Source organism: Prevotella brunnea (assembly GCF_008016795.1).
Taxonomy (GTDB): Bacteria; Bacteroidota; Bacteroidia; order Bacteroidales; family Bacteroidaceae; genus Prevotella; species Prevotella brunnea.
Genome location: NZ_SDIK01000036.1, coordinates 1 through 41,853, shown reverse-complemented (window position 1 = coordinate 41,853; position 41,853 = coordinate 1). Strand labels below are relative to the sequence as shown.

39 protein-coding genes are annotated in these 41,853 nt (G+C 39.4%); 16 read left to right on the top strand and 23 right to left on the bottom strand.

The window, feature by feature from the left end; translation table 11 throughout:
* A partial coding sequence (locus ETF27_RS05570; RefSeq protein WP_147785571.1) for a helix-turn-helix domain-containing protein occupies positions 1–108 on the bottom strand: 108 nt, incomplete at its 3' end.
* Positions 109–909: 801 nt separating this feature from the next.
* Here ETF27_RS05570 and ETF27_RS05565 point away from each other — a divergent pair.
* The 7 genes from ETF27_RS05565 (at position 910) to ETF27_RS05535 (ending at position 9,491) form a co-directional block, all read left to right on the top strand.
* A complete protein-coding gene (locus ETF27_RS05565; RefSeq protein ID WP_309253870.1) occupies positions 910–2,130 on the top strand; it encodes a YihY/virulence factor BrkB family protein in 1,221 nt (406 codons plus the stop codon).
* Between the two features lie 262 nt (positions 2,131–2,392).
* Positions 2,393–3,115 carry a sugar phosphate nucleotidyltransferase gene (locus ETF27_RS05560; protein WP_147785569.1) on the top strand — a complete coding sequence of 241 codons (723 nt, stop codon included), beginning with the start codon at positions 2,393–2,395 and terminating at the stop codon, positions 3,113–3,115.
* Positions 3,112–3,897 (top strand): hypothetical protein, encoded by a 786-nt coding sequence (locus ETF27_RS05555; RefSeq protein WP_130829232.1) that lies wholly within the window; start codon positions 3,112–3,114, stop codon positions 3,895–3,897. The genes ETF27_RS05560 and ETF27_RS05555 overlap by 4 nt, the downstream gene beginning before the upstream one ends.
* Positions 3,894–4,862 carry a CDP-alcohol phosphatidyltransferase family protein gene (locus tag ETF27_RS05550; RefSeq protein WP_130829230.1) on the top strand — a complete coding sequence of 323 codons (969 nt, stop codon included), beginning with the start codon at positions 3,894–3,896 and terminating at the stop codon, positions 4,860–4,862. Before ETF27_RS05555 ends, ETF27_RS05550 begins: the two co-directional genes overlap by 4 nt.
* A gap of 2 nt (positions 4,863–4,864) precedes the next feature.
* Positions 4,865–5,614: an HAD family hydrolase gene (locus ETF27_RS05545; RefSeq protein WP_130829228.1), complete on the top strand. Its 750-nt coding sequence runs from the start codon at positions 4,865–4,867 to the stop codon at positions 5,612–5,614.
* 33 nt (positions 5,615–5,647) lie between these two features.
* Complete coding sequence (locus ETF27_RS05540) at positions 5,648–6,955, top strand: inositol-3-phosphate synthase (RefSeq protein WP_130829226.1); 1,308 nt, start codon at positions 5,648–5,650, stop codon at positions 6,953–6,955.
* Entirely contained in the window at positions 6,939–9,491 is a 2,553-nt protein-coding gene (locus tag ETF27_RS05535) for a DUF5686 family protein (protein WP_240048133.1), read from the top strand. Before ETF27_RS05540 ends, ETF27_RS05535 begins: the two co-directional genes overlap by 17 nt.
* Before the next feature lie 431 nt (positions 9,492–9,922).
* On the opposite strand, the gene ETF27_RS05530 is transcribed toward ETF27_RS05535, so the two are convergent.
* The gene (locus ETF27_RS05530) at positions 9,923–10,114 is read right to left on the bottom strand and encodes a PG1828 family lipoprotein (RefSeq protein WP_130829220.1); all 192 of its coding nucleotides are present in this window, start codon (positions 10,112–10,114) and stop codon (positions 9,923–9,925) included.
* A gap of 573 nt (positions 10,115–10,687) precedes the next feature.
* Here ETF27_RS05530 and ETF27_RS05525 point away from each other — a divergent pair.
* Positions 10,688–12,148: a S1C family serine protease gene (locus ETF27_RS05525; protein WP_130829218.1), complete on the top strand. Its 1,461-nt coding sequence runs from the start codon at positions 10,688–10,690 to the stop codon at positions 12,146–12,148.
* 97 nt (positions 12,149–12,245) lie between these two features.
* Here ETF27_RS05525 and ETF27_RS05520 read toward each other — a convergent pair whose 3' ends face one another.
* The 13 genes from ETF27_RS05520 to ETF27_RS05460 all read right to left on the bottom strand — a co-directional run bounded on the left by ETF27_RS05520 (position 12,246) and on the right by ETF27_RS05460 (position 24,296).
* On the bottom strand, positions 12,246–12,677 hold the full coding sequence (locus ETF27_RS05520) for a Fur family transcriptional regulator (protein ID WP_130829216.1): 432 nt from the start codon (positions 12,675–12,677) through the stop codon (positions 12,246–12,248).
* 206 nt (positions 12,678–12,883) lie between these two features.
* Positions 12,884–13,858 carry a F0F1 ATP synthase subunit gamma gene (locus ETF27_RS05515; RefSeq protein WP_130829214.1) on the bottom strand — a complete coding sequence of 325 codons (975 nt, stop codon included), beginning with the start codon at positions 13,856–13,858 and terminating at the stop codon, positions 12,884–12,886.
* 12 nt (positions 13,859–13,870) lie between these two features.
* Entirely contained in the window at positions 13,871–15,454 is a 1,584-nt protein-coding gene (gene atpA / locus ETF27_RS05510; RefSeq protein ID WP_130829211.1) for a F0F1 ATP synthase subunit alpha, read from the bottom strand.
* A gap of 11 nt (positions 15,455–15,465) precedes the next feature.
* Positions 15,466–16,002 carry a F0F1 ATP synthase subunit delta gene (locus ETF27_RS05505; protein ID WP_130829209.1) on the bottom strand — a complete coding sequence of 179 codons (537 nt, stop codon included), beginning with the start codon at positions 16,000–16,002 and terminating at the stop codon, positions 15,466–15,468.
* 8 nt (positions 16,003–16,010) lie between these two features.
* Complete coding sequence (atpF, locus tag ETF27_RS05500; RefSeq protein WP_130829207.1) at positions 16,011–16,520, bottom strand: F0F1 ATP synthase subunit B; 510 nt, start codon at positions 16,518–16,520, stop codon at positions 16,011–16,013.
* Between the two features lie 68 nt (positions 16,521–16,588).
* On the bottom strand, positions 16,589–16,831 hold the full coding sequence (gene atpE, locus ETF27_RS05495) for an ATP synthase F0 subunit C (RefSeq protein WP_130829205.1): 243 nt from the start codon (positions 16,829–16,831) through the stop codon (positions 16,589–16,591).
* 55 nt (positions 16,832–16,886) lie between these two features.
* Positions 16,887–18,002: a F0F1 ATP synthase subunit A gene (gene atpB, locus ETF27_RS05490; RefSeq protein WP_130829202.1), complete on the bottom strand. Its 1,116-nt coding sequence runs from the start codon at positions 18,000–18,002 to the stop codon at positions 16,887–16,889.
* 6 nt (positions 18,003–18,008) lie between these two features.
* Positions 18,009–18,434, bottom strand: coding sequence for a hypothetical protein (locus ETF27_RS05485; protein ID WP_130829200.1), 426 nt, complete (start codon positions 18,432–18,434; stop codon positions 18,009–18,011).
* Between the two features lie 18 nt (positions 18,435–18,452).
* Positions 18,453–18,692, bottom strand: coding sequence for an ATP synthase F1 subunit epsilon (atpC, locus tag ETF27_RS05480; protein ID WP_130829198.1), 240 nt, complete (start codon positions 18,690–18,692; stop codon positions 18,453–18,455).
* A gap of 24 nt (positions 18,693–18,716) precedes the next feature.
* A complete protein-coding gene (atpD, locus tag ETF27_RS05475) occupies positions 18,717–20,243 on the bottom strand; it encodes a F0F1 ATP synthase subunit beta (protein WP_130829196.1) in 1,527 nt (508 codons plus the stop codon).
* 42 nt (positions 20,244–20,285) lie between these two features.
* On the bottom strand, positions 20,286–21,263 hold the full coding sequence (pfkA, locus tag ETF27_RS05470; protein ID WP_130829194.1) for a 6-phosphofructokinase: 978 nt from the start codon (positions 21,261–21,263) through the stop codon (positions 20,286–20,288).
* A 560-nt stretch (positions 21,264–21,823) separates the two neighbouring features.
* A complete protein-coding gene (locus tag ETF27_RS05465) occupies positions 21,824–22,813 on the bottom strand; it encodes a glycosyltransferase family 2 protein (protein WP_130829192.1) in 990 nt (329 codons plus the stop codon).
* Positions 22,800–24,296: an oligosaccharide flippase family protein gene (locus ETF27_RS05460; RefSeq protein WP_130829190.1), complete on the bottom strand. Its 1,497-nt coding sequence runs from the start codon at positions 24,294–24,296 to the stop codon at positions 22,800–22,802. Before ETF27_RS05460 ends, ETF27_RS05465 begins: the two co-directional genes overlap by 14 nt.
* Positions 24,297–24,350: 54 nt before the next feature.
* Between ETF27_RS05460 and ETF27_RS05455 the strand changes: the two genes are divergently transcribed.
* From ETF27_RS05455 to ETF27_RS05440, 4 genes are read left to right on the top strand one after another with little or no spacing between them, the layout of a single operon-like run.
* Positions 24,351–25,241, top strand: a complete 891-nt coding sequence (locus ETF27_RS05455) for a glycosyltransferase family 2 protein (protein ID WP_130829188.1) — start codon at positions 24,351–24,353, stop codon at positions 25,239–25,241.
* Entirely contained in the window at positions 25,196–26,176 is a 981-nt protein-coding gene (locus tag ETF27_RS05450; RefSeq protein ID WP_130829186.1) for a glycosyltransferase family 2 protein, read from the top strand. Before ETF27_RS05455 ends, ETF27_RS05450 begins: the two co-directional genes overlap by 46 nt.
* Positions 26,173–27,285, top strand: a complete 1,113-nt coding sequence (locus tag ETF27_RS05445) for a glycosyltransferase family protein (protein WP_130829183.1) — start codon at positions 26,173–26,175, stop codon at positions 27,283–27,285. Before ETF27_RS05450 ends, ETF27_RS05445 begins: the two co-directional genes overlap by 4 nt.
* Before the next feature lie 6 nt (positions 27,286–27,291).
* The gene (locus ETF27_RS05440; RefSeq protein ID WP_130829181.1) at positions 27,292–27,585 is read left to right on the top strand and encodes a hypothetical protein; all 294 of its coding nucleotides are present in this window, start codon (positions 27,292–27,294) and stop codon (positions 27,583–27,585) included.
* Between the two features lie 93 nt (positions 27,586–27,678).
* Here ETF27_RS05440 and nudC read toward each other — a convergent pair whose 3' ends face one another.
* From nudC to ETF27_RS05420, 4 genes are all read right to left on the bottom strand, one after another.
* Positions 27,679–28,446 carry an NAD(+) diphosphatase gene (gene nudC / locus ETF27_RS05435; protein ID WP_130829740.1) on the bottom strand — a complete coding sequence of 256 codons (768 nt, stop codon included), beginning with the start codon at positions 28,444–28,446 and terminating at the stop codon, positions 27,679–27,681.
* Between the two features lie 29 nt (positions 28,447–28,475).
* Positions 28,476–30,230 (bottom strand): bifunctional metallophosphatase/5'-nucleotidase, encoded by a 1,755-nt coding sequence (locus tag ETF27_RS05430; RefSeq protein ID WP_130829179.1) that lies wholly within the window; start codon positions 30,228–30,230, stop codon positions 28,476–28,478.
* A 75-nt stretch (positions 30,231–30,305) separates the two neighbouring features.
* The gene (locus tag ETF27_RS05425; RefSeq protein WP_130829177.1) at positions 30,306–31,583 is read right to left on the bottom strand and encodes a type IX secretion system plug protein; all 1,278 of its coding nucleotides are present in this window, start codon (positions 31,581–31,583) and stop codon (positions 30,306–30,308) included.
* Positions 31,584–31,596: 13 nt separating this feature from the next.
* Positions 31,597–32,037 (bottom strand): hypothetical protein, encoded by a 441-nt coding sequence (locus ETF27_RS05420; RefSeq protein WP_130829174.1) that lies wholly within the window; start codon positions 32,035–32,037, stop codon positions 31,597–31,599.
* Between the two features lie 215 nt (positions 32,038–32,252).
* Between ETF27_RS05420 and galE the strand changes: the two genes are divergently transcribed.
* Complete coding sequence (galE, locus tag ETF27_RS05415) at positions 32,253–33,290, top strand: UDP-glucose 4-epimerase GalE (RefSeq protein ID WP_130829172.1); 1,038 nt, start codon at positions 32,253–32,255, stop codon at positions 33,288–33,290.
* 65 nt (positions 33,291–33,355) lie between these two features.
* Here galE and kdsB read toward each other — a convergent pair whose 3' ends face one another.
* The 3 genes from kdsB to ETF27_RS05400 all read right to left on the bottom strand — a co-directional run bounded on the left by kdsB (position 33,356) and on the right by ETF27_RS05400 (position 36,684).
* Complete coding sequence (gene kdsB, locus ETF27_RS05410) at positions 33,356–34,108, bottom strand: 3-deoxy-manno-octulosonate cytidylyltransferase (RefSeq protein WP_130829170.1); 753 nt, start codon at positions 34,106–34,108, stop codon at positions 33,356–33,358.
* A gap of 460 nt (positions 34,109–34,568) precedes the next feature.
* Positions 34,569–36,140, bottom strand: coding sequence for an Rne/Rng family ribonuclease (locus tag ETF27_RS05405; protein ID WP_130829168.1), 1,572 nt, complete (start codon positions 36,138–36,140; stop codon positions 34,569–34,571).
* A gap of 265 nt (positions 36,141–36,405) precedes the next feature.
* A complete protein-coding gene (locus ETF27_RS05400; protein WP_130829165.1) occupies positions 36,406–36,684 on the bottom strand; it encodes an HU family DNA-binding protein in 279 nt (92 codons plus the stop codon).
* A gap of 443 nt (positions 36,685–37,127) precedes the next feature.
* On the opposite strand from ETF27_RS05400, the gene coaW reads away from it, so the two are divergent.
* A complete protein-coding gene (gene coaW / locus ETF27_RS05395; protein WP_130829163.1) occupies positions 37,128–37,964 on the top strand; it encodes a type II pantothenate kinase in 837 nt (278 codons plus the stop codon).
* Positions 37,961–39,439: a sodium:solute symporter gene (locus tag ETF27_RS05390; protein WP_130829161.1), complete on the top strand. Its 1,479-nt coding sequence runs from the start codon at positions 37,961–37,963 to the stop codon at positions 39,437–39,439. Before coaW ends, ETF27_RS05390 begins: the two co-directional genes overlap by 4 nt.
* Before the next feature lie 60 nt (positions 39,440–39,499).
* Here ETF27_RS05390 and ETF27_RS05385 read toward each other — a convergent pair whose 3' ends face one another.
* The gene (locus tag ETF27_RS05385; protein ID WP_130829158.1) at positions 39,500–40,054 is read right to left on the bottom strand and encodes a glutathione peroxidase; all 555 of its coding nucleotides are present in this window, start codon (positions 40,052–40,054) and stop codon (positions 39,500–39,502) included.
* 246 nt (positions 40,055–40,300) lie between these two features.
* Between ETF27_RS05385 and ETF27_RS05380 the strand changes: the two genes are divergently transcribed.
* On the top strand, positions 40,301–41,164 hold the full coding sequence (locus ETF27_RS05380) for a hypothetical protein (RefSeq protein ID WP_130829156.1): 864 nt from the start codon (positions 40,301–40,303) through the stop codon (positions 41,162–41,164).
* Positions 41,165–41,853: the final 689 nt, after the last annotated feature.

Genomic DNA, 41,853 nt, shown 5'->3' with positions numbered 1-41,853 from the left:
GGTACTTACAGACACGCCAATTGTCTCGGCTATAAAACTAAGTGAGAATTTCTTTTGGAGTAACACACTTATTGTGTATCTTTGCTCCGAGGTTAATTGTTTATACATTGCAATACAAAATTAGTTAATCTCAGGGAGAGGGACGAAAGTCTTTCTCCTTTTTTTTTGTATTGCTTAAGTTATCCGTCAATGCTCTTTGGGGGCTTCGCGCCCCCAGCCGCAAGGCAAACCTCCGCGGTGTTTTTCATAGTTATTGCACCCACAGAGATTTTGCACTTCTATTTGGAATTAGCAAGTACAGGGACGTTGAAAACATGAAAATTCTTCTCGGCGGTATGGGAAAAGTTCAATAATGTCCTAAATTTTCTTCACTCGTTCATTCAAAGCTTAGCTTTTGCACAGCAAAAGGTAAGCTATTGCAATGCAAAAGGTCATGAATCGGAGTGCAAAAGCTTAGCTTTTAAATCGCAATTAATATTGTCTTGATTATCAATAGATTACAGAGTGTGTCTCAGACACGGTTTTTGTAATATAATTTCGTATTGATAGGTGGACCGAATGTTCGCTATCAAGCGTCTGTTTATCATTATCTGAATACGAGTTGGAGGGGCATAATAATGCCAAATTTGGGATAAAGCTACAAAAGCAAAACAAGTAAAGTCCTAAATATCAACATATAGATAGTTCATTATCAAGAACTATCGTTATAAAAATCAAGAAAGTCAAGGCAATAAGTCGGAGTATTCATTATTTTTTCGTAAATTTGTAGTGAAAATCTAACACACGCTCACGTCGATGAAAATCAATTTAGCACGTATAAAACATTTTTTCAAGATTGGGATATGGAGAAAAGACAACAGCCTTTCCCCCGGTAAAAACTTTTTTATCCGGTTATTACAGAAATTATATTTGGCAATAAAGTTCTTTTTTGAACGTGGGCATATTGGCTATGCCACACAATTATCGTTCAGTACCATTCTTGCGATAGTTCCCATAGCTTCCATGATTTTTGCTATTGCAAACGGATTTGGTTTCGGTAAGTATATGGAGGAAGTTTGCAGAGATACTTTCTCTGGGCAACCGGCTGTGGCTGATTGGCTTATTCAATTGGCAAATTCCTATTTAGTTCATGCGAAAACCGGATTATTCATCGGTATAGGACTGATTTTCATGTTCTATAGTATCATCTCCTTGATAAATACAGTGGAGCAAGTGTTTGACTCTATATGGCAGGTAAAAGGCAGCCGGCCAATAGGAAGAATTCTCACAGATTACACCGCAATGATGTTTCTTGTGCCTATAGCCATCATTATCATGTCCGGATTGAGTATTTTCATTTACGGCTTTGCTGATCGACTAAAAGACTATTGGTTATTGGGGTCTGTGGCGACTTTTTCCATCCGATATGTTTTGCCATGGATGGTTATATCTATCATTTTCATCGTTCTTTTCATCTTCATGCCAAACACAAAGGTGAAGGCTACAAAAACGTTGCTGCCCGGAATGTTGGCAGGAGCTTTTATGTTGGTTTTGCAATGGATATATATACATGGACAAATATTTTTGACAAGTTATAATGCCATTTACGGTTCATTGGCAGCTCTCCCTTTATTCATGCTATGGATGCAAATTTCCTGGTATATCTGCCTGTTTGGAGCTGAGCTATGTTACACAAACCAGAATTTAGAGTTCTACGAATATCTCATTGATATGAAGGATGTAAGCCACGAGAACAGACTAATCATGAGTGGCATCATCCTAAGCCACATCTGTCAGAGGTTTTCGCTTGGGCAGCATCCTTACACCGCGTTGGAATTAAAAACAGTAACTAAAATTCCCATTCGGGTTACAACGGAAATCTTACATAATTTGTGCAATGTAAATTTAATAGCTGAAAACAATTCCATGGACACGACTGAAATAACGTTTTCACCCACCATGGATACGAACCAAATTACAATTGGAAAAATGATTACGCTGTTGGAATCTTATCCTAAAGACAAATATAACTATTTAAATTTGGACACTGCTCAAATCATTAGTCCCCATACCGCAAAACAGTTTGAGACGATTCGGGAGGATTATTTGCACAAATTAAATGACATTTCGGTAAAAGAACTTATCAGCTGAAGATGCTGTACAACCCGACAATATTAGGGAGATTATACATTTCAAGGAATTTTATTGTTTTCCATAATTTGTTTAGGAAAAATATAGTATCTTTGCATAAAATCTACCATTCACACCGTCACACAGTGTTGGTATCTAAGCATTATTGATACCGGTATGGTGAGAGCTTATTGTTACACAATAACTATGCTTGTAAAAACATTCGCAACAACTGTTACAACGCGCACATCATACCGATGCCTATAAAAAGAATATCGAAAATATGAAATATGCAATCATCGCGGCAGGAGAAGGTTCTCGATTGGCGAGTGAAGGAATAAAACAGCCCAAACCATTGGTGAAAATCAATGGTGAAGTTCTCATCGACAGATTAATAAGAATTTTCGGAAATAACGGAGCTACGGATATCCACATCATCTGCAATAGCGAGATGAAAGATGTAAGCAATCATTTGCAACAACTGAAACAAAGATTGATGGAAGAGTTGCACGTTCCCATTCATTACATCATCAAATCCACTCCCAGTTCCATGCACAGCTTCCATGAGCTAAGTAAATTTCTAAATAATGATCCTTTTATACTGACAACAGTAGATACGATATTCGATGAAAATGAATTTGCAAGCTATGTAAGCACATTCAAACAGGCTTGCAACGAAGGTGTCGATGCGCTAATGGGCGTAACAACCTTCATTGATGACGAGAAGCCACTTTATGTCGAGGTGGAAGAAGACAACAAAATAAAAGGCTTCTTCGATACGCAAGAGAATAATTGTGAATATGTTTCCGCAGGAGTTTACGGATTAACCCCCCAAACCATAGAAACACTTATCCGCTGTATTGAGAGTGGGAATAGTAGAATGCGCAATTTCCAAAGAGCATTACTACAAGACGGTTGGAATGTAAGAGCTTATCCATTTTCCAAAGTGTTGGACATAGATCATGCCAATGACATTATCAAGGCCGAAAAGTTCCTGAAGAAATGAAGGTAATAGCAATTCAAAGGGACGAGAGGTTCTCTCCAAACTCGGTAAAAAACGATAGGTTAATCCTCGAAATGGTATCACGATCGTTTAACGGCACCATATTCCCGGAAAAAGAACTTACACCAGAATCCATCCGCGATTGTGAACTAATTTTGAATATGGGAAGATTGCCTGAGACTTTGAATATCTTAAAAGATAAGTCGCCGGAAAACGCTCTGATACTGAATCCGGGAAAAGGAGTTGAACATTGCAAGAGAAGTCATCTTCAACAACTAATGCAACAATATGAAATTCCCATGCCACCACAAAAAGGAAGTCATGGTTTTTGGATAAAAAGAGGAGATGCCGCCGCGCAAACAAGAGAGGATGTGAAATATTGCGCTGATGACAATGAATTGAAAAATGCTAAGAAGAGGTTTGCAGACAGAGGAATTAAAGACATCATAGTTCAAGCGCACATCGAGGGTGATTTAATTAAGTTCTACGGAGTGGAAGGGAGTGATTTCTTTAAGATATACTATCCCGGAGACGATGGAATAACCAAATTTGGCGATGAGATGAAAAATGGAAAGCCCAAACATACTGACTTTAACAGGCAGCAACTTCGAGATAAATCCGAATTACTCTCAAAACTAACAGGAGTTCCCATTTATGGAGGTGATGCCATCATCAATAATCATGGAGAGTTTTTCATTATCGACTTCAATGATTGGCCAAGCTTCTCTCGTTGCAGGGAAGTCGCTGCGACAGCTATCGTGAATTATATAAAAAGAAAACAATGAAAGATAACAATATAGAGAGAAAAGGATTCAAAGAACTTTTAGCATCATCACTGAAGTCTGAAGACACCGAAGAATGGATTGACGTATATTTTACACGTCCGATAGGTTTGGCGTTTGCAATCTTTTGGAACAAACTGGGAGTAACCCCAAACGCAATTACTATTCTTTCAATTTTTTTAGGCGTTGCAGCAGGAGTGATGTTCTACTTCACAGACTTTGTGCATAATGTCTGCGGAGTTCTTCTCCTGATGTTTGCTAACTTTTGCGATTCTACAGATGGACAATTGGCAAGACTCACAAACCAAAAATCTATGATTGGACGTTGCCTTGACGGTTTTGCAGGAGACGTTTGGTTTTTTGCCATTTACTTGGCTATTGTCTTGCGCATTTGGCATCAACACATACCCGGAACAACTGAACCTTGGGGCGTGTATGGGCTTGCCATAGCAGCTTTGGCAGGAATTGTCAGTCATTCGCCACAAAGCTCCCTAAGTGATTACTATCGACAAATCCACCTCTATTTCCTGAAAGGAAAAGAGGGATCGGAACTCGACTCTTATGCGACAGAGCATGAAATTGTTGAGAGCTTAAAAGAAAGAAAAGGAATGTTTTGGGAAAAGGCATTTCACTCAAACTATCAAAATTATTGCAAAAGTCAGGAAAAAAGGACTCCTGAATTTCAAAAGCTGCGGAAAGAACTTAAAGAAAAGTTCCCAAATACCGAAAACATCCCACAAGCGTGGAAAGAAGAGTTTCTGAAGGAAAGTCGTTCATTAATGCCCATGACGAATTTTCTAACATTTAATTCGCGTGCCATCCTTATTTACATCACTTGCCTACTGAATTGCCCTTGGATTTATCTCTTTTTAGAGATAACGCTTTATAACATTATATATATGTATATGCACAAACGACATGAAGTTCTCTGCAAGAAAATGTATTTCAAATTAAACGATAATAGTTAGTCATGGAAACACAAGGATATATATTCGATTACGGAGGAACATTAGACACGGATGGCTGTCATTGGGGAAAGATGATTTGGCATGCTTATAAACGACAAAACATACCTATCAAAGAAGATATGTTTCGGAAAGCTTATGTTCATGCTGAGAGAATGTTAGGAAAACATCCCATCATTCAATCAGACTACACCTTTCTTAAAACACTGAAAACAAAGATCAGAATTGAATTTGAGTATCTGTTGCAAAAGAGAATTTTAACATCTTCCGATATTTCCTCTACAAGTTTGCAAAGTGCTGTCGTGACCGATTTGTATCATCATGTACAGAAAGTAACGGCAAAGAGCAGGAATATACTTTTAAATCTAAAAGAACGACATCCCATGGTGTTAGTGAGCAATTTCTATGGAAACATGTCCGTAGTACTTCACGAATTCGGATTGGACGATATATTCGACGATGTTGTCGAAAGTGCGATAGTAAAAGTTAGAAAACCTGATCCTGCTATATTTCAAATAGGTATCAATAAATTGAAAATGGAGCCGAAAAATGTTATCGTCGTTGGAGATAGCTATACAAAAGATATCTTACCGGCACACGAAATAGGCTGCAAAACTGTATGGTTAAAAGGCGAAGGGTGGACAGAAGAACAATATCCAAATTGTGTTGCAGATAAAATCATCACCCATCTTAAACAACTTACAGACAGACCATTAGGAAATAATAATAAAAATAACAATAAACAGGCGCAATAGCCGTTATTTAATGAACTTAAATACTGTAATAACATGAAACAGGAAAAAGTAGCCCCCGCAGAGGGCAAGTTAGGAATTATGGTGGTAGGTTGCGGTGCAGTATCCACAACTTTCATGACCGGTGTTTTAATGACACGGAAAGGGTTAGCAAAGCCTATCGGCTCCATGACCCAATACGACAAAATCCGCGTTGGTCGCGGGTCAGAGAAAAAGTATCTGCATTATAAGGACATTGTTCCGCTCGCTAACCTTAATGATATTGTGTTCGGCACATGGGATGTGTATCCGCAAAACGCTTATCAGGCAGCTGTCTATGCAGAAGTATTAAAGGCAAAGGACATAGAACCTGTTCGCGATGAGCTGGAAGCCATTAAACCATTAAAGGCTGCTTTTGATAAAAATTATGCAAAACGAATTGACGGGGACAACGTAAAAGACTGCAAAACCCGCTGGGATATGGTCGTGGAGTTAAAGAAAGATATTCAAGACTTCAAGAAGGCCAACAAATGCGACAGAGTTGTTGTAATCTGGGCTGCATCGACAGAGATTTATGTTCCTTATGATGAGCAAGTTCATAAAACACTATCTCAACTTGAAAATGCGATGAAGGCTGATGACCGCGAGCATATTGCACCTTCGATGTGCTATGCATACGCAGCATTAACCGAAAGCTGTCCGTTCATCATGGGTGCTCCCAATACTACCGTTGATATTCCGGCTATGTGGGAACTTGCAGAAAAAACAAAAATGCCTATATCAGGTAAAGACTTCAAAACAGGTCAGACCCTCGTAAAATCTGGTTTTGCACCTATCATCAAGACACGTTCCTTAGGTTTGTCTGGCTGGTTCTCAACAAATATTCTTGGCAATCGCGATGGACTCGTATTGGATGAACCTGCGAATTTCCACACAAAAGAAGTGAGCAAACTCTCTACACTCGAGACAATTTGTAAAGCAGAAGATCAACCGGATCTCTATGGCAATATTTATCACAAAGTCCGCATCAACTACTATCCACCACGCAATGACGATAAAGAAGGATGGGATAATATCGATATATTCGGCTGGATGGGCTATCCTATGCAAATAAAGATTAATTTCTTATGTCGCGACTCCATATTGGCAGCTCCGCTTTTGCTTGATCTCACCTTGCTAAGCGATTTGGCTGCTCGAGCAGGCAGATATGGAATACAGCGATTCCTAAGTTTCTTCCTAAAGAGCCCGATGCATGATTTTACCAAAGGGGAAGAAGCAGTAAACAATCTCTTTCAACAATACACCATGCTCAAAAACGCCATCCGCGAAATGGGTGGTTATGAAGCAGATGAAGAAATCGATTAAAACTCTATTTACACTCTTGCTTTTCTGGACATTGGCATTTACTGCCAGTGCCCAGAATTTAAATTGCATTGTTGTTGATGCTCAAACAAATGACAACATTGGATTTGTCAACGCATTTTACAGCAAATTAGGAGTTTCCACATCAGCTGATTCAGTTGGTAATTTTTCTATTTCCAGACACAATGGAGAGATTCTGACAGTTTCAACAATTGGTTACAAACCAAGAAAAATTAAAATCACCAATAAAACTCCTAACAAATTAGTCATCAGGCTGGTAAGCGACGCAAAACAACTTGAGGGAGTTGTCGTGAAGGCAAAGCGTCGCAGAAAATATACAAGGAAAAACAATCCGGCGGTAGAACTCATGAAGAGAGTTATTGCCGCAAAGGAAATGACTCATTTGGAAAATCACGACTATTATCAATACACCAAATATCAAAAAATAACCATGGCTTTAAACAACCTAACCCCTGAAGATATGGAAAGAGGGGTGTTTGAGAAAGCTCCATGGCTGAAAGACCAAGTAGAATTATGCCCCTATAACGACAAACTTATTCTTCCGTTTTCTATTGACGAAACGCTTACCCAACATATTTATCGAAAAAGTCCCAAAAACGAAAAAGACATTATCAAGGGACAAACCACCAAGGGTATTTCAAAGCTAATTCAAACCGGCAGCATTATTAATACAATGGCAAAGGATGTGTTCAAAGACATCAATTTATACGATGATCAAATCGCGTTTCTCCAATCGCGCTTCCCCTCACCCATTGGTTCAACTGCCATTTCTTTTTATCATTTCTACATTGATGATACGGTAATGGTAGATAACGATCAATGCATCCGCTTGCAATTTATGCCCGCGAACCAACAGGATTTTGGATTTCGTGGTGAACTTTATATACTAAACGACAGCTCTTTACACATTAGAAAATGCGATATGCAGCTTCCAACCAATACTGGAGTGAATTTTGTGGATGCCATACGATTTCAGCAGGAATACACAAGGCTTCCCAATGGAGATTGGGTTTTGACCACAGACAACATGATAGCAGAGTTACAATTAACCGACTTACTGAGAAGAGTTATCATCATTCGCACAACTGGTTTGAAAGATTATTCGTTTACCCCCATTGATAATCACCTCTTTAAAGGAAGAGCTAAGCTATTCTATGACCCGGATGCCAAAATGCGCAACGAAGAATTCTGGAGCCAAAACCGAACTAAGGAACTTACAAAAAGTGAAGAAAACATGGAATCTTTCGTTTCGCGCATGGGTCAAACCAAGAACTTCAAATGGGTAATGTTCGGCATTAAGGCACTTGTGGAGAACTTTGTAGAAACCGGTTCCTCAACAGCTCCAAGCAAAGTTGATATTGGTCCCATAAATGCGTTCATATCAAAGAACTATATAGACGGCATTCGTCTAAGAGCAGCAGCACGTACAACTGCAAAATTAAATCCTCATTGGTTTGGGGATGTTTATTATGCGTATGGCACAAAATCCAAGAGACATTATTATGGTGCAAAGCTAATTTACTCATTTAACAAACCAGAATACCAGCCCATGGAGTTTCCCATGCGTACGCTCTCCGTGGAGTCGTACAGAGATATTGAGTCGCCTTCTGATAAATTCCTCATACACAATAAAGATAACATTTTCATGACTTTCAAACCCATGAAAGTAGAGAAGATGTATCTTTACGATAGGCAACTGATCAACTTCACATGGGAAACCGACTATGGACTTGCCACCAGTTTTAGGTTTTCAACAGAAAACAATCGGTCAATGGGAAAGCTAATCTATGAGAAGATGGATGGCACAATTGTAAAGAACATACGAAACACATCATTTACCATCGGATTGGATTATCGTCCCGGACAAAGTTACATTAATACAAAACAACATCGCCGGGAGGTAAATCTTGACGCACCTCAATATGTGATTACCCATACCATGGGGATAAAGAATTTTTTAGGTTCGGATTTTAAGTATAACCTAACGGAATTATCAATCTACAAAAGGTTTTGGATGGGTAGTTGGGGATATATTGACACAAGAGTGAAAGCGGGTGCGCAATGGAACAAAGTGCCCTACCACCTCCTGATTATGCCCCCTGTAAACACCTCATATTTCGAGCACCAAGGAACATTTAACTTGATGGAGAACATGGAGTTCTTGAATGACCGCTACACTCAATTCAACTTGGCATGGAATCTTGAGGGAAAGATTTTCAACCGCGTACCGTTACTCAAGAAATTAAAGTGGCGAGAGTATATCGCCTTTAAGGGAATGTGGGGACATCTTACCGATAAAAACAATCCGATGCTGAAACAAAATGCCAACGATCCGATACTCTATCGCTTCCCAGAAGACACAAGAATAATGTCCAACGACCCTTATTTGGAACTTGTCTTGGGGGTTCATAATATTCTTAAATGCCTTGAAGTGGATTATATCCGCCGACTTACTTACACTAATCTACCGGGAATATCTACACAAGGCATCAGGTTCGGTTTTAACTTGGTGTTTTAATACCTCATCAACGTGAAATGACCTTAGAATTTTCGAGATTTACAAGAGATAAGCTTTCGCGATACAAAAACTCATGTATTGAAGTATCACGGCGATATGGGAAAAGTTCAATAATGTTCGAAATATTCTCATTCATCTATCCAAAGCTTACCTTTTGTTCCGTAAAAGCTAAGCTTTTGCATTGCAAAAGGTTATGAATTGGAGTGCAAAAGCTAAGCTTTTAAAAACACGGGGTAGGATGTTTTGTAAATGCTTGATAACCAGGTGCTTATTTTTTTTCATCGAAGAGCCTTTTTCGGTGTTCGATGTTCTTATGTCGGGAGCACTGAAATGTAATGAGAAGGAGCGATTTTCATAGGCACAAAAAAAGAGAAGAATAATAAATATTCTTCTCTTTAATAAATTTCTTTACTCTGTTCGAGTTGCTTCGATTATTCAGCAACAGTAGAATCAGCCGGAGTAGCAACAGAGTCAGCCTGTGTAGTGGTAGAATCCATTGAATCAACATTTTCTACTGTGTCGTTTGCCAATGAATCAGCGTCAGCAGCTGGTTTAGCATTGTTACCACAAGAAGCGAATGAAATAGCTGCTACAGCTACGAACATTAAAATTACTTTCTTCATTTTCTTTGCTTTTTTAAATCTGTAAAACAATCATTTGTTTATTAAAACACTGCAAAGGTAAGTATTTTTTTGATATGACATATACTTTTTACGTTTTTTTTTTGATTGTATTTGTAACATTTCGGTAATTTATTGATAATCAGAGTAATAACGATTGAGCATTGATAGTTAAATAATGTTATTAACTTTTTCTTCGTTTATTCCTCCCTTTATTTGTTAGTTTTTGAACAAATCGATTTTCAATTTATCTTTGTTTGTTCAAGGCAATTATTCGCAATAACGTTTTTGCACTTTGCGCTTCTTTTTCTTTGGCGTATTAATATCCGGTTCCTCTACGTACATGCGATATCTTTGAATGATTTGCCTTGTTTTCATGTTGAATGAATGTAAAATTTGGTTGTAAACAAATTAAGAGCAGTTAAGTAGCAAATTAAATTGTTAAAATCGAATAAAGAAGTATGACAAGATTTCAGTTTTACATTTTTTGGGTCTATATTTGCAATGGTTTTAAGACGATAATCATTTCTATAATACACGTAGAGTCATAAAGATAAAAATTAATAATTGAAAGTTATGAGAAAATTAGGAAAGTTTTTAGTTGGTGCTTCCTGTGTACTTGCATTGGCATTCTCCACGGGGGCTTTTATTAAGGTGTATGGCGCACAGGCATCAGTTGCAGCTCCCGGTCAGCCGGTAGATTTGACTTATGCGGCAGATAAGGCTTTGCCGGCTGTGGTTCATATAAAGTATGTACAAAATTCAAAAATTAGGACGGTGGAAGTACCGGACAATCCCTTTGGAGACTTTTTCGATTTCTTTGGGTTTGGCAATCCCGGTGGTAATGGTTCTCGCAGGCAGCAAGTCCAAACACCCAAGCGGATGGCTACAGGCTCCGGGGTTATCATATCGACGGATGGTTACATCGTAACAAATAATCATGTGGTTGATGGTGCGGATGAACTGACTGTAACCCTGAATGATAATCGTGAGTTTTCGGCTCGCATCGTAGGCACTGACAAAAGCACAGATTTGGCATTGCTTAAGATAAATGGAAAGAATCTTCCCACACTCCCTATTGGTGATTCAGACAAACTGAAGGTTGGAGAATGGGTCATTGCTGTGGGCAATCCCTATAATCTTAATAGTACGGTAACTGCCGGAATCGTTAGTGCCAAAGCACGTGGTTTGGGGGCAACGCCTAACGGGATAGAGAGTTTCATTCAGACTGATGCTGCCATCAATCAAGGTAATTCAGGAGGTGCGTTGGTAAATGCACAGGGAGAGCTTGTGGGCATTAATGCCATGCTTTATTCGCAGACCGGTTCCTACTCGGGTTATGGCTTTGCCATTCCTACCGCGATTGTAACGAAGGTTGTGGATGACATAAAAAAATATGGTAGTGTTCAGCGCGTAATTTTAGGAATCCAAGGTGGGGATGTAATTAATTACATTAATGAACAGAAAGAAAAGGGTAAAGAGGTGGACTTGGGAACGAATGAAGGTGTTTATGTTGCCGAGGTTCAAGAAGATGGTAATGCAAAAGATATTGATTTGCGTTCCAATGATGTCATTATAAAAATTGATGGTAATAAAGTTTCCAAGATGTCGGAACTACAACAATTGCTAAACAGTAAGCGACCGGGAGATAAAGCTTCAATCACCTTCCTTCGCAACAAAAAAGAAATAACGAAGAGTATCACACTGAAAAATGCACAAGGAACAGTTAAACCCATCGAACAAGCGGATATTGATATTTTGGGTGGACAATTCCGTCCTATTACCGATAGTCAAAAGAAACAACTGAATATTACCTATGGACTTGAAGTTATTAAGGTAAACAGTGGAGTAATGAAAAATTCCGGCATTGGTCGAGGATTTATCATTCAGAAAGTCAATGATTCGATAATCAAGAGTATAGATAATTTGCAACAGGAGGTAAAGGCGGCTTCAGTAAGTAAAGAACCCGTGCTTTATATCCAAGGTATTTATCCTACCGGAAAGAAAGGCTATTTTGCAGTTCCTTTAGCTGATTGATGTAAAGTGATTTTACAATAATAAAACCTCACTGTGCTTGTTTTGATACAATAGCAGTGAGGTTTGTTTTTATCTTTTTACTTTGCTCTTGGCGCAATTATGAGATTTCTTGTTTGTATGCTTTTTGACATTCGGGACAGATTCCTTTATAATATAATTGAATGTCATCCACCACAAAATCTTTCATAGCTTGACTATCGATAGTTGGCGGTATTACATCATGGAAATCAAATACTCTGCCACATCGTTTGCAATAGAAATGCGCGTGCGGATGAGTGCTTCCATCGTAGCATACTCGATGTTCGTCAATGGTAATCATCAATGCTGCTCCTTTCTCGGAAAACATACGCAAGGTATTATAAATCGTTGTGCGGCTTACTGTAGGAATCTTTTTCTTTAAGTTCACATATACTTCGTCTATTGTGGGATGTGTATGGTGTGTTAAAAGATATCGCATGATTTCCATGCGCTGGATGGAGGGACGTATCCCACAATCTAATAATTTTTGATAAGCTGGATCTGTGTTCATCTTTAACTTTTAAAATATGTGCAAAAGTAACAAATATTCTTTTTAACTCCAAATAAAATCTTGGAAACATTACAAAAACGTTTCATCCAACTGAAATTCAGTTTGAAGAGTTTTCCGAAGAGCTAATTAGTTAGTTCCTAATCAGCAGAAAAGAGAAAAGTCTATTATCAATCTTTGATGATAATAGACTTTTCTGCTCTTTTAGCTTAATTATTGACAGTTCCGCCAACAATATCAAGCAATTCAGATGTAATTGCTGCCTGTCTTGATTTGTTGTATTGCAGATTGAGCGCACGTAGGAGTTCATCTGCATTATCAGTAGCTGTCTGCATGGCTACCATTCTCGCTGCGTGCTCTGAAGCATTACTATCCAATAAGGCCGTATATATCAATAAATGTAGCAATTTAGGGATCAAAGACGTTAAAACTGTCTTTAGGTCAGGTTCAATTATGAAATTATCGTTTAATGGCAGGATTTCTTCATCCTCTTTGTTGTTAGAGTTTTTAGAATGTTTCTTCAGATAATCCTGTGCTTTCTTCGTTGCGATATTTGAGGTTAAGTCGCGTTCATGATCGGAATGCAACTCTTCCTCCAAGTCAATCGGTAAATATGTTTTACGAGTTAATATTTGACTTCCTGCGCTCTTGAAATGGTGATAGATAAGTTCTACTTTATCTATTTCGCCATCCAACCACAACTTTTCTATCTCAACCGCAATTTTATAACAATCTTCAGAATGAGGCTTATCTGCCAATTCAAGAAAAGTACCTGCAGATGTAAGACCCATTTTCTTTGCTTTCTCGGCAACTTTTCTACCAAAAGAATAAATCAATATGTTATCTTTGGAGATACCCATATCTTGATATTCTTTTATTGTGTTTTGCATCATTCGTAAGATATTGTTGTTAAATCCACCACACAAAGAACTATTCGAAGCGAAAACAAGCAAAGCTACGCGTTTCACCGGTCTGTCAGTGTTGAATGGGGTCTTTATATCCGGCATCGACACGAGGAATGACTTGAGAATATGCTCTAACAAGCGCTCATAGGGCAGCATGTTTTCGATAGCGACTTGAGCATGATGAAGTTTACTTGATGCCACCATCTTCATGGCACTCGTGATTTTACGAGTGCTGTTGACGCTGGCAATTCGTTTTTTTATTTCTTTTAATGATGGCATTGCAGATTTATCTTATTTATATTGAGCAGAGATATTCTCCATAACCGTTTCAATAATTTTTGTATCCTCTTCGAGAAGTTTCCCGGAAGCCAAATTTTCAATAACATCTTTATGAGAATTTCTCATACTTTCTAAGAATTGATCTTGGCATTCACGAACTTTCTCTACAGGCACATTATGCATCAGACCATGGACACCACAGTAGAGAATTGCTATTTGCTCGCCAACGTGCATTGGTGAGTACTGCGGTTGTATCAAAAGCTGATTGTTCTTTCGTCCTCTATCCAAAGTCATAGCAGTAACCTTGTCCATATCTGATGAGAATTTGGAAAATGCTTCCAATTCACGGTACTGTGCCATATCAATTTTGAGTGTTCCGGCTACTTTCTTCATACTCTTAACTTGTGCTGAACCTCCAACACGAGATACTGAAATACCAACATTAATAGCAGGTCTGAATCCTTGGTTGAATAAGTCACTTTCCAAATAGATTTGCCCGTCAGTGATTGAAATAACGTTAGTCGGAATATATGCAGATACATCACCCGCTTGCGTTTCAATGATTGGCAGTGCGGTAAGTGAACCTCCCCCTTTTACATGACCTTGCAAACAGTCGGGAAGATCGTTCATTTGTTCTGCGATTTCTTGCTGGTCATTGATACGTGCGGCACGCTCCAACAGACGCGAGTGAAGGTAAAAGACATCTCCGGGATATGCTTCACGACCTGATGGACGGCGAAGAATCAATGAAACTTCGCGATAAGCAACGGCTTGTTTTGATAAGTCATCATATACAACAAGTGCGGAATGACCCCTATCTCGGAAATATTCACCAATGGCTGCACCGGCAAAAGGAGCGTAGTACTGCATTGCGGCCGGGTCGGCTGCTGTGGCACTTACGATGATAGAGTAGGGAAGTGCACCATGATCTTTCAGCGTTTGTACTAAGTTGGCAACTGTGGAAGCTTTTTGTCCAATGGCTACGTAAATACAATAGACCGGTTTTCCTTGCTCGTAAAAACTCTTTTGGTTGATAATGGTGTCAACGGCAATAGCTGTCTTTCCCGTTTGACGGTCGCCGATTATTAATTCGCGTTGTCCTCGTCCGATTGGAATCATTGAGTCCACACCTTTCAGACCGGTTTGCAAAGGTTCCTTAACAGGCTGGCGGTAAATAACACCCGGTGCTTTGCGATCCAATGGCATTTCAAACGCATCTGTTAGGTCAATGTCTCCTTTTCCGTCAATGGCTTCTCCAAGTGGATTGACGACACGTCCAAGGAAGTTGTCATTAACACGAATTGAGGCAATGCGATGTGTTCGCTTAACACTCTGTCCTTCTTTAATGCCGGCTGTCGGACCTAAAAGAATACATCCAACATTGTCTTCTTCGAGATTCATGACAATGGCCATCGTGCCGTTTTCGAACTCTAAAAGCTCGTTAGCCTCAGCATGACGAAGTCCATAAATACGAGCAACACCATCACTTATAGTGAGAACTGTACCGACCTCATCGAACTTTTCTTCAGCATTGATACCTTGAAGCGTCTTTAATAGAACTTCCGACACTTCACTCGGTTTTATTTTATCTGACATGTGATTTTTGTTTATTTCTTTAACTGTGCGAGTACTGAATTAAGTTTAGTCTTCACACTGGCATCCATTCTGTATGTATCGTATTCGAGGATAAAGCCTCCTATTACATCCGGATCAACTTTAACTTTAAATTCTACGGTACCTGCTGTATTGGCATGCACCAAACTTTTCATTTTTTCCTCGATAGCCGGAGTCACCGGAACAGCTGTTGTAAGTTTTCCTTGAATAATATTCTTCTGTTTTCTATATAGTGAGATATAAGAGTTCGCTATAAATATCAGGAGATCTTCCCGCCCCTCTTTCAGAACAAGTGAAATGAACGACTTCAGTAGCTCTGAATTGTCATTTCCACAAGCTTGCCTTATAAGCTCTTGTTTTTTGTTCTTTGGAAGCATCGGATTTTCTATCGTAGAACGCAACTGTGAAACCTGAGAATAACTTTTAAGGAGGGTTTGCATTTCTTGATAGAGATAGTCTTCCTGCTTTTGCTGCTGTGCTCCTTTTAATAATGCACGAGCATAACGAACCGATATTACACCTATATCCATATTTCTGTTTATTTACTAATATTGCTCACAGGAGAAACATTATCCAGCAAACGATCAATCAACTCCATCTGCTTGTCATTTGTAGAAAGTTCTTCGCGCAAGATGTTCTCTGCAACCTTTACGCTTAGCTCGGCAACTTTTTCACGAATATCTCGTAATGCATTCTGTTTATCAGCCTCGATTTCAGTTTTGGCTTCAGTTATGATGCGTACGCCTTCTTTATGGGCTTTTTCTTTTGCCGATTCTACAATGGCATCTCGCGTGGCAGTAGCTTCTTTTATGAGGGCTGATTGCTGTTCACGCGCTTGTTGCATGACGGATTCACCTTCTTTTTTTATATTGGTCAACTTTTCATTAGCTTCTTTTGCTTTCAGAAGGCTCTCATCAATATAAGCCTTACGCTCATTTACCATATTTATAATAGCGGGAAATCCGTACTTTATAACGATAAATGCTACGATAAGGAAGACGAGAGTCATCCAGAAAAGTAGTCCACTATTGGGAATTAATAAATCCATACGCTGGTTATTGTTCTTTCTTAATAATTAAATCTGGGATTTGTAGTGCGTTACGCACTTCCCTTGGATTAGAGCACAATAGCAAGAAGTGCTACGATAACTGCCAAGAAAGCCACACCTTCAATCAACGCAGCTGCGATAATCATGGAAGAACGCAGGTCGCCAATTTTCTCAGGCTGACGAGCCATGGCATCCATAGCCTGTCCACCAATACGACCAATTCCGATACCTGCACCAATAGCAACTAAACCTGCGCCAATGGCACCACCTAACTTTGCGAGAGCAACGTCTGCTAATAATAATGATAACATAATTCTTAGATATTTAATTTATTATTAATTTTATTTCAAAAATGAATGTTGTTTCTTATTCTGTTTTTTCTTTCTTTACATGAGCTTGGGAAATAAATACGGCACTTAGCATCGTGAACACTAATGCTTGGATGTAGCTCACAAGTATTTCAAGCAACATCATGAATACGCTTAAAGATATTGCGATAACTGACATACCCGATCCTGCTGCATAATTAACGATAGCGTTGTCTGCAAATGAAAACATGATAAACATAATTGCGCAGAATGACAAAGCGATGGCATGTCCCGCGAACATGTTTGCAAACAATCGGATTATCAGTGCCAATGGCTTTGTGAATATACCGAACAGTTCGATAAATGGCATCAAGGGAATTGGAAATTTCATCCATAATGGAACGTCCGGCCATAAAATCTCTTTCCAATACTCTTTCGAACCTGTGAAATTAACAATCAAGAATGTGCTAACACCGAGGAAGAAGGTACAAGTTATATTACCTGTCAAGTTGCCTCCTCCTGGTGGAAACGGTACTAATCCCATTAAATTTGCGCAAAAGATGAAGAAGAAACAAGTCAGAAGCCATGGAGCGTATTTTGGTGCTTCTTCACCCAAAGTAGGTTTTAACACCTCATCGTAAACACTCATGATAAACATGTGCATCAATCCGGTAAAACCTTTCGGTGCTTTGTCTTGTGGCTTGTGTTTCTTACACCATCTTGCAGGAATGAGAATTACCAACAATAGTACAATGGCATCAATGAACAATGTGCATACTGTTTTTGTTATTGAAATATCGATTGGTCGTAGCTCTTTACCATTAACCTTTTCGACAATTAGGTTCGGGTTGGTTGCGTCCTCTCCATTTTTTATTACCAAGTTATGAGGACCTGGACGATCACCATTCTTATCGCGTTCTTCTGAAAATTCCGAGCTGCTAAACACGTGCCACCCGGTAGTAGTATGAACAATAATAGGAAGATGGATAATGATGGGAGTAAGATTGTCCTCGGTACCTAAGTCCGTAATGTGCCATTCATAGGAATCCTTGATATGTCCCCACAAGATTTCTTTTACATCAACTGTGGCTTTCTTTGACATATCTCTTCCCTGAACAGGGAGAAATGCCGTAAGCAGTAGGATTGCGATCAGCACTTGTTTTATATGCTTCATATCTACTTATTCAATCGTTATATTTTTCTTTTCTACTTTGATAAAATAAATGCAGTCAAATATCATAAGCAACAAATAGTATATGACAAATATCGCCACAAAAGTAAGTACTTTCTCACGATTTGGCAGATAGATGACGGCTCCAATGAGTACGACTATTGCCGCTAATATCATCCTTAGCATTGAGCTTGCCATATAGAACTTACCCAATACCCGAGGGTGATTAGTTGCAAAATATTTCCAAGTCTTTCCATATGCCACGCATGAAACCAATGAGAACAACGCGCTGACAATGATAGGTGCGGACGTATTTGCGAGCATTAATCCTTGCGAGATGAGAAGTCCTGTCAAGGATATTCCCACTATGATCCAAAGACTTACCTTATTGTAATTGCGTGCTATTTTCTCTACGGTTGTTGTTTCCAATGCCATGCTCGGTTTTAGTGGAGATTACATTTCCACACAAAGATAAACCTCGTTTTTCTTAACTTCCACAAATCCCCCGAGAATATGTAATGTCTTCTTTTTCGATTCTACAGAATAGACGACACGTCCTTCTACCAATGTGGAAATTATGGGAGCATGGTTCTTGAGAATTTCAAATTCTCCCACTTCTCCCGGAACGAGCACGCTCTCAACTTCTCCTTGGAAGACATTTCTTTCAGGTGATATGATTTTAAGAAATAACATTAGCAATTATTTTATTGTTACCTATTATCCCTGAGCAGCCTCAAGAATTTTCTTTGCTTTCGCTTTTGCATCCTCTATTGTACCAACATTGAGGAATGCTTGTTCAGGAAGGTCGTCCACCTCTCCGTTTAATATTGCATTGAATCCCTTGATGGTCTCTTCTATTGGTACCATGACACCGGGAACGCCTGTAAATTGTTCTGCTACCGTGAATGGTTGCGACAAGAAACGTTGAACTCGGCGAGCGCGGTTTACAACCAACTTGTCTTCATCGGACAATTCATCCATACCCAAAATCGCAATGATATCTTGCAACTCATTGTAGTGTTGTAGCAATTGTTTCACACGTTGTGCGCATTCATAATGTTCTTTACCAACAATCAGCGGATCCAAAATGCGAGAGGTACTGCCCAGTGGATCTACAGCAGGATATATACCCAATTCCGTGATTTTACGGCTAAGCTCGGTGGTAGCATCCAAGTGTGTAAATGTTGTTGCAGGAGCCGGGTCGGTCAAGTCATCTGCGGGAACATATACTGCTTGCACTGAGGTGATAGAACCTTTCTTTGTTGATGTAATACGTTCCTGCATCGCACCCATTTCGCTTGCAAGCGTAGGTTGATAACCCACGGCAGACGGCATACGTCCGAGCAATGCTGATACCTCAGAGCCGGCTTGCGTAAAGCGGAAAATATTATCAATGAAGAACATGATATCTGCAGCTTCACCGTTCTTGCCACCATGATCGCGAAATTCCTCTGCGACGGTCAATCCTGATAGCGCGACTGAAGCACGAGCCCCGGGAGGTTCGTTCATCTGACCATAAACAAGCGTTGCCTGAGATTTCTTCAGTTCTTCTTTATCAATTAAAGATAAATCCCACTTTCCTTCGTCCATTGCCTTGCGAAATTTCTCCCCGTAGCGTATAACCCCCGATTCAAGCATATCTCGAATCAAGTCATTACCTTCACGAGTTCGTTCGCCTACACCGGCGAAAACAGAATATCCGTTATGTCCTTTGGCAATGTTATTGATAAGTTCCATGATGAGCACCGTTTTTCCAACTCCGGCACCACCGAACAAACCGATTTTTCCACCTTTCATGTAAGGCTCTAATAGGTCGATCACTTTAATTCCGGTTGCGAGCATTTCTTTCTTTGTGGAAAGCTCATCAAATTTAGGTGCTTCGCGATGAATAGGGTAAGCCCCTTCCATGTTCAATGGTTCCATACCATCAATAGGCTGTCCTACCACATTCATCATCCTACCTTTAATCTGTTCACCGGAAGGCATCACAATAGGGCTTCCCGTGATGGCAACTTCCAAACCTCGTTGCAGTCCATCGGTGTTATCCATGGCAACACAGCGAACGGTATCTTCTCCGATATGTTGTTGAACTTCAATTATCAGATCTTGTCCATTTGGACGTTTAACACGAAGTGCCTCATGTATTTTCGGCAGAACCTTCTCAGAATCTTCACCTTGAACGTCAAAGTAAACATCAATAACAGGACCGATTATCTGAGAGATACGTCCATTTATTTGTGACATACGCTTATTTGTTTATTATTTTTCTAATATCAAATTGTAAGATTATATACTTAACTCGTCTAACACCTTAATCAGCTTCATGTCAAAAGGTTTATCGGAGCGAATGGCTTCGGATAAAGGAACGTAAACCACTTCATTGTTCCGTACTCCCACCATTATGTTTCTTTGACCTTGAATGAGTGCTTCCACTGCTCCAACCCCCATGCGACTTGCAATGATTCTGTCGCGTGCCGAGGGGCGTCCTCCACGCTGTAAGTGCCCTAAGATAGTAACACGAACATCGAAATTAGGAAACTCGTTTTTTACGCGTTCAGAGTAATACATTGCACCACATTTCGGACTTTCAGAAACAATGACAATGCAACTTTTCTTAGATTTCCGGATGCCCCTTTCCATGAATCGGGACAATTGGTCAACGTCCGTGGAATCTTCGGGAATGATAGCGGCTTCAGCTCCACTTGCGATAGCAGAATTCTGAGCCAAAAATCCGGCATCGCGTCCCATGACTTCAATGAAAAATATGCGTTCATGGCTTTGCGCGGTGTCTCGAATTCTATCCACACATTCCATGATGGTGTTCAATGTTGTATCGTATCCGATGGTATTATCAGTGCCATACAGGTCGTTGTCGATAGTACCCGGTAAACCAATGCAGCAGAAATCGTATTCTTTAGCGAAAGTCATTGCTCCGGTAAGGGAACCATTTCCTCCTATTACAATTAGCGCGTCTATACCTTCTTTAATAAGGTTGTCATAGGCTTTTTGGCGTCCTTCTTCTGTCATGAAAGCTTTAGACCTTGCGGTCTTCAGTATTGTGCCTCCCTGCCCAATAATGCCACTTACGTTTTCTGTTGTAAAGGGCTTTACGTGTCCGGAAATTAAACCGTCAAAACCTCTGTAGATAGCCTTAATAGTAAAACCATTGAAAATTCCGGCTCGTGTTACTGCCCTAATGGCAGCATTCATACCGGGAGCGTCGCCACCCGATGTTAGAATACCGATAGTTTTAATTCTGGCCATAAGATATGTTGTCTTTTTCCTAGTCTTTTAATTTGGTGCAAAGGTAATAAATAATTATTTATATCCCAAAAATAAACTTAAATTATTTTCAACAACGTTGATCCTTCTTCAGAAATCTCAGAATTGGTTTACTTGTTGCAATGCGTCCTGTCGTATTTTGCAGATAATCCTTCCGTGACAATGTTATCATTATTGAACCCAAATTGCTCATTAGAGATTTAGTCATTTGTTTTCATCGGTTTCTAATGACTAAGTTGAACAAGTGCATATTTCTTGCCCTTTCAGTGTTTAGAATGGATAAAGATGTGAGCGCGGTAAGGGTCAAACAATCGGGCTGATAGACCAGTCGATGGAGTGAAAATTTTTAGTTATGAAAAGCCTTGATAATCAGGTTCTTATCTGCTATATTTTAAAAGCTTATGTTTTGCATTTCAAAAGCTTAGCTTTCGTTGTTCAAAAGCTTAGCTTTCGCAAAGCGATGTCTGTCGTATGAAAAACTTATTGTATTTATTTCTTAATGACCAATTTGGATTAATCTGCATTTTGGCGAAATATGAACATTAGTGTGTGTTTTTTCCCATCCATCCTCTTAACGTGAAATATATTTCTTCCTGCAATCTGAAAACCCACCATGAAAGTCTTAAAGGCATATAACCGAATTTTCGAGTGAGCCGTTTATCTAATCGTTTTTGCTCAATGTTGTGCCATGTTTTGTGAATGAGTTTTAGTCCTTCGGCAGCAGATTGCTTTGGCAGTTCGTTTCGATGCACAAAATAGAACATGTAGGTTCCAATCAAAATTCTCCATCTAACGTTTTCGTATAGGTTGATAATGTCTTCTGAAACATTTAATTGTAAAAGTTGTCGTTTCATGCTTTCATTTGCTCTCAGGTAGTCGAATCTCTTTCCATTTATACAATGTGTTACCGATGAAGCATGCTGTCGATAATAGTATTTCCCATCGGATAATCTTACTTCTCGAGATGCCAAATAATGTAGCCTTGTTATATTCTCGTCGCTGTATGTTCTACACGTTTCGTCGTATGGATATTTTAGATGTATCTCCCTGCGCACGGCATAAATACCATGAATTTCCCATGTTAGGCTTGCCACGAAAGCGTCATATCCGCTCATCACCTCGAATGTTTCCATAGGGAATTGTTCTTGCCGTTCTTCGTTGTAGTAGTAGATTGCATTGAAGAGAACAGAATCGGTGGAGGGATGTTTTTCATATATCCGCCAAATCTTTTCCAGCGCATTCTCTGCTAACCAGTCGTCACTATCCACGAAACAGATGATTTCACCATTTGCCCTTTTCAAACCTTCGTTTCGTGCGTGAGCTATTCCTTGATTTTCGGATAGGCAAATTAGTTTGATGCGTTCGTCTTTTTCCGCATAATCTTTTAATATTCGAACGGAATCATCTGTAGATGCGTCATCTATGCAGATGATTTCAATCTGTTTTAATGTTTGCCCAAGCAAAGAGTTAAGGCATGTGCTTAAGTATTTCCCGGTATTATAAACTGCTATGAGTACACTAATTTTCACCATAATGTTTCATATAGGATTTTATTCTTGTTGTTAAAGAATTCCATAAACTTGTCTTGGTTTTCAAGATGCTTATCGTTGTCGCTCCACTTATGAGTGCTAACATAATTCCCACCCCCCAATATAAAATGACATTTTGCAGTTTGGTGCAGAAAAACACCAAGATGCCGATAGGGATTTGCACCATCGAATACAATAGAATGTTATTGCCGGGCTTGTATTTGTATTTTATTCGGGCATAGATGAGTACAATAATGAAATCGACAATGCCGGCAGCGGTAATTCCCCAACCGGTTCCCGCTAATCCATAATGATTGAAGAATAAGATGACCAAAGCGACAATCAAAACATCGTATATGGTTTCCAAGAGAAGATAAGATATAGAGTCGCCTTTTGCCAGTGGTATGTATTGGATGGGAAGTTTCAGAGCGCGAAAGTACATAGCAATTACGATGGCTTGAGCCATTCCCAATGTCGGAATGAACTTGCCCGAATATAACAGTGGTATTAGTATGGGTAGGCAGAGCGAGAAAACTACCAAGAGTGGCGAGATGAGCAACAAGGTTACTTCAATTTGTCTGCTGACTATCCTGTTAAAAGTGAAAGTGTGCTTTACCGCACCAGATAGTCTGGGGAAAAAATCTGTTTCCAAAGAAGCAAATATTAATCCCACATACGTCATTGACATCATGTAGCCGGCATTGTATAATCCTACAGTTTCAATGTTCGCTACATTATTAATATAACTGCGAATTAAGAAATCTGCTCCGGATCCGAAGATGCCTGCAAGCACGAATGCCAGTCCTAACCGGATAATGTTAAATCCTTTGCGCATAAATCCCCATTTAAGATGTAACTTTAAGGGATAGAGTCGGTAGGAATAGCCTATGGTTAGAACCAACTGTATGAAAGCAATCAATACCAATGAAGGAACAATGGCGACCTCGTGAAAAAAATAATATAGAGGAACTGTGGTGGTTAGCGCGCCAAGAACGTTATAAACGGAAATCACTGCCAATGATTTTAGTTCTCTCAAGCCTTTTAATATGGCTAACTCTCCTCCGGTGATTGCCAATAGAGCCACGATGGGTGAAAGCAATATGAAATGGAAGGTATGACCGTCCCAAGAAAAAGTAAACTTGCTTAGAAAAGGACTGAGCAAAACGCAAATTATCATTCCCATAATTCCGGCTGCAAAACTCAAGCTGCGTACCAGTTTGATGTGCTCTTCGAGCAATTCCTTGTTGCCCGAATCCAAGTCTTCGGAAATGTTTTTGATTGCGCTGATGGATATTCCGAAGTTGGTAGAATCGCTTACCAATTTTATGGTGGAGTTAAAAAGCGATATCAAACCAACTCCATTGGGTCCCAATATCATGGCTACTAACTTGTTACGTACTATTCCTACGAGAATGTTCAAACCCTGAACACCTCCGAAGAGCCCGGTGTAACGAAGAATGTGATTGTAGCTTTCCGTTTTTTTCATTTTTAATCTAACGTAAGTAAAATGTTTTTATTATTTTTGCATCTGAGATATTTCATGAGACTAAGTATTATTATACCCATATTCAATGTTGAAGAAACGCTGGAAAGATGTTTGGAAAGCGTTTTAAGGCAATCATTTCAAAACTATGAAGTGATATTGATAGATGATGGGTCAAAAGATAATTCGAGAGAGATAGCCAAACAATTCATGAAATCAGACGATAGGTTTTCTCTTATCAGTCAATCCAATCAAGGTCTGTCGGCTGCGAGGAATGTGGGGCTGGAGCTTGCGAAGGGAGAATATGTTACGTTTATCGACTCGGATGATTTCATAGATGAGAACTTGTATGAACGTCTGATGCTTGTCTTAGAGAAACATCCCGAATATGATTTCTTGGAATATTCGGTGAAAGAACGTTACGGTTCACCACATTCTACCTACCTCATGCTAAAGGATAGGGAATATCGAGACATGGACGTGTATTGGCTCGAAAGCAAGGCTTACTGTCATACTTATGCTTGTAATAAAATATACAAGAGAGAGCTATTTTCTGAAGTCAGATTTCCAATAGGCAAAAACTTTGAAGATGTTTTCACCCTTCCGCTTCTTTTGAAGCGTTGCAAAGTAGTGGCAACAACATCGCTTGGAACCTATTATTATTGTTACAATCCAAACGGTATCACAGGAACAGCCAAGGGAAGAGATCTGAATAACCTTTTGCAGGCACATCTGCAATATCTTCGGGATGGAAACAAAACTGACGCGACTTACTATGCACATATATTGAACATTCAACTTGATGTGTTTGAAGCCACCAATTCAGCCCCCATTATCCCTATATTACCCTATCACGATACCCTAAAATTAAAATTGCTTCATTTAATCGGAATAAAGAATTTATGCAGACTAAATCGGTTTATACACAGAATATCAAAAAACCATTAATAAGTTTTATCATCACTTATCACAATGAGCCACTTGAGATGCTGCAAGAATGTCTTCAAAGCATTTTAAGTTTGACCCTTACTCGGGATGAACGCGAGATTATTATCGTGGATGACGGCTCGGATGAATCACCATTGGAGGCTTTGAGAGATGTAAGAAACGATATTCTCTACATTCGTCAAAATTCTCAGGGATTAAGCATGGCTCGCAATCAAGGCATTGATATTTCGAAAGGGGAGTTTATACAATTCGTGGATGCTGACGATTTCCTTGTCATTAGCCAATATGAGAATTGTCTCGACCTTGTCCGCTTCAATAGTCCGGATATGGTGCTTTTCAACTCAACAAGTACTGCCAATGAGAAATCTCCATTCTCGTATTCCGATCCTGTATCAGGCGCAGAGTACATGCGTCATAACAATCTGAGAGCATCGGTGTGTGGGTATATTTTCCGTAAGTCTTTGCTTTTGAGTTTGAGGTTTACGAAGAACCTGACCCATGAAGATGAGGAGTTCACGCCCAAACTGTTCTTGCGTGCCGAAACGGTTTTCGATACGAATGCCAATGCTTATTTTTATCGTATCCGAACGGATTCCATCATGCATAGGAGAGATGAAACATGGATAAGAAAACGACTGGCAGACCAAGAAAAGATAATCAGGGAACTCTATCTTCATTCCGAATTGCTCACAAGTGGCGATAGGCTTGCTCTCCAGCGCAGGGTGATACAATTGACAATGGATTATATTTATAACATCATCGTTCTTACTCATGATAAGGAATGCTTAAACGAGGCGATTGATAAACTGTCAAGGCTCGGTCTGTTCCCATTACCTGATAAGGACTATACGCGGAAATATAAAATCTTCCGGAAATTGGCAAACAACAAGTTGGGAAGGGATGTGCTGATGATTTTATTGAAGGGGAAGTCATGAGAATACTCTTACTGGGTGAGTTTAGCAATGTGCATTGGACATTGGCCGAGGGGCTTCGCACGTTAGGACATGAAGTAATGGTCGTGTCGAATGGGGACTTTTGGAAGGACTATCCTCGGGACATCGATGTTTCAAGAAAAGAGGGCAAATTGGGTGGCGTCTTATTAATTGCCAAGTTGTTAAAACTGCTTCCCCGATTTCGGAATTACGATATTGTGCAACTCATTAACCCAATGTTTTTTGAATTGAAAGCCAAACACATATTTCTGATTTATAAGTATCTGCGCAAACACAACAAATGCGTTGTACTTGCTGCTTTTGGGATGGATTATTATTGGGTTAGCACTTGTTCCGGTTCTATGCCATTACGTTACAGCGATTTCAACATCGGAAAGCGATTGCGCACTAACTACGATGCCGTGAAAGAACGGAAGGATTGGATGGGAACCGAGAAAGAAAACCTCAATAAATTTATCGCAGAGGATTGCGATCAAGTCGTAGCGGGACTTTACGAATATTGGGTTTGCTATCATCCACTGTTTCCCCGGAAAACCACTTTTATCCCATTTCCCATTTACACGGCGGATAAGCCCTTTACCCCTCATCGGGCAAACGATAAGTTGAAAATCTTTATCGGCATCAGTAGGCATCGGTCGGAATATAAGGGGACGGATATCATGCTGAAGGCTGCACAAGATATTCAGAAACAATATCCTGACAAGTTGGAACTTAAACTGGCGAATGGTGTCCCTTTCAATGAATACGTTGGCTTGATGCAAGGCTGCGATGCCATAATGGATCAGCTTTACAGTTATACGCCATCAATGAATCCGCTTGAGGCAATGAGTAGAGGTATAATATGTGTCGGTGGGGGAGAGCCGGAAAACTATGAGATTATCCATGAGAAGATACTCCATCCAATCATCAATGTAGAACCAGATTATGAAAGTTGTCGAGCGGCTTTGGAACGGCTTTTATCCTATTCTCATGAGGAGATAGTCTCGCTCCAAATCGATAGTATCGCCTATGTTAAGAAACATCACGACCATATAAAAGTAGCACGGCAATATGAAAAGCTATACAATAAATTGCTTGCTAAAAATAATTAAAAAAGCATGAGTTGGATAAAGAAATATAAATGCCTATCTTGTGGCTACGAGGCTTGCGTCTATGAGGGTAAAGGATTCATGGGACAAAGCATTGAGGCGGTGGTTTGCAATGGTTGCCACAATCTTGTTCCTTTGGTCGTAGGGGGAGTTATCGGCGATGCCGCCCCTTCCTTTCGCTCTCTTACCGGAAGGATTTGCTTGAAATGCGGATCTGACGATATGAAAAAATGGGATGGACATACTTGTCCACAATGTAAAGGAAATATGGTGGATACAGGCGAAAGAGAGTTTTGGAGCTAATATTTCGCGATCATTTCAAATCCGTTTTCCTTGTACATTTACAATAGAAATTTTCAAGGGACGGCTAATTACCGATTTGGGGATATGGTGCAGTTATCCTTCTAACCAATTGTCAATTAACTTTCGAGCAATAGAAAGTTTTTCCGGAAGATTGGGGAGGTTATCTTTCTTAAACCATCCACCTTTTGATAATTCGCTTTTCTGTATTTTTATTTCCCCTGCATCGTAGTCGGCATTAAATCCTACCATCATGCCACACGGATAAGGCCACGGTTGCGAGCAGAAATAGGTCAAGTTCTTTATGCTGAGTCCCGTTTCTTCCATTACCTCACGATGAACAGCTTCTTCCAATGTTTCACCCGTTTCAACGAAGCCGGCAACAAGTCCATAAAAGTCTGTTTTGAAATTTTTCGCATGAACGAGTAATACTTCATCGTTTCGCCGTATCAAGACTATAACTGCCGTTGATATCTGTGGCCAAATTTCTTTTCCACAGTTTGTACAGAGTTTGGAGATGTTAGAATTGAATTTCATGGGAGCGCCACAAGCACCACAGAATTTTGTATTTTGATTCCAATAAAGCAGCTCATGACATTTGCCGGCTATCAAGTATAATTCGCGAGATAATTTGTAATAGCTCGACCTCAATCCACACATTTCCAGCTTAGGGTTGCCGGTTATGGGTGTATCTATATTTACAGCTTTTACTTTGACGCCCGATGAGGTCTCTGCAACATCCATGATTTTAGACCATCTGTGCAGTGATACCGGTGCTTCTTCGGATAGAGGAATAGTATATCCTTTATCGTCTTTTTTCAATACGATATCCGATTTACAGAAAACAAACCAATAATACTTCATATCCCCAATAGAATTATTTTCGATGGAGTTTATTCCCCAAACAGCAATTCCTTGTCTCTTTCCGCAGCTGCTTTCGTCCATTTGGTGGGAACAAACTTCCAATTATTCAGTGGCTTTGGATTCATTATCTTGGCTTTTTCTATTTCCTTGATGAGATAGTAGCGTTGATCCAATTCACTTCTCCAAATTATCCTTCCCTTCAATGAGTCTTGAGGAATCCCTGCTCCCTTTGTCAGAAGTTCTCCGCCCCCATTTCCTCTATAGCTGTTCACGGCAACCTTATACGATTTTTTTTCGTCGAAGGGCTGTCCGTTGCTCATTCTCAGTATCTTGACTTTTTCTCCGGAAGGCTTTGTAACATCCACCTCATAATCGATTCCTGCCGCCGAATCAAAGTTAAATGAGAAATTCTTGAATCCCAATCGCTGCGCGTCAGATTTTGTGTCAGCCAGCAAGAGTAAATGATCGTCAGGAGATTTCATGGTATTTACCCAAAGCGAATAACTCATTTCCAAATGCTTCCTTATCTCTTCTCCGGTCAGTCGCATGACGTAAAGTTGGTTTTCATATTTGTAAAGCTGAAACATATCTCCCACCGTGATGGGGCCGGCTTTGATGGATGAGTTGAATTGCAAAGGCGCGTTGAAGGCTATGTCTGCATTTGTTATCTTCAGTTCTAGGCTTAAAATTAAATCGTTGAAAGCGGAACTACCGAAATAGCAATCTTTTGAATAGATGGTATGCGTAAATGTTCCTATTTCTCTTTCCGTCCATGCTTTCACGTCGTTGATATTGGATTGAAAATAGTTGATGAATTGTTCATCTACCGGTATGTCGGAAACATCAACGATTTCTCCCTCTTTTTTTATCACCTTATAGTTCTTGTTTCCCTTTGTTTTCTCACCTGAAGCCCTCAATGTGATAGTAGCCACTGCCACTTTCTTGGCGTTATTTGCCGGATCAAGGCAAATCACCTTCTTTCCATCGCGGTTAGTAATTGCCATATTCCTTGGCGTGTGGTCATGACCAAAGAAAACGACATCAAATCCGGGCACTTGTTCTGCCACGATTTTTGAGGCATCTTCTAAGTAGTCGGGGGCTTGTATTCCTCCATCCCATCCGGAATGGAATAAGCCCACAATGATGTCAGGACTTTCTTTTGCTTTGACTGTTTCCATCGTTTTCCTTGCCGAGCTTACCATATCCTCGAAATGAAGCCCATGCCATAGTCGTTCTTCCAACCAGTTTGGAATGGCAGGTGTTAGCAATCCTATCACCGCGACCTTTATCCCATTTTCTTTCTTTATAATATAATACGGCATTAAGTAGGATTGTTTGGTTTTCGTGTCAATTACATTTGCTCCGACAACAGGGCATTTCAATTCTCTTATCCATTTATCATAGACGGCATGCCCCGTTTCCACATCATGATTACCTATTGTTGCAACGTCATAATTCATATAATTCATGACACTTGCTGCTATGTTCTCTTCTTCCGTTTTGATATAGTTGTAATAATAAACAACCGGTTGTCCCTGAAGAATGTCCCCATTATCCAATAAATATATGTTGTCTTCTTTCCATTGTTTACGCAGACCATTCAGATAGGTTGATACACGAGCCAATGACCCTTGTGTGTTCTTGCGTTTGATGAAGTCGTATGGGAAGAAAGCTCCATGTACGTCGCTTGTTTCCACCAGTTTGATGGTTATTTCTTTGTTTTGTGCGAAGCTGTCTGTGCCTAAAAAAAAGATTGCCATAAAAGCGAAATAAAATCTATACATTTTTATAATATCTTTAAATCATTTACAAAGATACAAATATAAATGGGGAGCGTGCCATTTAGTTGAACAGAATATTTAATATATTGAGCGATTTGCTTCTCTTCCCTTGAACTGAACCGTTCTATAGCTTACGAGTTTGTCGGTTCGTCCGCCCTCTTCACGGTAATAAATCAGTACTTGATAAGAGTTCTCTGTTTGGTAGAAACATCCCTCTGATGGCAGAACACTTATTTCTCCATTAACGTTCATCAATAGATATTGATAACTGTAATAGCCCAATTTTAGCGGAAAAGATAATTCGTACATTCGTGTCGAATCATTGTAAACGAGTTTGTAGTCATCCGTGAATGCTCCGTGTGTCCAATCTCCGTTTACATAGATGTTCCCATTGACTCGCTCCCGACAATCTAACGTAAAATGCACAATCATGTAATCACTTTCCGTTTGAACCGCTATGTTGTCGGAGTTGCGAATGAGAAACGCTCCGTTTGCATCCTCATCATAAACATAGTTTTGTCGTGGGGTGGAAATAAAAGGATAAGCATGGAAACTTTCTCCATCCCAGCTTATTCGCTCTATTCCCATTGTGGATACGTCGGTAGATAAAATCTCGAATTTTCTATATTCGTTACCTGCTTCGAAAATGAAATCTTGATTATGATTCCACTTTAATCCGTCGCTCATGACATATTGTGGTTTACTATTCCATCGTGCTGTTTCCCATCGTTTATTTTGTAAGATAACGGTTTGAATTTGCATGTTCGGATTGGTTACCTTATAGTTGCCGTATTTTAGTTCCATCTCCACTTGCTGATGTTTTTGATTTATCGTCAAATCGGTATTTGTCGTAACGGTCAATCCTACCTTCATGCACCTTTCTGCAGGCTCAACAATCATAAAATAAGCCCGGAGAACTTCCCGATGATAATCATCAAACACCTTTAAGACATAATTACCCGATATCAGAGGGCGACAACTCTTGTTGGGTATCGTTACCCGATAATGTGTGTAAATAGTATTGGTCAGCGTAGATTCTTTTATATCGTCGATGATATTATCATTTGCAAACCCTTCTATGTAGTCGCTTTCGAAGAGTTGTGAGGAAGGTCTCCAGTTGGCTTCGCAATGCTCCACTTTATATGTGTATCTGTGATATTCGTGCGTTAAATCATCGAAATCGACCGACAAAAATCCATTTCCCAATTCCAAAACCGGCATAGATTGCCAATCCCCATTTGCCACTACCTGCAATGAACGGATATCTGGGCTAAAAACCTGATGCCGCTGTGCAGATAATGTTGTGCGACAGAGAATTAAAAAACAGAGAAAAAAGCTAATCTTTCCGATGTTCATCCGTGTCTTACTTCTATTCCTTTATTAAGTTGTTCATAAATTCGTTCAACTCTTCATCCAATCCCGGCATTAAGTCGCCCCCGATGATTATGGTATCATCATCCGCCAAGTATAATTCTGCAATGGTTTCTCCTTCTTCATCCTCAAGCACGAAACCATAAGGTTTTATAATCCCAAGATTGTCTATGTCAGCTTTCAGCCTCATAAGTTCTTGGCGTAGAAGCATGACGACCTTGTCCTCGAAGTCGGTATCTTTATTTTCTATCCATTCATCAATTACACATCGAGTTATTTCCACTCCGTCATCATCGAACGCCATCAAATCTCCATTGTCGGGAGATACTCGAAGATGCAGATCTGTCATGAGGCAAGAGTCATCAGTACTTGGAAACTTTTGAGTGAGTTTCCTGAGGAAACGCTCAATTTGCTGTTGTGTTTTCACTTTTACAGTCATAGCTTAATGTTTCTTGAATAGATTACCGAGCAAAGTTAATAAAAGTTTTCATACAATGGCGCAATATAAATTTGTTTTTTTGTTATTTTCATCTTATTTTATCGGAATAGCCACTTTTTTATTATTACCTTTGCAAAGAATCGGACGACTTGTCGGATTCAATTAAAAATATCACCAACTCAATTTGCGCAATCGCGTTAATAATGAACAATACAATGAAACAAACTATTTTAGTTACCGGGGGTACTGGCTTTATAGGCTCTCACACAACGGTGGAATTGTTGGAAGCAGGGTATGATGTTGTCATAGCTGACAATCTTTCCAACTCAAAAATTGAAGTCCTCGATGGAATAGAGAAAATAACCGGCAAACGTCCGGATTTCGAAAAGGTGAACCTTGAGGATAAAAATGCCACGGAACAAATATTCCGAAAATATCCCGATATTCAAGGTATCATACATTTCGCGGCATCAAAAGCCGTGGGAGAAAGCGTGCAAAAACCATTGATGTACTATCGTAACAACATCGTTTCATTGCTGAATCTTTTAGAATTGATGCCGAAATACGACGTAAAAGGCATTATCTTCTCCAGTTCCTGCACCGTTTATGGGCAACCTGAACCTAAGAATCTCCCGGTTACCGAAGAGGCGCCACACCAAAAAGCCACTTCGCCTTATGGTAATACCAAAGAAATAAATGAGCAGATTATATTTGATTATATTCATAGTGGCGCAAAGATTAAAAGTGTTATATTACGTTATTTTAATCCTATCGGAGCACATCCATCGGCGTTGATAGGCGAACTCCCTAACGGCGTGCCCAACAACCTGATACCTTACGTTACGCAAACTGCCATGGGCATTCGGGAACAACTTACCATTTTCGGCAATGATTATGAAACAGAGGATGGAACCTGTATCCGCGACTATATCTATGTGGTAGATCTTGCCAAAGCTCATGTAGCAGCCATGGCAAGAGTGTTGGATAAGAAAACAAAGCCGGTGGAATACTTCAACATTGGAACTGGAAGCGGCAATTCAACGCTTGAAATAGTGAAAACCTTCGAGAAAGCTACGGGCATAAAGCTGAACTGGAAGTTCGGCCCCCGAAGAGAAGGCGACATTGAAAAGATTTGGGGCGATTGCACGAAAGCCAACCAAGTGTTGGGTTGGAAAGCCGACACGCCACTTGACGACGTGCTTGCCAGTGCGTGGAAGTGGCAGAAAAAGCTGCGTGAGGACGGCGTGATGTAAATACTCCGAGTAATATTCGATCAAAAAGCGTCGAGAGCGGAAGAATTCCCGACGCTTTTCCCACTTTAGCCGTTTAAGAGCTGTTTTTTCAAGAAAGCCTCGGCACGCTTCAAGTCGTCCGGTGTGTCGATTCCCACCGTTTCCTCATCGGTGAATCCAACCTTGATTCTGTATCCGTTTTGCAACCATCTTAGTTGTTCCAATCCTTCAGCAAGCTCCAACGAGGATTGTTGCAACCGAGTAATTTCCTCGAGTACCGGAACGCGATAACCGTAAAGTCCGATATGCTTTAAGAATGGATAGTGCTCAAGCCACTCTTTTTCCTCTTTGTTTCGTATGTAAGGTGCTAACGCTCTCGTGAAATACATCGCAAAGGATTGATTGTCCAAGATGATTTTCGGCGAGTTTGGGTTCTTTGCCGCCTCCAATGTATCAAATCGTTTGCCGAGTGTTGCTATTTGTGTGTCGGCATCTTCAAAACATGCAATGAGAGCTTTTATTTGTGAGGGTTGAATGAATGGTTCATCGCCCTGTATGTTGATGACTACGTCATAATCTTCATCGACCTTCTTGAGTGCTTCGGCTATTCTGTCCGTTCCGCTCTGATGGTCTGAACGGGTCATGACGACATTAGCTCCAAAGCGTTTTGTTGCATCGAAAATGCGCTGATCGTCTGTTGCTACATATACATTGTCGAGCACTTTATTTACTTGCTCCACCACTCTTTCGATTACGAATTTTCCTCCCAACTTAGCCAGTGGTTTACCCGGAAAGCGGGTTGAGGCAAAGCGTGCGGGTATGATTCCTATTATTTTCATTGGTGTTATTTTAAATTGAAGGCAAAGATACTATTTCTTTTGCGATTTGCAAAGTTGTCAAGGAAAAAGTGAGCCGCGAATGTTCATTTTCGATAGAGTAATGTAATCCTATCAAAAAAGACAGTTTTTACGTGAATAATTCCACCCATCTCCACGAAATTATATTACAAAAACCGTATCATTGATACGTTTCATAATCTATTGATAATCAGAATGATAATAATTGTGATTTAAAAGGTAAGCTTTTGTACTCCAATTCATGACCTTCTGCATTGCAAAAGGTAAGCTTTTACGGAGCGAAAGCTAAGCTTTGGATAGACGAATGAAGAAAATATAGGACATTATTGAATTTTTCCCATATCGCCGAGAAAAAAGTAGGAAGTAAACCACTTTGTTTACTTCCTACTCTGATTAACCACATAGACTCCTTCATTATCTTTTGATGACGATAAGTATTATCTTATGATTTGTCATTGATTTCCTTCATGTCTAAAAATTGTTGCTTCTCATCGAAGAATTCGTATTGTAAAAAGCCCAATTTCTGTGAAGGAATGATACGCACGCCAAATCCATATTTCATTTGCCATTTGCGTTTTAGGGAAATTACTCCTTGATTAATATACGCTGCAACATACGGATGTACATGCAAATAGAATTTCTTGATACCAATCTTATTGACAAGTCTGTCAATTTTACGTTCCAGTTGATCCGTAAAAAGAATACTTGACCTTATTTTTCCGGTGCCAAAGCATGTAGGACAATTCTCGTCCACATCCACATCCATCACCGGACGCACGCGCTGCCGAGTTATTTGCATGAGACCAAATTTGCTTAGTGGCAATATGTTGTGGCGGGAACGGTCTTTTTGCATCGCCTTACACATGCGTTCATATAGCAGCTGACGATCTTCAGCAAGATTCATATCGATAAAATCCACTACGATGATGCCACCCATATCTCTTAGTCTGAGTTGTCTGGCTAATTCGTCAGCTGCCCCCAAATTGGTGTCAAGCGCGTTTTGTTCTTGTCCTTTCTCTTTTGCGCGATTGCCACTATTAACGTCAACGACATGCATGGCTTCCGTATGCTCTATAATCAAATAGCACCCATGTCCATAGTTAATAGTTTTTCCGAAACTCGATTTGATTTGTCTTGTTACATCGAAATTGTCGAAAATCGGTAATTTGCCGGTGTATTTTTTTACTATGTTTGCCTTTTCAGGGGCTATGAGAGAAACATAGTGTTTTACAGCTGTGCAAATTTCTTCATCGTTAACATAAATATTTTCATAGGTAGCGTTGAAAAGGTCTCGAAGCATGGCTACTGCACGTCCCGTTTCCTCGAAAATGAGTTGAGGACGCTCTTGCGTCTTTTGAACTTTGGTGATGGCTTCATTCCATCTGGTTAGAAGAATTTTCATTTCGGCATCAAGTTCCGCTACGCGTTTTCCCTGTGCCACTGTTCTAACGATAACTCCAAAGTTTTTTGGGCGTATGCTTTGAATGAGTTGCTTTAGCCTTGCTCTCTCTTCTCCGCTTTTAATTTTCGATGAAACATTAACTTTATCCCCGAATGGAATAAGCACCAAGTATCTCCCTGCAAAAGATATTTCTCCCGTAAGGCGAGGTCCTTTGGTGGATATGGGTTCTTTAACTATTTGTACCATCACCTCTTGTCCGACTTGCAATGTATTTTGTATGCTACCATCTTTTTTTAAGTCGGGTAGATGACTGGCTTTCTGTATGGGGTAAAGTTTTTTACGGTCGCTTTGCACCTGTTTGAGGTACTTCGCAAAAGAATCGAATTGGCTTCCTAAATCAAGATAATGAAGAAATGCATCGCGTTCATAACCTACATCTACAAAGCAAGCATTTAAGCCCGGCATAAGTTTTTTAACTTTAGCCACGTAGATGTTTCCCACCGAAAAATTTGCTTCTCTCGGTTCGCGCTGATATTCCACCAAACGCTTATCCTCAAGTAGTGCTATGGAAATCTCTTTCGGTTGGGCATCAATAATAACTTCGCTTGTCATTTTCTTCTGTTTATTATAAGTAGTCTTTACTTATATGTAAAAACGAGACTTGTCGTCGCACTCCCAGGGAAAGGAGTCCTTTGCGATGACATGCCCCGTTATGTTTGAAAGAGCTTAAGTGCTTTCTGCCCTGGGGCTTACTTGCTCTTGTGTCTGTTCTTTCTTAATCTCTTCTTACGCTTGTGCGTAGCCATCTTATGTCCCTTTTTTTTCTTTCCGTTTGGCATAATTCTTAATTTTAAAATGTTATTTTATACTTTGTTGATTATTTCTTCATGTCTTCGATAAAAGTTCTGGCAGGTTTAAAACTTGGGAAGTTATGTGCCGGGATCGTAATCGTCGTGTTTTTTGAGATATTACGAGCCGTTTTCTCTGCACGATGCTTCACGATAAAACTTCCAAAACCACGAAGGTACACATTCTCTTTCCTATCTAACAAACTGTTTTTGATAGCGTCCATAAAAGATTCTACAACTGCCGACACGTCCTTCTTCGCGATGCCCGTTGATGCTGCAATCTCTGTGATGATATCTGCTTTTGTCATTGTTTATATATGCTTTAATATTATATATTTTCCATAACCTTTTCTAACGGACTGCAAAGATACTCATTTTCAGATAAATACGGAAATGTTTTTACTATTTTTTTCTAAAAAACGTTTTTGCGATGGCGTCGTAGAGTCAATACGCCAAAAATTTCTCAATAATTTCGCTCGTGCTGCTTAAAGTACAAAGATAAATGCTATCTTTGTGTACGTCAAGGTCCATACGATTCTCATAAGCCCTGCATTTGAACATTATTATTTTTTTGCCAAAGATAATACAAATTGTGATTTAGAGCACGCATTTAGGACAAAGAATTTATGTTGGTCTTGACACTTTTCCGTAAAAAGGGAAGGGAATTCAGGGATTTATTTTCCTTTTTTATTCCTACTGACTTATATATCGCGATTTTTATGTAAATTTGCGCTATAAATTAATATTAATTATGAAGATTGCTATTGGTATAGATGTTGGTATTTCAACAACTAAAATTGTAGGCTTGTCGGATGGTAAAATAGTAAAACCGCTACGAATAACGGCAACAGACCCGGTAACTTCTCTATATGGTGCATTTGGGAAATATCTTTATGACAACCAGATAGAATTGTTTGATGTTGAGAAAGTTATGATAACCGGTGTAGGTTCTGCTTATATCAATAAGCCCGTTTATGGTTTGCCCACAGAGAAAGCCGATGAGTTTCTCGCCGATGGTTTGGGAGCACGCTTTGAGTCGCGGCTGGATCGGATGATTGTAGTATCGATGGGAACAGGAACCTCTCTTGTGCAGTGTGACGGAGATAAAATTAATCATATAGGAGGAATAGGTATTGGTGGAGGAACTTTGAACGGACTGTCGCGTTTGTTGTTGAACACAGATGATATCAAACATATTTCTGATTTAGCGATAAAAGGGGATATCTCGAATATTAACTTACAGATTGGTGATATTTCCGCAAATCCTCTACCGGGGTTGCCGATGGATGCGACTGCTTCCCTTTTCGCAAATGCGCAAGGAAACACGAGCAGAGAAGATATTGCTTTGGGCTTAATCTGCCTTGTGCTTCAATCCATTGGGTCGGCAACTATCTTGAGCGCGCTTAATAGTGGTATAAAGGATTTTGTAATGATTGGAAATCTTACTCTGCTTCCACAATGTAAAATTCTGTTCCCTTTGATGGAAAAGCTTTACGGAGTGAATTTCGTAATTCCCAAATACTCGGAATTTTGTACCGCGATTGGAGCTGCACTTCAATCTGGAATAAAGTTTGAGAAAAACCAATGATGATAATAGCAACCATACTTGCTTATTTCTCCATTCTTCTTTTATTGAGCAAGTTTGCTTCAAAGAGAAGTAATAATGAAGTCTTCTTTAGAGCAAACCGTAAGTCGCCTTGGTATTTGGTCTCCTTTGGAATGATTGGTGCCAGCATATCCGGTGTTACTTTTGTAAGTGTTCCCGGAATGGTAATTAATCAAAATATGACCTATGCCCAGACTTGTATGGGATTTATAGTTGGGTATGTTATTGTAGCTTTTGTCTTATTGCCGTTGTGCTATAAAATGAATCTCATCACTATTTATTCCTACCTAAAGAAGAGGATGGGAAAGCGGAGTTACAAGACCGGTGCGTCATTCTTTCTAATATCTAAAATGACAGGAGCCGCAGTGCGATTTTATGTTGTCTGCATGATACTTCAGCGATTCGTTTTTGATGCCCTTCACATTCCTTTTTTTGTTACTGTCATCGTTTTGGTCATCTCGATATGGCTTTATACTCGTAAAAGTGGTATGAAGACATTGGTTTTTACCGACACTTTCCAAACATTCTGTATGTTTGTTGCGCTTCTTTTAATTATGTATAAGGTGATTGATGCTTTGGATATGAGTGTTTCAGAAACCCTGAAAATGATAATGGCGGATGAATATTCAAAAATATTTGTATTCGATGATTGGGTGACGAGACAAAATTTTTGGAAACAATTCTTTAGCGGTATCTTTATAGTAATTGTAATGACCGGATTAGATCAGGACATGATGCAGAAGAATATGACATGCAAAAACCTATCTGAAGCACAAAAGAATATGTGTACCTATGGATTGGCTTTTCTTCCTGCCAATCTTCTTTTTCTTGGTTTAGGGGTTCTGCTTATGCATTATTTAGTACGGATGGGACAGCCGATACCTAAAAATCCGGATGAGTTGATGCTGATTCCGGTGGCAGGAGCAATGCTGGGGAAATGGGTTGTCGTGCTTTTTACAATTGGTGTCGTTGCAGCGTGTTTCTCCAGTGCCGATTCTGCTTTAACTGCTTTAACTACCAGCTATTGTGTTGATATTAAGGAACAAGCAGGCAATGAAACTTTGAGAAAAAAGTCGCACATAATGATTGCCATTATTTTTATTCTCTTCATTTTGTTATTTAGGTCTATAAACTCAACAAGCCTTATAGATGCCATCTATATATTGTGTTCTTATACTTATGGACCTTTGCTTGGATTATTTGCATATGGAATGCTTACCCATGAAAACGTAAACGACAAGATAGTTCCTTATATAGCCATCGCAAGTCCGATTTTGTGCTTCCTCCTCGACAATCTTTTCTTGCGGATATGGGATTACAAGTTTGGTTATGAATTACTTATGCTTAATGGGCTAATAACCTTTATTGGTTTATGGCTTACTAAACCGCAAAAACAGGGGGCAAAAACCATCTTGGATTGCTCTAAAAAAAGGAAAGATACACAAAGAAACCTGTGAACTTTCCTTTTTTTCAGTTAGAGTCTATATTACAATAGACAGCTATATTACCAAATAATATTACTCTGCCAAAAGCTTTTCTATTTCCGCTTCGATATGCTCTATTTTTTCAGTAGGTTCGAAACGTGCTACAACCTGTCCTTTTTTATTAATTAAGAACTTGGTGAAATTCCATTTTATTTCGTGGCTTTCCTTGTAGTTTGGATCTGCTTCTGAAAGAATTTTATGCAATACCGGATAGATAGGATGGCTTTCATCCCAACCGGCAAAACCTTTCTGCTCCTTCAAAAACTTGTAGAGCGGTTCTGCCTCTTCACCATTCACCTTAATTTTCTTAAAGCGTGGAAACTCCGTACCATATGTTAGTTTGCAAAACTCATGAATGCTTTCGTCTGTACCGGGAGCCTGCTGTCCAAATTGGTTGCAAGGAAAATCAAGAATTTCAAATCCTTTTGCATGATACTTTTTATAAGTAGCTTCCAGTTCTTCGTATGTTGGAGTAAAACCACACTTTGTAGCTGTGTTTACGATGAGCAAGACCTCGTTAGCATACTCTTTTAGTGAAAAATCACCGCCTTTTCTGTCTTTGACAGTGAAATCATAAACTGTTTTCATCTTCTTTAATTTTGATTAAACGATTATATGTATTATTTGCAAAAATACAACTTTTATTTTTATTTCATTTGAAGTATGTATTAAAAGTATTAAAAATTTATTTGTAAGTTTCCATTTAATATGGGGATTTGCATAAAATAGGGATTTCCCTATAAGTAAATAGAGATTTTATATTAAAAAATGGATGTAAAATGTTTAGTTTTGCCATTAAAAAGTAGAAAAGGAATAATTTAAAATATAAGAGATATGAAAAAACTTAGTATGTTTTTATTTGCATTGGTACTGGTTGCCACCCCATTCATGTTCACAAGTTGTAATGATGATAATGAATATTATCTCAGTCTTGTTGATGAAGCCGTCGATGGCTTCCGGTACGATTTCCCAAAGGGAACTGATTATTATCATGCCTATAACTGGTTCTATTGTAATTACCCGATGGCAACAGACGCCGAGTTCGTTGCGTTCATGACTTCGATAGGTTTTAGTCCAACTCCTTATTGGGATGCGTATAACAATGGGAATTATGGATGGGATAGCAATTATGACAATGAAGTCCCAACCGCTGATCAAAATTTACTTGACGAGGTTCAAATGCTTTGTGGTGAATGGCAAGGTACTATGGTTTACGAATATACTTCAGACAATTCCAAGCAGAGAATACAAGAAACCTATATGGCGAACATGAAGTTCTTTCAATATAATGCGACATCCAATTCTTTGAGTGGAAACGGAGTAGAGGTTGATACCGATGCTGATGGAAATACGCAAACTTTGGATTTTTCGTGGTATGTAGCTATGAATGGAGATATTTACATTAAATACAAATCGGGTACTATTTTCGTTTTGGATGCCAACTCACAAACTGAGGGTTTCCACTTGGGATACGAAAATGAGAGAGGTTATGACACTTTCTTCGGTGTTGCCATTAGTACAAACACGGAAGATGTAATATATATAGACCTAGAACGTCAGGCAACAAATGCCAAAGGGATGTTCTCCAAGACGCGAGCTGCAACCGGCAGATTAGGAAAAAAATCTTTTGGTAAAGCCAAAACAAATAAAGCTGTTTTGTATGAGCAAACGGCCAAGAAACAGCTAAGAACAAGATAGTAGCACCGATATCGCACAAAGAAAAAATCCGTCTATAACAAAAATTAGACGGATTTTTTTTGATTTACAAATTGTTTTCGAACTATTCAAAAATGATTGGTAATGATAAAAAACTCTTGTATAAAAACTGTGCTTTTGCTTAAATCGGTCATTAGAAACTACTTTAGTTCTTTTTCCTAATGACCGCCATTAGGAATATTCAATTATATATGTTTGTTATTCGGCAATTTACTAACTAAAACCCATACGCAATGAATTCATATCAAAACCTGCCTGTCCGGACAAGACAAAAGATAAGCATATTCTTTGTTTAGCCGGGGCGTTAAAAACGCGAAAATCCTTCCCGGCTATATGAGAAAAGTTCAACAGTGTCCTAAATTTTCTTCATTCATCTATTTAAATCTTAGCTTTTGCTTTTCAAAAGGTAAGCTTTTGCAATGTAAAAGGTCATGAATTGTCTTTTCCTGAATTCACTTGTCAGATCTGACGATGTTTTTCTGTTTTACTTGTCAGCTATTTTCTTATTTACTGATTGACTTGACATTAACATTATATCGTTTAAATTTGATGTCAGTGCTCTTGCATACAAGAAGATGGACAACATCTAAGTTCAGTCATATTTTCGGCAAGGTCTTAGCGGCATCGATGCACCCTGGGACCTTTGGTGAAGATGGCATAAGACCGTCGTT

Coding starts and splice junctions, on each gene's coding strand:
- ETF27_RS05560 (WP_147785569.1), top strand. CDS start 2,393: ATGAAATATGCAATCATCGCGGCAGGAGAAGGTTCTCGATTGGCGAGT.
- ETF27_RS05555 (WP_130829232.1), top strand. CDS start 3,112: ATGAAGGTAATAGCAATTCAAAGGGACGAGAGGTTCTCTCCAAACTCG.
- ETF27_RS05550 (WP_130829230.1), top strand. CDS start 3,894: ATGAAAGATAACAATATAGAGAGAAAAGGATTCAAAGAACTTTTAGCA.
- ETF27_RS05545 (WP_130829228.1), top strand. CDS start 4,865: ATGGAAACACAAGGATATATATTCGATTACGGAGGAACATTAGACACG.
- ETF27_RS05540 (WP_130829226.1), top strand. CDS start 5,648: ATGAAACAGGAAAAAGTAGCCCCCGCAGAGGGCAAGTTAGGAATTATG.
- ETF27_RS05535 (WP_240048133.1), top strand. CDS start 6,939: ATGAAGAAATCGATTAAAACTCTATTTACACTCTTGCTTTTCTGGACA.
- ETF27_RS05530 (WP_130829220.1), bottom strand. CDS start 10,114: ATGAAGAAAGTAATTTTAATGTTCGTAGCTGTAGCAGCTATTTCATTC.
- ETF27_RS05525 (WP_130829218.1), top strand. CDS start 10,688: ATGAGAAAATTAGGAAAGTTTTTAGTTGGTGCTTCCTGTGTACTTGCA.
- ETF27_RS05520 (WP_130829216.1), bottom strand. CDS start 12,677: ATGAACACAGATCCAGCTTATCAAAAATTATTAGATTGTGGGATACGT.
- ETF27_RS05515 (WP_130829214.1), bottom strand. CDS start 13,858: ATGCCATCATTAAAAGAAATAAAAAAACGAATTGCCAGCGTCAACAGC.
- atpA (WP_130829211.1), bottom strand. CDS start 15,454: ATGTCAGATAAAATAAAACCGAGTGAAGTGTCGGAAGTTCTATTAAAG.
- ETF27_RS05505 (WP_130829209.1), bottom strand. CDS start 16,002: ATGGATATAGGTGTAATATCGGTTCGTTATGCTCGTGCATTATTAAAA.
- atpF (WP_130829207.1), bottom strand. CDS start 16,520: ATGGATTTATTAATTCCCAATAGTGGACTACTTTTCTGGATGACTCTC.
- atpE (WP_130829205.1), bottom strand. CDS start 16,831: ATGTTATCATTATTATTAGCAGACGTTGCTCTCGCAAAGTTAGGTGGT.
- atpB (WP_130829202.1), bottom strand. CDS start 18,002: ATGAAGCATATAAAACAAGTGCTGATCGCAATCCTACTGCTTACGGCA.
- ETF27_RS05485 (WP_130829200.1), bottom strand. CDS start 18,434: ATGGCATTGGAAACAACAACCGTAGAGAAAATAGCACGCAATTACAAT.
- atpC (WP_130829198.1), bottom strand. CDS start 18,692: ATGTTATTTCTTAAAATCATATCACCTGAAAGAAATGTCTTCCAAGGA.
- atpD (WP_130829196.1), bottom strand. CDS start 20,243: ATGTCACAAATAAATGGACGTATCTCTCAGATAATCGGTCCTGTTATT.
- pfkA (WP_130829194.1), bottom strand. CDS start 21,263: ATGGCCAGAATTAAAACTATCGGTATTCTAACATCGGGTGGCGACGCT.
- ETF27_RS05465 (WP_130829192.1), bottom strand. CDS start 22,813: ATGGTGAAAATTAGTGTACTCATAGCAGTTTATAATACCGGGAAATAC.
- ETF27_RS05460 (WP_130829190.1), bottom strand. CDS start 24,296: ATGAAAAAAACGGAAAGCTACAATCACATTCTTCGTTACACCGGGCTC.
- ETF27_RS05455 (WP_130829188.1), top strand. CDS start 24,351: ATGAGACTAAGTATTATTATACCCATATTCAATGTTGAAGAAACGCTG.
- ETF27_RS05450 (WP_130829186.1), top strand. CDS start 25,196: ATGCAGACTAAATCGGTTTATACACAGAATATCAAAAAACCATTAATA.
- ETF27_RS05445 (WP_130829183.1), top strand. CDS start 26,173: ATGAGAATACTCTTACTGGGTGAGTTTAGCAATGTGCATTGGACATTG.
- ETF27_RS05440 (WP_130829181.1), top strand. CDS start 27,292: ATGAGTTGGATAAAGAAATATAAATGCCTATCTTGTGGCTACGAGGCT.
- nudC (WP_130829740.1), bottom strand. CDS start 28,446: ATGAAGTATTATTGGTTTGTTTTCTGTAAATCGGATATCGTATTGAAA.
- ETF27_RS05430 (WP_130829179.1), bottom strand. CDS start 30,230: ATGTATAGATTTTATTTCGCTTTTATGGCAATCTTTTTTTTAGGCACA.
- ETF27_RS05425 (WP_130829177.1), bottom strand. CDS start 31,583: ATGAACATCGGAAAGATTAGCTTTTTTCTCTGTTTTTTAATTCTCTGT.
- ETF27_RS05420 (WP_130829174.1), bottom strand. CDS start 32,037: ATGACTGTAAAAGTGAAAACACAACAGCAAATTGAGCGTTTCCTCAGG.
- galE (WP_130829172.1), top strand. CDS start 32,253: ATGAAACAAACTATTTTAGTTACCGGGGGTACTGGCTTTATAGGCTCT.
- kdsB (WP_130829170.1), bottom strand. CDS start 34,108: ATGAAAATAATAGGAATCATACCCGCACGCTTTGCCTCAACCCGCTTT.
- ETF27_RS05405 (WP_130829168.1), bottom strand. CDS start 36,140: ATGACAAGCGAAGTTATTATTGATGCCCAACCGAAAGAGATTTCCATA.
- ETF27_RS05400 (WP_130829165.1), bottom strand. CDS start 36,684: ATGACAAAAGCAGATATCATCACAGAGATTGCAGCATCAACGGGCATC.
- coaW (WP_130829163.1), top strand. CDS start 37,128: ATGAAGATTGCTATTGGTATAGATGTTGGTATTTCAACAACTAAAATT.
- ETF27_RS05390 (WP_130829161.1), top strand. CDS start 37,961: ATGATGATAATAGCAACCATACTTGCTTATTTCTCCATTCTTCTTTTA.
- ETF27_RS05385 (WP_130829158.1), bottom strand. CDS start 40,054: ATGAAAACAGTTTATGATTTCACTGTCAAAGACAGAAAAGGCGGTGAT.
- ETF27_RS05380 (WP_130829156.1), top strand. CDS start 40,301: ATGAAAAAACTTAGTATGTTTTTATTTGCATTGGTACTGGTTGCCACC.